Raw genomic sequence first — 56195 nt, 5'->3', positions numbered from 1 at the left:
GACTGCTGTCCGCAGTGGCCGCCACCGACTCGGCTGCACGCAGCGCCTCACCATGGATGACCTCGACTCGCTGACGCACCGCCGCGGCACCCGCCGCCTGGCGCTGGGCGGCCTGGGCAGCCGTGCTCATGCTGGCATGCACCTGATCCACTGCGCGGTGGACATCCTGCTGGATGCGCTTGCTGTCGCGCAGCACGGCCAACCCGCTGCTGGCCTGCTGCCGCGCCTCGCCTATGGCGGCGACCGCCTCGCGCGCCCCTTCCTGCAGTCCGGCGATGTGCGTCCGGATGCTGCCGGTGGATTCCTGGGTCTTGCTGGCCAGCGCCCGCACCTCGTCGGCGACCACCGCGAAGCCACGCCCGCTCTCGCCGGCCCTGGCCGCCTCGATGGCCGCATTGAGCGCCAGCAAATTGGTCTGCTCGGCGATCCCGCGGATCACGTCCAGCACCACCTCGATCTGCTCGCTTTGCGCGGCCAGCCGCTCGATCACCTGGGCACCCGACTCGACCTGGGTCACCAGCCCCTCGATACCCTCGGCCACCTCGGTGGCGATCCGGGCATTGCTCTGGGCAGAGCTGCGGATGGCTTCCACCTGCTGCAACGCGCCCTGCATGGCCAGACTTTCGCCCTCGGCCTCCGCGGCGATGCCGGACAAGGCCTCCAGGCTGCGGGCCACCTCTTCGCGCTGACGCAGCGCTGCCGCTTCGGCGGTGGCGCTGCTGCCGGCCAAGCCGCGGATTTCTTCGCCGGTGCGTGCGGCGACGCCATGGGCCTCGCCCACCAGCGGCTGCAGCTTGGCCAGGAAGCCATCGACCGCCCCACCCAACGCCTGGATCTCATCGCCCTGCCCCAGCTGCAGGCGGCGGGTCAGATCCCCCTCCCCGGCCGCCAGATCGTCCAGCGCCCGCTGCAGCACGCCGATCCGGCGCAGCACCCGTCGACCCAGCACCAGCGCCACGGCCACGACCATCACCACGCCAACAGCGATTAGCCCCAGGGCGATCTGCCAGCGCAGCGCGCCTGCCAGGGTGGCAACCGTCTCACCGGCATTGCGACTCATGGCCAGGGCGGCCTGGCGGGTGCCTTCCAGACGCGTCGCCAGGGTCGCGGCACTGCCCTTGGCGGCTGCCGTCACGCTGCTGGAGACCAGACCACCGGCGTCGTCGACCAGGGTCTTGAAACTCTGGTCCAGGGCCGCACCGGCGCGCTCGATGACCTGAGTGGAAAAGCCCACCACCACCTTGCCGATTTCCACGCCGTTGGGACTGATGGAGGCATCCACGCGATAGACCGAGGGATCCCGGGTCGCCGCATCCAGCACCTTGGCCAGGGCACCCTCGCCCTGCCCCATGGCGAGCAGGCGCGCCACGCGCTCATCCTGACGATTGAGATAACGGGTCAGATTCTGACCCTGGGCATCCTGGAAGACGACGAACAGCACCTCGGGATTGCCCTGCGCCCGGCGCGCCAGATCGGACAGCGCCGGTACATCGGCATCCCACATCGCCTTGGGCGCCACACCCGCCAGCAACTCGGCCAGATTCTGCGCATTGCTCTTGAGGGTAGCGGTCAGGGTTTCACCCACCTGCTGCCGCTCGCGCGCCAGGCGTTGCGCAAGCCCCTCGGCCAGCCGCGTGCGGGTCTGCCCGGCCAGCTCGGCAAGACTGCCATCCACCTCGCCACCGGCCTGGCGCAGGGTATCGGCGAGCTGCTCGGATTCACCGGACAGGCGTGCGGCCAGACCGGACTGCAGGCCCTTCACCGCATCCTGGGTCAGCCAGAGCGCCAGACCCACCTGGAGAACGACGGCGAGCAACAGGCTGATGAATACCGGCAGCAACAGGCGGCTGCGCAGCAGCGACAAGAGAAACGACATGGGGGTCTCCAGCGGCGAGGGACATTTACAGGCTGTCGGCCAACTCGAGAAGAGCTGGAGCCTCAGCGATAAATAGTCATAGCAATATGCTGGCCATTTCGGACCAGCGGCCATCCGCGACCTACCAGCGTCTTTCGCACCCCGAAAACAGAAAAGCCCCGCGGGGCGGGGCTTTTCAGGCTGCATCCTTTTAGCGCATCAGGCGAAAGGATGGCGCAGCACGATGGTTTCCTTGCGATCCGGACCGGTCGAGACGATGTCGATCGGCGCCTCGACCAGCTCGGCGATACGGCGGATGTAGGCCTGGGCGTTGGCCGGCAGCGCCTCGAGGCTCTGGGCACCCACGGTGGATTCGCTCCAGCCGGGCATGTCCTCGTACACCGGCTGCAGACCGGTGTAGCTGTCGGCGTCGGTGGGCGCCTCGGTCAGCAGGTTGCCGGCGGCATCCTTGTAACCGGTGCAGATGCGCACGGTTTCCAGACCGTCGAGCACGTCCAGCTTGGTCAGGCACAGGCCGGAGATGCTGTTGATCTCGATGGAGCGACGCAGGATGACGGCATCGAACCAGCCGCAACGGCGCGGACGACCGGTGACGGAGCCGAATTCATGGCCCTGCTTGGCCAGGTAGGCACCGGTCTCGTCGAACAGCTCGGTCGGGAAGGGACCGGAGCCGACGCGGGTGGTGTAGGCCTTGGTGATGCCGAGGATGTAGTCCAGGTACAACGGACCCACGCCGGAACCGGTCGCCACGCCACCGGCGGTGGTGTTGGAACTGGTAACGAAGGGATAGGTGCCGTGGTCGATGTCCAGCAGGGTGCCCTGGGCACCTTCGAACATCAGGTTCTCACCGGCCTTGCGCAGCTCGTGCAGACGACTGACGACGTCCATGACCAGCGGCTGCATGACCTTGGCGTGCTCCATCGCCTCGTCGTAGGTCTTCTGGAAGTCCACCGGCGGCTCGTTGAAGTAGTTCTGCAGGACGAAATTGTGGTAGTCCAGCACTTCCTTGAGCTTGACCGCGAAACGCTCCGGGTGGAACAAATCGCCGACACGCAGACCGCGACGGGCGATCTTGTCTTCGTAGGCCGGGCCGATGCCGCGACCGGTGGTACCGATCTTGGCTTCGCCACGGGCCTTCTCACGCGCCTGATCCAGGGCCACGTGATAGGGCAGGATCAGCGAGCAGGCCGAGCTGATGCGCAGGCGCTCGCGCACCGGCACGCCGCGCGCTTCCAGCTCGCCGACTTCCTTGAACAGGGCTTCCGGCGACAGCACCACGCCATTGCCGATCAGGCACTGGGTGTCGGCGCGCAGGATGCCCGAGGGAATCAGCCGCAGGATGGTCTTCTGGCCATCGATGACCAGCGTGTGGCCGGCATTGTGACCGCCCTGATAACGCACCACCGCAGCGGCCTGGTCGGTCAGCAGATCCACGATCTTGCCCTTGCCCTCATCACCCCACTGGGTGCCCAGGACGACGACGTTCTTACCCATAACCTTATCCCCTGTCAGGAAGATTTCTGTCGGCCAGGCCGACGATGCTCACGTTCACCCGGATGCCAGATCCGGTGCTTAGGAATTCAAGGGCACCACGACCCAGGCGCCCTGCTGCTCGACCAGGCGGCGATCGCAACCCGAGCTGTGCAGCTGGTCCGCGTCGTCATGACCGGTGGCCTGGACCACCCGCTCGCCCGCGGCGCGCAATTCGCGCACCGCCTGCCAGAGCACCGGCGCATGGCCAGCCGGCGCCCAGATGCCGCGACGTGGTTCGTCGAGCACGGCGGTGCCCAGCTCGACGAGGGTCTTCAGATCGGTGGAAAAACCGGTGGCGGGACGCGAGCGCCCGAAGTCGGCACCGATGTTGTCATAGCGACCACCCTGGGCGATGGACTGCCCGGTGCCCGGCACGAAGGCGGCGAAGACCACCCCGGTGTGGTAGTGATAACCGCGCAGCTCGCCCAGATCGAAATACAGCGGCACGCCCGGGAAACGACCCCTGAGCGATTCGGCCAGAGCGATCAGCTCGTCCAGCGACTGCAGGACGCCTGCGGGCGCACCCGCCAGCCGCTGCCGGGCCTGGTCGAGCACCGCGGCATCGCCGCTGAGTTCAGCCAGGGCACGCAGCCAGCCACGCTCGGCGGCGGGCAACTCGGCGGTTAGCTCGGCGATCTCGTCGACCGCCTTGCGCTGCAGGGCATCGAACAGCTGCTGCTCGCTGGCGCCGGAGATGCCGGCCGCCTGGCACAGCCCGCGATAGATTCCCACGTGCCCCAGATCCATGTGGATATCGGGCACCTGGGCCTGCTCGAGCACATCGAGCATCAGGCTGATGACTTCCAGATCCCCTTCGCTGCCGGGCACGCCATAGAGCTCGGCGCCGACCTGGATCGGGCTGCGCGAGGTGGACAGGGCACGGGGACGGGTATGCAGCACGCTGCCGGCATAGCACAGTCGGCTCGGGCCGCTCTGCCTGAGGCTATGGGCTTCCATGCGCGCCACCTGGGGCGTGATGTCGGAGCGGAAGCCCATGAGGCGACCGGAACTGGGATCGGTCACCTTGAAGGTGCGCAGCTCCAGCTCCTTGGCCGCGCCGGTGAGCAGCGATTCCAGGAATTCCAGGTGCGGGGTGATGACGAACTCGTAGCCCCAGCAATGGAACAGTTCCAGCACCCGGCGCCGAGCGCCTTCGATGCGCGCCGCGTCGGGCGGCAGGATTTCCTCGATACCGTCAGGCAGCAGCCAGCGGTCTACCGTAGCCATTAGGCCTCTTCTCCATGTCATGGATCGGCACGCGGCTGCCGAGGTCGGCGCAGTGGATTCCTGGAGAATCCTGCCGCCGGATCAAGCCGCTCTGCCGTGGATTGCTACCCGGATCAGCCAGGGCGTCGCCCTTCCACGGGTTTCGTACGGACGCAAAAAAGCCGGGGATGGCCCCGGCTGATTCATGATAACACGAAAAAATCGGCGATCGGGGATGAACGACGAGCGAAGCCTAGCCGTCGTTCATCCCGGACCTCACTGCCCCGGACTCTGGAAATACTTGAAGAAATCGCTCTTCGGATCCAGCACCAGGACATCGCTCTTGCTGGAGAAGCTGGAGCGATAGGCCTGCAGGCTGCGATAGAAGGAGAAGAACGACGGATTCTTCGAGTAGGCCTGGGAATACACCTGGGCCGCCTGGGCATCACCCTCACCGCGAGCCTGTTCGGCCTGGCGATAGGCTTCGGCCAGCAGCACGCGGCGCTGACGATCGGCGTCGGCACGGATGCCTTCGGCCAGTTCGCGACCCTTGGCGCGGTGCTCACGGGCTTCCCGTTCGCGCTCGGTACTCATCCGCTCATAGACGCTGCGACTGACTTCCTTGGGCAGGTCGATGGCCTTGACGCGCACGTCCAGTACCTCGATACCCAGCTCCTGGTTGGCCATCTTGTTCAGCGCCGCGGTCAGCGAACCGACCATGGCATCCCGCTCACCGGAGACCACCTCATGCAGGGTGCGACGACCGAACTGGTCACGCAGTCCCGCTTCCAGGCGGCGCAGCAGGCGTTCGTCGGCAATCTGCTTGAGGCCCGAAGTCGCGGTGTAGTAGCGATCGGCATTGAAGATGCGCCACTTGGCGTAGGCATCGACCATCACCGCTTTCTTTTCCAGCGTCAGGAAACGCTGCGTCGGGGTATCCAGCGTCTGCAGGCGGGCATCGAACTTGCGTACCCGGTTGACGTACGGGATCTTGAAGTGCAGACCGGGCTCCAGGTTGGGCTCGACCACGCGACCGAAGCGCAGCATCACCGCGCGCTCGGTCTCCTTCACCACGAACAGACTGCTCCAGGCAGCAAGGCCCAGAACGACCACGACGATCAGCGCGGCCAGCGATTTGTTGCTCATCAGCGGCTCTCCCTCGTACGCGCTTCGGTGGACTGCGGCAGATTGCGAATGACCGAGGCCGCCGTGTCGCTCGATGCCGCCGGGGCAGCACCGCTGCTGATGGCCGAGGTCGGTGCCGGGGCACGGTTCTGCATCAGCTTGTCGAGCGGCAGATAGAGCAGATTCTGGCCGGCCTGACCGGTGACCATGATCTTGCTCGACTGGCCAAGCACTTCCTGCATCGTCTCGATGTACAGACGCTCGCGGGTCAGCTGCGGATTGGCCGCGTACTGGACCGCCAGCTGGCTGAAGCGCGAGGCATCACCCTGGGCACGGGCCACGACTTCGTCGCGATAGCCGTTGGCTTCCTCGATGATGCGCTGGGCAGCACCGCGAGCCTCGGGGATCACGCCATTGGCATAGGCTTCGGCCTGGTTCTTCTCGCGCTGCTCATCCTCGCGAGCACGGATCACGTCGTCGAAGGCTTCCTGAACTTCACGCGGCGCCGCCGCGCTCTGGATGTTCACCTGGGTCACCGTGATGCCGGTGCCATAGGTGTCGAGGAAGCGCTGCAGACGCTCGCGCACATTGGTGGCGACCTGCTCGCGGCCGTCGGTCAGCAACTGATCCATGGTCGAGGAGCCGGCCACGTGGCGCACGGCGCTGTCGGTCGCCTGCTGCAGGCTGACCTCGGGCTGGTCGACGTTGAGGACGAAGTCCTTGAGGTTGGTGATGCGGTACTGGACGGTCAGCGGCACCTCGACGATGTTCTCGTCCTGGGTCAGCATGGCGCCCTGCTTGCTGTAGGCCCGCTCACGGGTCACGTTTTCCTGGTACTTGGTCTCGAAGGGCGGGAAGTAGATGTTCAGGCCGGGCCCTACCGTCTCATGGTATTTGCCCAGGCGCAGCACCACCGCCTGCTCCTGCTCGTCCACGACGTAGACGGCGTTGTACAGCCAGAGCGCGCCGACCAGCAGTACGCCCAGGAGCAGCAAGCCCTTGCCACCACCTGAGCCGAAACTGTCGCCGCCACTGCCGCCGGACCGCTTCTTGCCGCCGACCAGGCGGTTGATGCGGTCCTGAAACTTACGCAAGGCTTCGTCGAGATCCGGCGGCCCCTTGCGTCCACCATTGCCGCCACCGTTGTTGTTGCGGCCGCCCCAGGGGTCTTGATTGTTCGAGTTGCCACCGGGCTCGTTCCAAGCCATAGCGCTCTCCCTACTGATAACGCGAAAACGCGCCGAAATGGCGCGCCGACCAATGCTACCGGATGGTCCCTGCCCGAACAAAAGCGCCGAGCGGGGGTTTATTGCAAAACATGTTGCTGGATAAAGACTTCCGGTTCTTCACCGGCCCGGCTGAGCAGTCGATTGAGTTCGGCGCGGGGTACTCGTACAGACAACAGGATGTTGCCTTCGTCATCATGATCGTCCTGGCGAACCACGCCCAGGTCGAACAGCTGCGCGCGCAGCCGGGCATGCCGCTGAGGCAGGCGCAGCACGCCGACGAAGAGATCCTCGCCAAGCAATTCGGCGACGGCCTGACCGACCAGCTCCAGACCGCGACCTTCGCGCGCCGACACCCAGACCCGGATCGGGCGTCCGGTTTCGTCGTCGCGCTGGATATGGGGCTCGACCCCGTCGAGCAGATCGAGCTTGTTGTAGATTTCCAGCATCGGCAGCTCATCGGCGCCGATTTCGTGCAGCACCGCCTCGACCTGCTCGATCTGCAGCTGGCGATCGTCCTCGTGGGCATCGATCACGTGCAGCAACAGGTCGGAGTTGCTGGATTCCTCCAGGGTCGCGCGGAACGCCTCGACCAGCTTGTGCGGCAGATGGCGGATGAAGCCCACGGTATCGGCCAGCACGATCGGCCCCAGATCCGGCAGCTCCAGACGGCGCAGGGTGGGGTCGAGGGTGGCGAACAGCAGGTTGGCCGCATAGACGCCGGATTCGGTGAGGCTGTTGAACAGGGTGGACTTGCCGGCGTTGGTATAACCGACCAGGGACACCGAGGGGATCTCGGCCCGCCGACGCCCACGACGGGCCTGCTCGCGCTGGCTGCGCACCTTGTCCAGGCGCTGGCGGATCTGGCGGATGCGGATCCGCAGGAGACGGCGGTCGGTCTCCAGCTGGGTTTCACCCGGACCGCGCAGACCGATACCGCCCTTCTGCCGTTCGAGGTGGGTCCAGCCGCGTACCAGCCGCGTGCTCATGTGTTCGAGCTGGGCGAGTTCCACCTGCAGCTTGCCCTCGTGGGTCCGGGCGCGCTGGGCGAAGATATCGAGAATGAGGCCCGTGCGGTCGAGGACGCGGCACTCGAAGGCTTTTTCGAGGTTGCGTTCCTGACTGGGCGTGAGGTCATGGTTGAAGATGACCAGATCGGCGGCATGGGCGTGCACCTGATCGTGCAGTTCCTCGACCTTGCCGGTACCGATGAGATAACGCGCGGTCGGCTGACTGCGATTCACCGTGACGAAAGACACGGTCTCCGCACCCGCCGATCGCGCGAGTTCGAGAAACTCCTGAGGATCTTCGCGCGCCTCGGGATGCAGGCCTTCCAAATGGACCAGAATGGCCCGCTCACCACCTTCGTGACGCTCGAAGAACAACAGGGCGCTCCTCTTGTTATTTATTCGCTATCCGACTCGCTCGTCTCGGAGCTGGGCAGACGGACCGGGCGGCTCGGCACCACGGTGGAGATTGCATGCTTGTAGACCATCTGGCTGACGGTATTCTTGAGCAGAATCACGAACTGGTCGAAGGACTCGATCTGACCCTGCAGCTTGATACCGTTGACGAGATAGATGGAAACCGGAACGCGCTCTTTACGCAGGGTGTTCAGGTAAGGGTCTTGTAGCGAATGCCCTTTTGACATCGTGTCGCTCTCCTAAGGAAATGAAAATACCGATCTGGCGACATGCCAGTTTCCGCTGCCCACCATGGACACGCGGACAAAAACGATTCAGCTGTGGAGCGATATGGTGTCACCGACCAGGCATTTCAAGATCCGCGGCAGATTGTCACAAGCCAGGCTGTCGAAGCTGTGCGCGGCGGGCCAGCCACGCAACCAGGTCAACTGCCGCTTCGCCAATTGCCGCGTCGCCGCAACGCCACGCGCCACCATCTCTTCCCGCGTGCAATCCCCTTCCAGGAACTCCCACACCTGACGATAGCCTACGGATCGCATGGACGGCAGACCAGGATGCAGATCGGGACGTTCCCGCAAGGCTGAAACTTCGTCGATGAAGCCCTGTTCCAGCATCAGATTGAAGCGCTCGGCGATACGCGCATGGAGCACCTCACGCCGACCGGGCGCCAGGATCAATTGGGCCACAGTATAGGGTAATTGCGTCTGGGGCGCGCCGTTCGAATCGGCATTGGCGCTCATTTGCAGCGCGCGATGCGCGGTCATCGACTGGCCGCTGACCCGATACACCTCGAGGGCGCGCAGGAGCCGCTGGGGGTCGTTGGGATGGATGCGCGCAGCCGACACCGGATCGACCTCGGCCAGTTGCCGATGGATCTCGCCCCAGCCCGCCGTGGCCGCCAGCGCCTCGATCTCGGCGCGCACCCCGGCATCGGCCCCCGGCATGTCGGCCAGGCCTTCGAGCAGGGCCTTGAAGTAGAGCATGGTGCCGCCCACCAGCAGGGGGATGCGTCCGGCCGCGGTGATCTCGGCCATGGCCGCCAGGGCATCGGTACGAAATTCGGCGGCGGAATAGCTCTCGGCGGGATCGCGGATGTCCACCAGCCGGTGCGGATGGGCGGCCAGCAGCTCGGCGTCAGGTTTGGCGGTGCCTATGTCCATGCCGCGATAGATGAGCGCCGAGTCCACGCTGATCAGCTCTATGGGCAGCAGCCGTGCCAGCTCGATGGCGAGATCGGTCTTGCCGGAGGCGGTCGGGCCCATGAGGAAGATGGCGGGCGGCAGGGGGGCGGTCATGAGGGATTCTCGAAGGGCGCCGAGCGGGACACGGCGGGGCGGTCAGCGGCCGCGCAGGAAGAGTTTGTCCAGGTCATCCAGGCTGAGCTGGGCCCAGGTGGGCCGACCGTGGTTGCACTGGCCGCTGCGCTCGGTGGTTTCCATGTCGCGCAGCAGGGCATTCATCTCCGGCAGAGTCAGCCGCCGGTTGGCGCGTACCGAGCCATGGCAGGCCATGGTGCCGAGCAATTCGTTGAGGTGCGCCTGGATGCGATCGCTGGTGCCATAGTCCAGCAGGTCGGCGAGCACGTCCTGCACCAGTCGCGCGGCCTGGGCCTGCTTGAGCAGCGCGGGGATCTGCCGGATGGCCAGGGTCTCGGGGCCGAGCCGCTGCAATTCGAAGCCGAGCCGCTCGAACCACTGGCCGTGCTCTTCGGCGCAATCGGCCTCGCGCTCGCTGACCGCCAGGGATTCCGGCACCAGCAGCGGCTGACCGCGCAGGCCTTCGCTGGCCATGGCTACCTTGAGCCGCTCGTAGGTGATGCGCTCGTGGGCGGCGTGCATGTCCACCAGGATCAGGCCCTGGGCATTCTCGGCGAGGATGTAGATGCCCTTGAGTTGCGCCAGGGCATAACCCAGCGGCGGTACGTCGCCCTGCTCCGCCGGCAGGGACGCGGCTTCGGCGCCCTCCGGCAGCGGCGCGAAGAAGGCCTTGTAGGCGCTCTGCACCTCGGCCACCGGCGCGCCCGCATAGGGCTGCGGGGTGGGCGCGTAATGCGCGGCGCCACCCGCCCCGCCGCCACCGGCGAAGGGCTGGGCCGGCGGCGGAGGGCTGTCGTGCAACATGGCGGCGGCCAGGCGCATCTCGCCCTGGGGGCCGAATTCACCGGCGGCCGGACCGCTCAGCGGCGCCGGGGCCGTGGGCACCACTACGGCGAGCTGGTCGTCCGGGCGGATATCGCCGAGGGCGCGGTGCAGGGTGCCGTAGAGGAAGTCGTGCACCTGGCGGCTGTCGCGGAAGCGCACCTCGTGCTTGGTGGGATGGACGTTGACGTCCACCACCGCCGGATCCACTTCCAGGAACAGCACGAAGGCCGGGTGGCGGCCGTTGTAGAGAACGTCGCGATAGGCCTGGCGCACCGCATGGGCGACCAGCTTGTCGCGCACCATGCGGCCGTTGACATAGAAGTACTGCAGATCCGCCTGGCTGCGCGAAAAGGTCGGCAGGCCGACCCAGCCCCACAGGCGCAGACCGTTGCGCTCGTGCTCCAGCGGCAGCGCCTGTTCGAGAAAGGCCGGGCTGCAGACCGCGCCGACTCGCCGCCCCTGGCTCTGGGGATCGCTCGCCGGATGCAGGGCCAGCACGCTCTTGCCGTTGTGTCGCAGATGAAAACCCACGTCGAAGCGCGCCAGCGCCAGGCGCCGCACTACTTCCTGCAGGTGATCGAATTCGGTCTTTTCGGCACGCAGGAACTTGCGCCGCGCCGGGGTATTGAAGAACAGGTCGCGCACCTCCACCGAGGTGCCCTGGGGATGCGCGGCGGGCTGCACCCGTGGCTGCATCTCGCGGCCTTCGGTCTCCACCTGCCAGGCCTGGTCCTCGCCGCGAAAACGCGAGGTCAGGGTAAGGCGCGACACCGAACTGACCGACGCCAGGGCCTCGCCGCGAAAGCCCAGGCTGGTGACGCTTTCCAGTTCGTCCAGGTGATAGATCTTGCTGGTGGCATGGCGCGCCAGGGCCAGGTGCAGGTCATCCGCCGGGATGCCATGCCCGTCGTCGCGGATGCGCAGCAGCTTGACCCCGCCCTGCTCCACCTCGATATCGATGCGCCGGGCACCGGCGTCCAGGCTGTTCTCCAGCAGCTCCTTGGCCACCGAGGCGGGGCGTTCGACCACCTCGCCGGCGGCGATCTGGTTGGACAGCCGCGGGCTGAGCAGCTGGATGCGCCGGGGTTCAGTCATTGCTGGCCGCCAGTTCGTGGGTGGGGATGGTCAACACCTGACCGGAGCGGATGTGATTGCCGCGCAGCCCGTTGGCGGCGCGCAGGGTGGAGAGGTCGACATCATAGCGGCGGGCGATGAGGCTCAGGCTTTCGCCCGGCTGCACCCGGTGCTGATCGAAGCCACGCACGCTGCCGACCTTGTCGCCCCGCTGCTCGCGCTGCCAGGCCAGGTAGGTGCCTGGCGGCGGACGATGCTGGAAGTACTGCACGATACCGGCCTGGATCTGCCGGGCGAGCAGGCCCTGGTGCGCCGGACTGGCCAGCTTGGCCGACTCGTTGGCATTGGTGATGAAGCCGGTCTCCACCAGGATCGAGGGGATGTCCGGCGATTTCAGCACCATGAAACCGGCCTGCTCCACCCGCGAATGCAGGAGCTTGGTCGCGCGCCCGACCTGACCGAGGATGGTCTGGCCGACCTCCAGGCTGGAGGCCACGGTGGCGGTCATGGACAGGTCCATGAGCACCCCGGCGAGCATCGGGTCCTTGTTGTCCAGGGCATCGGACACCCCGCCGACCTGGTCGGAGCGGTTTTCCGCATCGGCCAGCCAGCGCGCTGCCTCGGAGGTGGCGCCGCGCTGGGACAGGGCGAAGACGGTGACGCCCTCGGCGCTGGCGCTGGGCGCGGAGTCGGCATGGATGGAGATGAATAGGTCGGCCCCCTTCTTGCGGGCGATGACCTGTCGCTGGCGCAACGGGATGAAGTAGTCGCTGGTGCGGGTCAGCTCGGCGCGAAAGCCCTTCTGCCGATTGAGATTGGCCTGCAGCTGCTTGGCGATGGCCAGCACCACGTTCTTCTCGTACAGCCGGCCGCGGCCGATGGCGCCCGGATCCTCACCGCCATGACCGGGGTCGATCACCACCACCACGTCGCGCTTGCCGCTGGGGCTGGAGGGCAGACGGGTCGCCGGCTGGGCCGGGGTCACCGGGGTGGCCGGCAGGTTGGGCGTGACGGTGGCGGGAATATCGCTGGCGGCAGGGTCGGTGCCCTGGTCGTAGAGATCGACCACCAGGCGATTGCCGTATTCCTTATTGGGCGCCAGGGTAAAACTCTTGGGCGTCAGGGCACCCTTGGTGTCCAGCACCAGGCGCACCTCGCCCGGCGAGCGCTGGGCCGCGCGCAGGCCGGTGATGGGAGTATTGCGCAGCGGCTTTTCGTTCAGCCCACCGTCGAGCTGCGCGCCGGACAGGTCGATGACGATGCGATCCGGGGCACTGAGGGTGAAGACGCTGGCCTTGACCGGGCCGGTCAGATCGAACACCAGACGGGTATTGTCGGGCGCACGCCAGACGCGCATGCCCTTGATCTGGGTGGCGGCCAGCAACTGACTGCTGAGAATCAACAACAACAGGCCGAGTCCCGACCTGAAAAAACGCTTGCGCATGCCTGCGACCGTATAGCTGGAGAACGAGGGATCGGCGCCTAGGGCGCGAGGGCGGCGCACCAGGCCTCGCCGTGAGCGCCCTGGCTGACCAGGCGTAGATCACGGCCGTCGGCGCGTGGCGTAATGGTAATGTCCAGGTCGGGCTTTGGCAAAAAGCCCTGACCGCGCTCGGGCCATTCCACCAGGCACAAGGCCTCGGGTGTGAAGTAGTCGCGAATCCCCATGAATTCCAGTTCTTCCGGATCGGCCAGGCGGTAGAGGTCGAAGTGATAGACCGCACCGCTGGCCAGTTCGTAGGGTTCAACCAGGGTGAAGGTCGGACTCTTCACCGCGCCGCCATGGCCGAGACCGCGCAGGATGCCCCGCGACAGAGTGGTCTTGCCGGCACCCAGATCGCCGTGCAGATAGAGCACGCCGCGACCGCCGCTGGCCTGGGCCAGGCGGGCACCCAGGGCATACATGGCGTCTTCGTCGGCGGCGTGCAGGGTCAATTCAGACATGGCTGGAGTTCCTCGAGCAACTGGCGGGCGACCGGGGGCAGATCGCTGGCGGCGAGACCGCGGCCCTGGCGACCCAGCTCGGCGCCGGCACGGCCATGCAGCCAGGCACCCAGACAGGCGGCCTCGAAAGGTGCCAGCCCCTGCCCCAGCAGGGCGGCGATGATACCGGTGAGAATGTCTCCCAGGCCACCCGTGGCCATCGCCGGATGCCCTTCTCCGCACAGCGCCATGCGGCCGTCCGGGTGGGCGATCAGGGTGCCGAAGCCCTTGAGCAGCGCCACGCCGCCGTAGCGCCGCGCCAGTTCGCGGGCGCTGCCGGGGCGATCGGCCTCGATGTCCTTGATCGAGACCTCCAGCAGCCGCGCCGCTTCGCCCGGATGAGGCGTCATCACCCAGGGCCCACGTGGCGCCTCGACCACTCCGGCGGCCAGCAGATTGAGGGCATCGGCGTCCCAGACCTGGGCGACGTCCAGCGTCGCGGCGGCACTGGCCAGGGCCTTGCCCCAGGCGCCCTGGCCCAGGCCCGGTCCGACCGCGAGCACATCGGCCTTCCTGGCCAGCTCCAGCACGGCGAAACTGGAGTGCACCCCGGCGACCATGACCTCCGGCCGCCGCGCCAGCACCGCGGTCACATTGGACGGCCGGGTCGCCAGGCTGAGCATGCCCACACCACAGCGCAGCGCCGCCTCGCTGGTCATGATGGCTGCGCCACCAGTACCTTCGTCGCCGCCGATCACCAGCAGATGACCGTATTGCCCCTTGTGCGCATTGAGCGGGCGCGCCGCCAGGCGTGGCAGGTTGCCAGGCGCCAGGCGCTGGGCCGTGGCATGGGCGGGATTCTGCGGCTCCTCCACCAGCGGCTCGAATACCAGACTGCCGACGTGATCCGGGCCCTTGCCGGTGAACAGCCCGAGCTTGAGGCCGATGAAGGTGATGGTCAGATCTGCGCGCACCAGAGCGCCCGCCGCAGCGCCGGTGTCGGCATCCAGTCCGGACGGCAGGTCGATGGCCACCACCGGCAGTTCGCTGGCGTTGATCCGCTCGATGGCCGCGGCATAGGGCTCGCGTGCGGCGCCCTTGAGCCCGGTGCCCAGCAAGGCATCGACCACCAGCCCCTCCAGCGGAGCGTCCGCGCGCCAGGGCTGGATATCCACGCCGGCGGCGAGGGCCTCGGCATGGGCCTGGGCAGCATCGCCCTGGAGTCCGGCCGGCTCGGCCAGGTGCCAGACCCGCGCCTGCCAGCCGGCCTTGCGCGCCAGCGCAGCGACCAGATAGCCGTCGCCGGCATTGTTGCCGCCGCCGGCCAGCACGCAGAGGGCGCCAGCATGGGGCCAGCCGTGGCGCAACGAGCGCCATGCCGCGGCCGCCGCGCGTCTCATCAACTCGAGACCGGGCAGACCGCCGGCGATCAGTTGGGCGTCGAGATCCCGTACCTGCTGGGCGCTGTAGAGCTGGAACGGCAGTTCGTCGTGCATGCTGGGAAAGCCTCCGGAGTCTGGCAAAATAGGCGGCCCTCCTGCCTGTGCGTTCCCGTCGATGTCCGCTGTCGCTCTCGATCTCGCCGCCCTGGCCGACCTCATCAAGACCTGGGGTCGGGAATTGGGCTTTCAGCAGACCGGCATCGCCGGGCTGGATCTGGCACGTCACGAGGAACATCTGGAGCGCTGGCTGGCCGCCGGTTTCCACGGCGAGATGGACTATATGGCCGCGCACGGCAGCAAACGTTCGCGACCGGCCGAACTGGTCCCGGGGACCCTGAGGGTGGTTTCCCTGCGCATGGACTACCTGCCCGGCGACACCCGCATGAGCGAGCGCCTGGCCGACAGAGCGGCTGCCTACGTCTCGCGCTATGCCCTGGGCCGCGACTACCACAAGCTGATCCGCAAGCGCCTGCAACAGCTGGCCGAGCGCATCCAGGGCGAGATCGGCCCCTTCGGCTATCGCGCCTTCGTCGACAGTGCGCCGGTGCTGGAAAAGGCCATCGCCGAACAGGCCGGCCTGGGCTGGATCGGCAAGAACACCCTGGTGCTCAATCGCAAGGCCGGCAGCTGGTTCTTTCTCGGCGAACTCTTCGTCGATGTGCCCCTGCCGGTGGACGAACCTACCCCGCGCGATCACTGCGGCACCTGCCGCGCCTGCCTGGACATCTGCCCGACCCAGGCCTTCATCGGCCCCTATCAGCTCGACGCCCGGCGCTGCATCTCCTACCTGACCATCGAGTTCAAGGGCTCCATCCCGCTGGAGCTGCGGCCACTAATCGGCAACCGGGTCTTCGGCTGCGACGACTGCCAGCTGGTCTGCCCCTGGAATCGCTTCGCCAAGCCGACTGCCGAAGGCGATTTCCAGCCGCGTCACAGTCTGGACAGCGCCAGCCTGGCCGAACTGTTCCGCTGGACCGAAGCCGAATTCCTCAGCCGCACCGAAGGCTCGCCCCTGCGCCGCGCCGGCTACGAGCGCTGGCTGCGCAATCTGGCCGTCGGCCTGGGCAATGCCCCCACCAGCATACCGGTTGTGGAAGCCCTGAAGCTGCAGCGCGAACACCCCTCACCCCTGGTGCGCGAACACGTGGAATGGGCGCTGCAGCGGCACGGCGAGGCCTGAGCGACAATCTCGAACGGTCAAGGCCCTACCGCGGTATAGGGAATCGGCGCCCACCAGCTGCCGTAGGGCACGCCGTACTTGTCGACATAGCTTTTAACCACCGGCGACAGCGGTCGATACTTGCCGTTGGATTTACCGCCGTAGGGCCCCTTGGGTTCGATCGCGGCCTGGAGGGTCAGAACTTCGATGGGATCGAGGCAGGGGCCCATGATCCAGACCTTGACCACCCCACCGGGCGCCAGGCCGATGGTGAGGTCCTTGCGATAATCCGAGGTGCGACCACTGACCGGACACTCGGCTGGTAGACGCTCGACCATTTTTTCCCTGGCCCAATCGGGGATGGTGAACAGCGCGTGGTAGGTTTGAGGCTCGACCATGGATTGCCAGCGTAAGGAGACGACGTAGGGTAGATCTAAGCCGGTTAGGTTACGGCCGGCACCGGAGCCGATCCTTTTAGGCCAGCCTCTGGCGGTAGCCGATAGGCTGGCTGGCTCGCCCATGGCGACTACTCCCCTCATGGCATTGGGAAAGATACGCCCACTGTTGTCGCCAATGTTGGCTTGCTCCAGCCAGACTTCCATATAGTTGGGCGCCAGAAAGCCCAGGTACCAGGCGTCATAGGGCAGTTTGTTCGCGGCGCCGGACTGGCAACCCGCCAGACTCATGAACAGGGCGATAGACAGCAGCCAGCGCCTCATCGCGGGTACCCTACTTGGGGACTATTGGGATAGAGGCTGCGCCTACCATCGACGGTGGGTGCATCGACGAAGATTGCATCCACATTGCCCAGGCCACTGCCCACACGCGCATTCCAGTGAGCCGATCTGTGCACATAGCGACTGAGCAGCAGACGATTTTCGGCCTGACTCAGTGCCTCAGGTGCGTGCGGACTGCCCGCCTGAAGCTTGCTGGCTATAGGAACCAGATCGGCCGGCAAGCGCCACTCCGGATCCTCGTCATCGAGGGTCGTGAACGGGACGCCCTGAGCGCTGGCCAGACGGTGCATCATCCGCAGGTAAACCAGGGATAGTTCTCCACGAACCTTTCGCTCCAGCCGTATCGCAGCGAAGACTTCGACTTCCGGCAGGTCGCCCCGTACGCGGGGCAACTCGAGGCGCCAGGTATCAATGCCAAGACGAGTGCTGGTTGAGTCGTACCAAGGCGCCCCTTGCAGGCGCCGCAACTCCAGTTCGGCCTGACGATAGCTCCAGGACTGGTGGCTATCCGTGCCCCTGGGCTCGCGGGAAGCCCTCGGCCGGGTCAACAACAATTGCTCCTGCATCTCATCCGGATAGCCACCCCCGACATCGGCATGTGCGCCAGACAGAAATATCTCCTCATGCTCAGGTGCCACGCTGTTCAAGGCGAAATTACGGCGGTACTCATGCTGCGCGGCCAACTGCACTACCTTTAGCGCGCAACCGGATGGTAAATAAAGATTAAGTCCAGGATTTACTGCATTGGCCGGACTGAAATCGCCTCGCAGGGGATCGGCGATCGCTGCCACGGTATCGAACAAACCGATAAAGTTGAGTCTTGCCTTGGCGCGGTGCCAGGAAAAACACGGCAACAGTCCTATAGCCGCGATACCGCCATCCGCTTTGAGCACTTCATTGGCAAAATGCCGCGCTGCGGCTGCTCCTCTGCTAAAACCAAAAAGATCAAAATCAATAGCTTCGACAGTTACGTTGGGATTGTTTCGTTTGAATTGGTCATAGCTGTCTCCAAAGGCTTTCGGGAACGTCTGGACACAAGCAAGGACGCCACTGGCTCCTAGGCCAGTACCCATTGAAAATAGGCTATCTGCCTGGCCGGCACGGGTGCCAATACCTTCAATGTAGATACGAAGTGTGGCTGTTGACTCGTCGCCCTCAAGTACGCGCGTGGCATCGCTTTTATACAGTCCGAAAAGCCGCGCAATATTCGTCTCCGCCCCCGCATAGCTGCCATCGGCACTCAGCATGAACTTCTCGCAATGCCTTGCGATGCTGCGCGCCTGATCCTGGCGAAACCCCTGCTCTTCCGCCCGACAAGCCGCACCGGTGGCGGCATTGAAGAGGTTGTTGCCGGTGCCGTCGAAGAAGACGCCGATGCGCAGGGTGATGCGCTGTTCTAGCGGGCGCTCCGCCTGTTCGGCGGCTTCATCCCTGGCAACGGGTGCGCTCTCCGGGTGGCTGGCAGGCTCCTCGATATCCCGTCGCTCCCGGGAGCGCAGTGCCGAAGGCTTGCCCTGCCCCGGTGCCAGGCCGGTAGTGCCTGCATGGCTTGCGCAGGCGCCCTTGGGCGCGCCGCCGGCGTCCAGGCCGATGATGACGCTGCCCGAGCCGCCGATCACCACGCCGCCATGGCTGGTAAGGCTGCCGAGCACCGCCGCAGGCCGGCCGTTGATCAGGACAGTAGGGATGACCGCGGCGCTCAGGACCGCGCCACAGCCGCAGGCATGGCCGAGGGTCGCGGCGGGCAGGCCATCGAAAGCGACATCGGCGGAGCCCTGGATCAGGGCGGTGGTACCGCATTGGGGGCAGGCGACGGCGTCGCCCAGGCGAGCAGCAGGCTTTCCAGACATGACCGATCTCCCTATCGGTAACTGGGGCCTGAAAAATGCCGCACAAAAGACTCTAGGACAAGCCTTTCAGGGCGATACCACGCAATTTCTCACTGCCTCAACCGTGAGGATCGTCCGGATAGGTGAAGGTCGGCATCTGCCAGTTGAATCTCAACGCCAGCAGGCGCAGCAGCAACCCCGCGGCCAGGGTGATGAGCAGCGCCTGCTCTTCGCCGAGCCACGGGCGGCAGAGCAGGTAGCAGCCGGCAGAGAGTACCGCCACGCTGGCATAGAGCTCGCGCCGGAGGATCAGGGGTACGTCGTTGCAGAGGATGTCGCGCAGGATGCCACCGCAGGTGCCGGTGAGGGTGCCGCTGACGATGACGATGGCCGGACTCAGGCCCATCTCCAGGGCCACCTGGCAACCGATCACGGTAAAGGCCACCAGGCCCAGGGCGTCGAGCACCAGGAACAGCCGGCGCAGATAGCGCATGACCCGCGCGATGGCCACGGTGGCGAGGCCCGCGCCGACGGTGAGCGCGAGGTACTCCGGGTGCTTTACCCAGCCCAGCGGATAGTGCCCCAGCAGGACGTCGCGCACCGAGCCGCCGCCCAGGGCGGTGACGCTGGCGATCAGTGCCACGCCGAACAGGTCCATGCCGCGGCGCCCCGCGGACAGGGCGCCGGTCATGGCCTCGGCGGTGATCGCGACCAGATAGAGGATGGACAGCAGCACGGACGGGTGGCCGTCAGACCTTGATGAAGTGCTCGCGATAGTGCCGCAGCTCGGCGATGGAATCGCGGATGTCGTCCAGCGCCAGGTGGCTGCCGCTCTTCTTCACGCCGTCACGCACATGGGGCGCCCAACGCGCGGCCAGTTCCTTGAGGGTGGAAACGTCCAGGTTGCGGTAGTGGAAGTAGGCTTCCAGCTCCGGCATGCGGCGATAGAGGAAGCGGCGATCCTGACAGATGCTGTTGCCGCAGATCGGCGACTTGCCCTTGGGCACCCACTGCTGCAGGAATTCCAGGGTCAGGGCCTCGGCCTGGGCGGTATCGACGGTGCTATCGCGCACCCGCTGAGTCAGCCCCGAGCCGCCGTGCTGGCGGGTGTTCCACTCGTCCATGCCGGCCAGGATCTCGTCCGACTGGTGGATGGCCAGCACCGGGCCTTCGGCCAGCACATTGAGATCGCTGTCGGTGACGATGGTGGCCATCTCGATGATCACGTCCCGATCCGGATCCAGGCCGGTCATTTCCAGGTCGATCCAGATCAGGTGCTGCGGATTGGGGGCGGTCATGGTGAACTCCTTGATGATGGCACCAGTGTAGCAGCGCGCCTGCCGCGTACCTACCGGCGCCAGAGCAGCAGCCGGCTGCCGCGCAGGTCACCTACCTCCAGCACCTGATCCGCCGGCTGGTCGGGAATCTCGAAGGTGTTGCTGATCAGCCAGCTGCCGGCCCGCTGTTCCGTGCGGGCCTTGTCGCCCAGGCGTGGCATGGGCGCCGGCGAGAGAAAGCAGTAGACGACGTCGAACTCGCCCAGCTGCACCCGCCAGAGATCGCGATAGCGCACCTGGCAATTGCGCCGCGGCAGGCAGCGCAGCCAGGCCAGGGCGAAACTCAGCGGCGCCGTCTCCACCCCGATGAAGCTGGCCTGGGGAAAGCGCCGGGACAGATCGACCAGGGTATCGCCCAGGCCGCAGCCGAGGTCGACGAAGCGAAAGGTCGGCTCGCGCTCGGCGAGCAGTTCGGCCAGCCGCTCGCGGGTCTGGCGCCCGGTGAGATAGAGCGGTACCCGCTCGCGCAGGCTGTTCCAGTTCAGCAGCAGGAGCAGCAGGAAGCCGAGCGCGGCGATGCCTGCCGAGAGTCCGCGACCGCTGACCAGGTAGAGTGCCGGGGCGAACAGCAGATTGATGAACACCCACCAGCGGGCGAGTCCCAGCAGCTCGCCCAGCAGGGCCGCCAGTACCGCCTGCAGGCAGACCAGCGCCAGCAGCGAGGGGCGCTGGCCGGCGAAGCCGGCCCACAGGCGGATGCCGACGACGGCGACCACCAGGGCGGCCAGTTGCACCAGCACGGCCAGCAACAGCGGATAGCGCGAGGCGAGATGGGCCAGCATGGGGGCTCCGGAGCGACGAGGTACGCCAAGTTTAGGTAATCCGCGAGAGGCGGCCAATGCTAGACTCAGCGGTCCTGAAACCCGCGGATATCCCATGGCCAAACGCCACCTGACCCGTCGCCAGAGCTGGCGGATCGAAAAAATCCAGACCGAACGCGCCGCCCGCGCGGAAAAGCGCGAATCCAAGCTGATCGACGAACTCGAAGGCGGCGATCTAGGACCGGAGCAACAAGGCCTGGTGATCGCCCACTTCGGCGTTCAGGTGGAGGTCGAGGATGACGAAGGCCAGCTGCAACGCTGTCACCTGCGCGCCAACCTGCCGACCCTGGTCACCGGCGACCGGGTGGTGTTTCGTCCCAGCCTCCAGGGCAACGGCGTCATCGTCGCCCAGTTGCCGCGGCGTTCGGAGATCTGCCGGCCGGACATGCGCGGTCTGCTCAAGCCGGTGGCGGCCAACGTCGACCGCCTGGTGATCGTCTTCGCCCCGCTGCCCACGCCTCACGCCAACCTCATCGATCGCTACCTGGTGGCCGCCGAGCATGCCGGCATCCAGCCATTGCTGCTGCTCAACAAGGCCGACCTGATCGACGCGCACAACGGCCCGGCGCTGGACGAGCTACTGGGCGTCTACCGCGAGCTGGACTATCCGCTGCTGGAAGTCTCGGCTCACAACGGCCTGAGCATGGACCAGCTCAAGAGCGAGCTGGACGAGCACGTCAGTGTCTTCGTCGGTCAATCGGGGGTGGGCAAGTCATCGCTGGTGAACGCCTTGCTGCCGGGCGTCGATACCCGCGTCGGGCCGCTGTCCGAGCTGACCAACAAGGGCACCCACACCACCACCACCGCCCGGCTCTTCCACTTTCCCGATGGCGGCGATCTGATCGACTCGCCCGGTATCCGCGAATTCGGCCTCAGCCACGTCAGCCGTGACGACGTCGAAGCCGGCTTCAAGGAATTCGGCGACTACCTCGGCCACTGTCGCTTCCGCGACTGCAAGCACGAGCGCGAACCCGGCTGCGCCCTGCTCGCGGCCCTGGAGCGCGGTGACATCCATCCGCAGCGGATGGCCAGTTACCGGCACATCCTGGCCAGCCTCGAAGGCGAGTCGCGCTACTAAGCAAAACGCCGGGCAAGCCCGGCGTTTTCTTGTATCAGTCGACGACCATCAGCCAAAGACGCGGAAGCGCTCGGCGTCGTCCATGAAGCCCTTCTCCGGGAAGTCCCCCTCGTTGGAACCGAAAGGCATCTGCGCGCGCAGGTGCCAGGTCTCCGGCAGCTTCCACTCGGCGGCGGCCAGGGCGTCGGGCAGCGGATTGTAGTGCTGCAGGCTGGCGCCGATGCCGGCGTTGGCCAGGGCCGCCCACACGGAGAACTGGGCAATGCCGCTGGCCTGCTCCGACCAGATGGGGAAGTTGTCGGCGTAGGCGGGATACTTGTCCTGCAGGCCGGCGACGACGTGCCGATCCTCGTAGAACAGCACGGTGCCGGCGCCGGCCGCGAAGCTGTTGATCTTGCCTTCGGTGGCGGCGAAGGCGTCGGCCGGCACGATCTGCCGCAGCGCCTGCATGACGAAGCCCCAGAACTTGTCGCTCTCGGCGCCGAACAGGATCACCGCGCGCGAGCTCTGCGAGTTGAAGGCGGAGGGCGACAGCTTGACCGCTTCCTGGATAAGCGCGGTGACCTGGTCCTGGGCCAGTGGCAGATTCTTGCCCAGCGCGTACTGGCTGCGGCGGCGCTTGATGGTGTCGATAAAGGCGTTGCTCATCGGAAGGCTCCTGCAGGGGAATCGGAGATCGGGAGACCGCGCGCCAGGGCGCAAGGTGCCCGATCCAGCATGAATACCCTTGCAGCTTAACCAGCCCTGCGCAGGCCAACGGACGAAAAAACCGAACGCTAGCAGCGAATTTTCCTATCGATCACCGCCACCCTTCAGGGCTTGCCCTGGATGACGCCGGCATCGAAGGCATTGATCTGAGTCTTGAAAGCCGCGTTGTTGATGGGTTGCGCCAGGTTGCCGGTGGCGCTGACGCCGCCACTGGAGACTCCGCTGCGGCTCGCCGCCGGTGCGGCGCCGGCCGCGGGCTTGGGTGCCTGGTTGCCACCGGCGCGGCCCTCGATGGCCTGCTGGGCCTTCTTGGTCAGCACGATGATGTCGATGCGGCGGTTGACCGGATTGAGCGGATGTTCGCGATCGAAGGGAGCCGAAGAGGCATAGCCGACGATCCGCGCCACCTGCTCTTCCGGATAGCCACCGGCGATCAGCGCCCGGCGTGCGGCGTTGGCGCGACCGGCGGACAACTCCCAGTTGCTGAAGTCGCCCTTGCCGGCGTAGCGCGCGGCATCGGTATGGCCGCTGATGCTGATCTTGTTCGGCACCTGGCGAATGGTGTCGGCCATGGCCAGCAGGATGTCCTCGAAATAGGATTTCAGCCGCGGACTGCCGGAATCGAACATCGGCCGGTTCTCGGCATCGACGATCTGGATGCGCAGGCCATCCTGGGTGATCTCCAGCAGGATCTGGTCCTTGAACTTCTGCAGCTCCGGATTCTGCTCGATCTTGTTCTGCAACTCCTGCAGCAACAGCTCCAGGCGTTCCTTGTCCACCTGCTCGGCGATCTTTTCCGCCTGGCTCGGATCCATCTTCGCCTGGCTGGCATCCTTCTGCTGCTGGGCCGCGTCGTTGGGCTGGCGCTTGTCGGACTGATCGGGCGCCTGGGTGGGATCGGGCGCGACGCGGTTTGAATCGTTGGGGTCGGCGCGCTCCTGCACGTCCGGATTGACCTTGTTCTGGGTCGAATCCGGTTGCGCCTGGATCTCGGGATTCAGGGTGCGGTCGGGCGCCGGCGTCGGCGTGCCGCCCAGGTCGATGACATAGGGGCTGGCACTTTCGGTGAAGCCGATCGGATCCTGGAAGTAGCCGGCGATGGCCTTCTTCTGCTCCGGGGTGGCCGAGGACATCAGCCAGAGCACCAGGAAGAACGCCATCATGGCGGTGGCGAAGTCGGCGAAGGCGATCTTCCAGGCGCCGCCGTGGTGGCCGGCGGCGCTTTTCTTGATGCGCTTGACGATGATCGGCTGGTTGTTGTCCATCAGCTGCCCCGCATGGCCTGCTCGAGCTCACTGAAGGACGGCCGGTGCGCCGGAAACAGCACCTTGCGGCCGAATTCCACGGCGACGGTGGGCGGCATGCCGCTGGCGGCGGCGACCAGGCAGGCCTTGATGGCCTCCAGCACATTGAGCTCTTCCTTGGCGTCGTGCTCCAGGCAGGTCGCCAGCGGACCGAAGAAGCCGTAGGCGGCGAGAATACCGAGGAAGGTACCCACCAGAGCCGCGCCCACGTGGCCACCGATGGCCGCCTGGTCACCCTCGCCGAGCATGCCCATGGTGATCACGATACCCAGTACCGCGGCGACGATGCCGAAGCCGGGCAGGCCGTCGGCGACCCGCGATACCGCGTGGGACGGATGCTCCAGCTCTTCCTTGATGCCGGCCAGCTCCATGTCGAACAGGCCTTCCAGCTCATGGGGGGCCATGTTGCCGGAGGACATCAGCCGCAGGTAGTCGGCAACGTAGGCGGTCATCCGCTCATCCTTGAGGATGTTCGGGTACTTGCTGAAGATCGGACTGGCCTTGGGATCCTCGACGTCCGCCTCGATGGACATCATGCCCTCGCGCCGGCTTTTGTTGAGGATCTCGTAGAGCAGCTTGAGCACGTCCAGGTAGAAGGCGTGGGTGAAGCGGTTGCCAAACATCTTCAGCGACTTCTTGAACACCTGCATGAAGGTACTGCCCGGGTTGGCCTGCAGAAAGGCCCCCAGGGCGGCACCGCCGATGATCAGGACCTCGAGCGGCTGGATGATCGCAGCGATCTTGCCATGCGCGAGGATGTAGCCGCCGAGGACAGCCGCGAATATCACGATGATGCCGATGATTTTTGCCATGGTTGGGAATACTGTGTGCTAAGGAAAATTGAGCCGGGGATCTGCCCTCACGTCCCCTTTATCGGACCCGGCGCCCCGGACTGAAGGCCTTTCATCAAATTTCAAGGCGACCGTCGTATGTCCAGCCGCCCGAACACCGTCGAAGACTGGGTCAAACACTTGGAAGGCGTACGCCTGCCGGTGGCCACCGCCAGCGCGGAGCGTCTGCGCCGCGCCCTGGCTGATGGCCGTCTGGCGTTGCATGAGATCGCCGAACGGCTCTGCGAGTCCCCCCCCCTGGCGCTGGCCCTGCTGCGCGAGGCCAATCGCGGCCATGCCAGCCTTGGCGATCCGGCCGCCAGTCTGGAAGCCGTGCTCGGCCGCGTCGGTCTCGGGCCGGCGGAGTACCTGATCGCCCGCCAGCCGACCCTGCCCGAGGAGCGCCTGCCGCGTCCGCTGCGGCAGCTGTGCCTGGTCAGCCAGCACGCCATGACCCTGGGGCTGGGCCTGTTCGGCGTGCCCCTGGCGCGGCTGTGGCCGGACATCCGCCTGGCCGCCCTGCTCTTTCTGGCGCCACTCTGGCCGCTGGCGACCCGCTATCCGGAACTTTTCGAGGAGTGGGAACGGCGGGTGCTGGGCGAAGGCGAACCGGCGCTCAAGGTCGAGCGCGAACTGCTCGGCGTGCCGGCGATCCGCCTGTGCCAGGCGCTGGCCCGCCACTGGCAGTTGCCCGAGTGGATCGTGGAAGGCTATCGCCTGCTGGACCAGGATCGCCGGCAACTGGTCAGGGCGCTGCACATCGCCCATGGCGACGATCCCCTCGAACAGCAGCAGCGCCTCGACGACGACCCCAATCTGCGGCGCTGGCTGACCCATCCCGGCAACACCATCCTGCTGGCCAATGGCCTGGCCCTGGCCAGCCACCATGCCTGGGATGGTCCTCATACCCTGCGCTGGCAGCGTTTCAGCGCCCTCTATCTGCAACTGCCGCTGGCACGGGTGCAGAGTCGCAGCCATGAGCTGGCGGTGCAGGATGCCCAGCGCCATGCCCGACCCGGCCTCTGGCATCCGGCGGAAGGCCTGGTCTGGCCACCGGGCGAACGGCGCCTCAAGCCGGTGCCCCGGGTACAGGTCGCCAGCGAGAGTCAGGCACAGCGCTGGCGCGGACTCTGCGAGCAGTTGCTGCACACGCCCAGCGCCTTCGCCACCCTGCCCCAGCTGTTCGATTGCGCCCGCCAGGCGCTGGTGGCCTGCGGCCTGCCGCGGCTGCTGCTGCTGACCCCGGATCGCAACGGCCAGAAGGGCAATGTCCAGCTGCACCATGGCCTGGATGATGCCCCCGGTCTGCAACTGGACATCGCCAGCCATCCGCTGCTGGCCAAGCTGTTCGGCAGCCCCGGCCAGTTGCGCATCGATGACGACAACCGAGCGCGCTTCGCGCCGCACCTGCCCGCCGATCTGCGCCGGCTGTTCAGCAACGAGCGGCTCTGGCTGCGCAGCCTGGGCTTTGGCGAACGGGTGGTGCTGGTGGCGATCCTGGACAGCGAACTGCAGCCGGCGGATCCGCGGCGCAGCGCCGCGCTGGACAAGACCTTCACCTGCATCGAGCGCGCCATCGGCACCTTTGCCAATCGTCCGCGGGCACGACCGACCTGACGCTGGCCGGTCAACCTCGGTACACTTCACCTTTGCTACGGACCGACGGGAAATCCGCGATGCCCTTTTCCGCCCTGCCCCTGGTGATCGAACCGGCCGATCTCGCGGCGCGCCTGGATGCGCCCGAACTCATCCTGGTGGATCTCTGCAGCGCCGCCCACTATGCCGAGGGCCATCTGCCCGGCGCGCGCCATGTCGCGCCCGCCCGCACCCAGCTGGGCAGCAAGCCGGCGCCCGGCCTGCTGCCGGCCCAGGCGGACCTGGAACGGCTGTTCGGCGAACTGGGGCAACGCGACGAGGCCGTCTACGTGGTCTATGACGATGAAGGCGGCGGCTGGGCCGGACGCTTCATCTGGCTGCTGGACGTCATCGGGCATGGCCACTATCACTACCTCAACGGCGGACGCCAGGGCTGGATCGCCGCCGGCCTGCCGCTGAGCACCGAGGTACCGGCTGCGGCGAGCGCGCCGGTCGCCCTGACCCTGCACGAGGAGCCCACCGCCAGCCGTGCCTATCTGCAGAGCCGGCTGGGCGCCGAGGACCTGGCCATCTGGGACGCCCGGGGCGCCGATGAATACCGCGGCGAAAAGGTGCTGACCGCCCGTGGCGGGCACATCCCCGGGGCGATCAACTTCGAGTGGACCGCCGGCATGGATCGCGAGCGCCAGTTGCGCATCCGTGAAGACCTGGCCGCCGAACTGGAGCGCCTGGGCATCACCCGCGACAAGGAAATCATCACCCACTGCCAGACCCATCACCGATCCGGCTTCACCTATCTCGCGGCCAAGGCCCTGGGCTATCCGCGCGTCAAAGCCTATGCCGGCTCCTGGGGCGAATGGGGCAACCACCCCGACACCCCTATCGAATGATTGCCAAGGACCTCTCATGAAACTGCAAGACCGTCTGTTCATCCTTGCCCAGCACCTGCTGCCGCACCATCTGCTGTCGCGGCTGATCGGTGGCTTCGCCGAGTGCCGGGTGCCCTGGTTCAAGAATCTGCTGACCCGCTGGTTCGTCCGTCACTATGACGTCGACATGCGCCAGGCCCAGGTGGAAGACCCTACCGCCTACGAGAACTTCAACGCCTTCTTCACCCGCGCCCTCAAGCCCGGCGCCCGTCCGCTGCCGGCCGCAGCCGACGTGGTGGTCAGCCCGAGCGACGGTGCCATCAGCCAGCTCGGCCGCATCGAGCACGGCCGCATCTTCCAGGCCAAGGGCCACAGCTACAGCCTGCTGGAGCTGCTCGGCGGCGACGGCCTGCGCGCCGCGCCCTTCATGGGCGGTCATTTCGCCACCATCTACCTGTCGCCCAAGGACTACCACCGGGTGCACATGCCGCTCACCGGCACCCTGAAGGAGATGGTCTATGTGCCCGGGCGCATTTTCTCGGTCAATCAGCTCACCGCCGAGAACGTGCCCGAGCTGTTCGCCCGCAACGAGCGGGTGGTGTGCATCTTCGACACCGCCGTGGGGCCCATGGCGGTCATCCTGGTCGGCGCCATGATCGTCGCCAGCATCGAGACGGTCTGGGCCGGTCTGGTCACGCCGCCCAAGCGCGAACTCAAGCGCTTCGCCTACGACGAGGCCGCGCGCGCCCCCATCACCCTGCGCACCGGCGACGAGCTGGGTCGCTTCAAGCTGGGCTCCACCGCCATCGTGCTGTTTGGCCCGGAAGCGGTGAACTGGTCCGCTGAACTCGGCGCCTTGTCCACCGTCAACATGGGGCAACTGCTGGGGGTTCCGACCACGTCGGCCCCCTTGACCACCGTTTCCGAGCCAGGGCCTCTCGCCTAGATGCGCGGTTCATTGCCCATCGAAACAGGAGTGTGCGCGGCGAATGGATAGCAAAAGGCCACAGCTCATGTTGCGGGTACCGACACCCGATCAGCGCAGCCTGACGTTTTGTGACGCCACGCCGGCTGGCCTCAAGCGCTGGCTGGAGCAATTGCCGCGGGCCAAGCTGGGCGAATTCGCCCGGCTGCTCTACCAGGGTCTGCTGGAACTCAATCGGCTGATCCTGACGCCGGAAGCGCGTCTGCGCCTGCTCGAATCCCTGCGCCCGGACGTGCAGCGGGTCTGCCAGCTGCTCGAACGCCATGTGCTCAACCAGGCCATCGTGCTCGACGAGCGCTCGCGCAAGGTGGCCAATCTCTGCCAGGCCCTGCAGAACCTGCTGGCGGCCGGCTACAAGCTGATCGTGGTCGAGGAAAGCGATCGTGGCGAACGCAGCACGCTGCTGGCGAACGCCATCCAGCGTGCCCTGCGCGCCCTGCTCGGGCCGCTGATCCGCGCCGCCCAGCTCTACACCCCGGTGCACGACAACCTCTGGCTGGAGCTGCACCAGCTCTATCGGCTGGCGGTGACCACCGGCCTGCACAACCAGAAGATTCGCGATGAACTGCTGCCCGGCGACGGCAGCCAGACCATCACCCAGGCCTATGGCGCCGCCCTGCTGTTCGGCGCCGCGCGCTGCAACCAGTTGCGCCAGAGCCACATCGCCCAGCTGACGCTGCACCTGGACGACTGGGCCAGCCTGATCCGCCTGCAAGGTCCCGAGCAGAACGGCACCCTGATGGTGGTGGCGCCGCAGATCGACGCCCCGCCACGCTATCGCTCGCTGTTGCGCGAAGCCAATCTCAGCGGTCTGCTCGGTCTCGCCCCGCAGCAACTGGTGCAGGCCATCGAAGACTACCTGGCGCTGGCCCCGGAGCAGCGCCCCCGCGCGCGCCTGCCGGTGCACGGCGATCTGTCCCTGGATCTGCTGCAACACCTGGTCGGGGCCTGGGGCCAGGAGGCGGATCGCGCCTTCCAGCGCATGCCCGGCCAGGGTCAGGTGCAGGTCTGCATCGGCATGAGCGCCCTGCACTACCAGCTCGCGGGTGGTCAGGTGTTCGCCGACACCCTGCGCCTGTCGGCCGTATCCGCACCAGAGACCTTTGCACCCAAGCCCAAGGACGACGTCTGGTCGCTGGCCTTCGACGCCGATACCCGGACCCCCGATGCCCTGGACTGGAGCGCCGAGAACCTGGAAGAGATCCACTACGACGTCCTGCCCGGTGACGGCGAGGCAGCCAGTCCCGCCTTTCCGATCCATGCGGTGCAGGTGGTCAACCACAGTCCGGGCGGCTATTGCCTGAGCTGGAGTGGCGAGGTGCCCGAGCAACTGCAGGCCGGCGAATTGCTCGGCGTGCGCCTGCCCGAGGATCACAACTGGGGCCCGGCGGTGGTGCGCTGGGTCCGCCAGGTGCCCGGCAGCGGGACCCAGATGGGCGTCGAACTGCTGGCGCCCACCGCGCGCCCCTGTGGGCTGCAGCTGCTGCGCAAGGCCGAGCAGAACAGTCAGTACCTGCGTGCCCTGCTCTTGCCGGAGATCAAGGCCATCGACCAGGCGCCGACGCTGATCGCGCCGCGACTGCCCTTCCAGGAAGGCAGCAAGGTGCAGATCAATCAGCAGGGCAACGAGCAGCGCGGCATGCTCGACCGGCGGCGCAGCATGACGGTCAGCTTCAGCGTCTTCGAATATCACCTGCTGGAGCAGAGCGGTACGCAGCCCAGCGGCGGATCCACGGGCGGCGGCGCGCGTCAGGAAGAAGACTTTGACTCGCTGTGGAAGTCTCTGTAGCTTCGCTGAATCATCGTTATCGCCAGGGCGCGAATAGACCATGGCCGCCGAACACAGCGCGATCCGCCTGTTACTGCTCGAAGCATCGCAGAACGAGGCGGAACGCCTGGTCAGCCTGTTCCGCAATGCCGGACGGGCGACGCGGGCCCAGCGCCTGGCCGACCCCGCGGGTCTCGACGAACTACTGTCCCAGTCCTGGGACCTCGCCATCCTCGCCCCCCCCTCGCCGGAACTCGACAGCCTGGCCGCCCTGCGCCAGTTGCGCCGCCGGATACCCCAGCTCGCCGTCATCCAGCGGGTGGCACCGGACGATCCCGCGGCGGTGCTCGACGCCCTGCGCCTGGGCGCCCGCGACGGCATCGCCAGCGACAACGACGAACACCTGCTGCTGGCCAGTCTGCGCGAACTCGGCAACCTGGCCGAGCGCCACGAGCGCCGGCGCCTGGAACAGGCCCTGGCCGAGGCCGAGCAGCGCTGCCAGCTGCTGCTGGCCAACGCCGTGGAAGCGGTCGCCTATGTCCACGACGGTCTGCATATCCACGTCAACTCGGCCTATGTCGAGCTGCTGGGCTATCCATCCGCGGAAGACCTCGAAATCACTCCGCTGATGGACCTCATCGCCGCCGCCGACCAGCCGGCGCTGCGCGAGGCCTTTCGCCAGTTGCGCGACGATCCCCGCCCCCTCGAACTGGACTGCCGCTGCGTTCGCCAGGACGGCAGCACCCTTGGTGTGCGCCTGCGCCTGACGCCGGCCATCTATCTCGACGAACCCTGCGTGCAGCTGCACCTGCGCGAGGAACGCGCGGCCCCGGGCGCCGAGGCCCTCGAGGAACAGCTGCGCGAGGTGCGCTTCCAGGACATCCTGACCGGTCTGCTCAATCGCAGCCGCATGCTCGAATTGCTCGAGGATGCCCTGGAACGCGCTCGGCTCGGCGCCCCAGCCAGCTTCGCCTACCTGAGCATCGATCGCTATCCGACCCTGGTGGCCGAGCTGGGCATAGGCGCCATGGACGAATTGCTGGTGGTCCTGGCCGAGCGCCTGCGCGAGCATTTCGGCACCCTGGTGACCCTGTCGCGCTTCGCCGACGACGCCTTTACCGCCCTCCTGCCGCAGGCGGCCGACGCCAGCCTGGACAGTGCCTTCGAACGCCTGCTCGGCCGCCAGGAGCGCCAGCCGCTGACCCTGGCCGGGCGCACCCTGGCCATCAGCTATTCCATCGGCGTGGTCAGCCTGGACAGCCATACCAAGAGCGCCGGCGACCTGGTGGACCGCGCGCACCGCTCCGCGCGCCAGGTCGCCCAGCGCGGCGGCAATGCCTGCAAACGCTACGATCCCCAGGAAGAGCTGGCCGCCGCCGCCAATCGCGGCAATCTGGTGGCGATGGTCAAGCAGGCCTTGCAGCAGAACGGCTTCCGCCTGCTGTTCCAGCCGGTGATCAGCCTGCGCGGCGGCAGCCACGAGTACTACGAGGCGCTGCTGCGCCTGATCAATCCCCAGGGTGAAGAGGTCTCACCGGCCGAATTCGCCCGCACCGCCCGCGACAGCGGCCTGAGCGGCCAGATCGATCGCTGGGTGATCCACCAGGCCATGCGCCAGCTCGGCGAGCACCGCGCCCGCGGTCATGGCACGCGCATCTTCGTGCATCTTTCGGGGGCGACCCTGGGCGATCTGGAGTTGTTGTCCTGGCTGCGGGAAACCCTGCAGGCGCAGCAGCTGGACGCCGAGGCGGTGATCTTCCAGCTCAGCGAAGAAGACCTGCTGGCCCAGCCGGAGCAGGCCCTGGCCATGGCGCAGCGGCTACGTCGCCAGGGTCATCCGGTCACCCTGAGCGGTTTTGCCGCCGGCGATCCGCCGCTGGCGGCGCTGCGCCTGCTGGTACCGGATTACGTCAAGCTGTCGGGCAAGCTGATCAAGGACCTGGCGCAACCGGACCATCAGGAGCGCCTCAAGGCACTGGTCGCCGAACTCAGCGCGCAGAACGTCCAGACCATCGCCCCCTTCGTCGAGAGCGCCAGCGTGCTGGCCCAGCTCTGGCAGGTCGGGGTGCACTTCATCCAGGGCTACTACCTGCAGGAGCCCAGTCAGGCGATGGACTACGAGTTCCAGGCCGAGCACTAGGGCTTGGCCTGGAACTCGTAGCGCGCGGACTCAACCGCGGGTCAGGCGATCTTCCACGCCGAGCAGATAGAGCACGCCATCCAGGCCCAGCACGCTCACCGACTGGCGCGCGGACTGGCGCACCAGCGGCTTGGCGCGGAAGGCCACGCCCAGACCGGCCAGGGCCAGCATCGGCAGGTCGTTGGCGCCATCGCCCACGGCGATGGTCTGCTCCAGCGTCAAGCCTTCACGGCTGGCCAGTTCCTGCAGCAGATCGGCCTTGCGCTGGGCATCGACGATGGGCTCGACGGCGCGACCGGTCAGCTTGCCGTCGACGATCTCCAGTTCGTTGGCATAGACGTAGTCGATGCCCAGCCGCGCCTGCACCTGACGGGCGAAGTAGGTGAAGCCGCCGGAAAGGATGGCGGTCTTGTAGCCCAGCCGCTTCAGTTCGGCGAACAGCCGCTCGGCCCCTTCGGTCAGGCGCAGCCCGGCACCGATGTCCTCCAGCACCTCTTCGGACAGGCCCTGCAGCAGCGCCATGCGCTCGGTGAAGCTGGCGCGGAAGTCGATCTCGCCGCGCATGGCGCGCTCGGTGATGGCCGCGACCCGCTCGCCGATACCGGCGGCCTTGGCCAGCTCGTCGATGACCTCGGCCTGGATCAGGGTGCTGTCCATATCGAACACCGCCAGCCGGCGATGCTGACGCTGCAGCTCATCCGGCTGCCAGCCGATGTCGGCCTGGCCTTCCTGGGCCAGCGCCAGCAGGCCCGCGCGCAGCGCCTGGGGTTCGTGGGGCTCGCCGGTGACGCGCAGCTCCAGGGCGGCCCGTTCGGTCGCGCCCGGCTCGCTCAGGGCGCGGATGGCGTGGATGTTCAGGCCCTGCTCGCGGCACAGCGCGGCCAGGCGGGTCAGCGGCAGATCAGCCAGGGCGCGGCCCATCAGCGTCAGGACATGGGCTTCGCCGGTCTCCGGTGCGGGCTGCGCCAGGGGCGCCACCTGCAGACCCAGGGCCTGCAGCGCCTGCCCCAGCGCCGCGCCGGCACTCGCCGGACTGACCAGCAGGGTCACCGCGGCACTGTTGTCCAGACCCTGCTGCTGCAGCGATTCCAGCCGGGCACCGGCCGCGGCCAGGGCGCCGGTGAGAGCAGCCAACCAGTCGGCGGGCAGGATGCCCACGGCCTGGAGTCCGATAACGTCTTGCATGGCGATCCCCTCGCGGAAAAGCGCGCAGTCTACCCTTTCGCCTCGGCGGTGCCGAGCCGCGGGCACCGGCTGGCGGAGTGAGTCCACCGCCGGCCTCTTTTGCGGGCGAAGCCCTGCATTCGCCGTTTTCGCACCCCTGGCGCGCTGGTTATACTGGCCGCACATTTTTTGTCCAAAGAAACGATTTCTGTGACCCGCCCCGCGACCGTCAAGCCCGATAATTTCTTCCTGCTGATCTACCGAGCCCTGCGCCAGCGTCGTGTGCCGGTGGCCTTGCGCATCGTTTCCCACAGCCTGCTGCTGGTGGCGGCTGCCCTGGTGATCTATGCCGGCATCATGAGCATGCAGTTCCGCCATGCCATGCAGCAGCAGGCCGACGCCGTCGGCCAGAGCCTGGTGACCCAGACGGCCAATTCCGCCGCCGAATTGCTGGTGGCCAACGACAATCTCAGCCTCAACGTGCTGCTGAGCAACCTGGCGCGCAATCCGCTGGTGGCCCATGCCGCGGTCTACAGCCCGGACAACCGCGTGCTGGCCGAGTCCGGCACGCGCCCGAGCCAGGGCCTGCTGACCGCCACCGATGGCATCTACAGCACGCCGATCCGCTTCCAGGACGTCACCGCCGGTCAGGTGCGCCTGGCGCTGGACATGGACCAGTTCCAGCAGCCGATGATGATCAGCCTGCAGAACATGGGCCTGCTGGGCCTGATCCTGCTGGCGCTCACGCTGATTCTCAGCCTGCGGCTCGGTCGTCAGCTGTCGATTCCGCTGCTGGAACTGCGCGTCTGGCTGCGCGATCCCGATGACCCCGCACCGGGCGCCGGCCGTCTCGACGAACTGGGCGACTTGGCTCGCCAGCTGCAGAGTCGCCTGGTCCCGCCCAAGCCGCCCAAGGCGGAAGTGGCTGAGGCCGAGGACGACGATCCCTTCGCCGACGAGCAGGGTGGCCTGAGCGTCAAGCCGCCCGCACGCAAGGCTGCCGCCGCCAAACCGGTCGCGCGCAAGGCGCCAGCCGCGGGCGCCGACAGCGAACTGGACGCCGAGGCCTTCGCCGAGCTGGTGCCTGAGTCCTTTACCGAACCGCCACCCACCCCGGCCCCGACGGTGCCCACCGAGCCCGACATCGTCACCTCGGCGGTGCTGTCCATCCAGCTCGGCGCCCAGGACCAGCTCAGCCGGCTGCCACGCAGCCGCCTCGAACAGCTGCTGGAGCGCTATCGCGACTGCCTGCAGCAGGCCACCGAGCTCTACGATGGCGAACTCCACACCCTCAAGGACGGCGGCAGCCTGATTCTCTTCCACGAACGCAGTGACGACGACGACTACCTGACCCGCGCGCTCTGCTGCGGCGAGATCATGCGCGCCCTCGGTCATGCGCTGCAGGTGGAAGTGGTCGGCAGCGGTGCAACCCTGCAGCTGCAACTGGGTCTGACGCAGGGCGAACGCCTCGCCGGCCTGGAGCTTGCCCAATTGCTGGAAAACACCACCGTACGCAATGCCCAGGCGCTGAGTCGCCACAGTCGCAACCTGTTGCTGGTCGAGCAGAGCATCGCCGAGGACGAGCTGCTGCGTAAACGCGCCCGTATCCGCACCATCGCCAGCCCCGCCGGGGCCAGTTGCGTGGAACGTCTCCTGGAACCCTACTCCGCGACGCTGGAGCGTCACCTGGTCCGGCTCGAGGCGCGGTAACGCGCCCGCCGACCCCACCTATGAGCGCCCTCCTGCCCCGTCTCGCCCTTGCCGCGCTGTTGCTGGCGGCCTGCGCTGTCCAGGCGGCGCCCAACGCGAGCAGCGTGAGACTGCCCGATGGCGGGGTCTATACCGGCGAAATCGTCAGCGGCCTGCTCAATGGCAGCGGACGCATCGAGTGGCCCAATGGCAACTGGCTCAAGGGCCGCTTCAAGGACGGCCTGGCCGAGGGGCCTGGCGAGCAGCAATTTGCCGATGGCACCTACTACCAGGGCACCTTTCGCCGCGGTCTCTACCATGGCCAGGGCAACCTGATCAGCAGCAGCGGCTGGGAATACCACGGCAGCTTCGTCAACGGCCGCATGCAGGGCCAGGGGTCCAAGCTCGACAGCGACGGCACCCAGACCATCGGCACCTTCAACGACGGCCACCTCAACGGCGTCGGCCAGTGGCAGGAGCCGGGCGGCGATCGCTATGACGGCGAATTTGTCGACGACCAGTTCGAAGGCGCCGGCGTCTATCGCAGTGCCGGCGGCGATCTCTGGCGCGGGCGCTTCAGTGGCGGCGAGCTGACCGGCAACGGCGAATTCGTCGGCAGCGACAGCAGTCAGTATCGCGGTGCCTTCCGCAACTGGAAGTTCGACGGCCAGGGCGTGCTCACCAACAGCGACGGCAGCGTCTACCGCGGCAACTTCGCCGACGGCGTCTATGCCGGCATGGGCGTGCTGACCCGCGCCGACGGCCAGGTGGAACGGGGTCTCTGGGAAGGCGGCAAGCGCATCCGCGACGACCAGGGCCAGTACATCGCCGATCCCTTGGAGCGCGCCCTGCTCGATCAGGGCAAGGTGCTCGACCAGGAATTGCAGCAGATTCCCGCCTCCACCCCCGCCACCGAGCTCTATGGCCTGGTGCTGGCCGGCGACGGCGGCCAGGGCGTGTTCCAGCGCGAGGCCAACTATGTGGCCAACTTCCTGACCACCACCTGGGGCGCCCGCGACGTCGTCCACCTGATCAACGCCAAGGACATCCGCAGCGACCATCCGCTGGCCACCCGCGAGAATCTCTACCAGAGCCTGCAGGCGCTGGCCCAGCGCACCGGTCCGGAAGACCTGATCCTCATCTACCTGACCAGCCACGGCTCGGCCGACCATCAGCTGGTGCTCTCCCAGCCGGGCCTGGATCTCTCCAGCCTGCCAGCGGCGGAGCTCGGCCGCCTGCTCGCGCCGCTGCGCGGCCGCGACAAGCTGATCATCGTCTCCAGCTGCTACAGCGGCGGCTTCATCCCGCAACTGCAGGACGACCACACCCTGGTGATGACCGCCTCCAAGGCCGATCGCACCTCCTTCGGCTGCACCGACGAAGCCGATTTCACCTACTTCGGCCGCGCCCTGTTCGCCGAGGCCTTCCAGCACACCGACGATCCCGAGCAGGCCTTCCAGCGCGCCCGCGACACCGTCTCGGTACGCGAGAAGACCGAAGGCTTCGACCCGTCCGAGCCCCAGCTCTGGGCACCGCCAGCCGTCCTGCAGAAGTGGCGCGCCTGGCGCGCGGGTCGCTGAGAGCCGCCTTTGCCTTGGGGCTTTGACGAACAACCGGAACGCCTGAGGTCCAACCTGACATCAGCGGTCGCCGCTACAAGGAGAGCCCCGTGTACCTGACGCCTCAGCATGCCCTCATCGCCGGCGCCACTGGCCTGACCGGCGAACACCTGCTCGACCGCCTCCTCAACGAGCCGACGGTCCCCCGGGTGCTGGCGCCGACCCGTCGCCCGCTGGCGGAACACGCCCGGCTGGACAATCCGGTGGGTGATCTCAACAGCCTGCTGCCGACCCTGGAAGGCCCGCTGGACGTGGCCTTCTGCTGCCTGGGCACCACCATGAAGCAGGCCGGCTCCGAAGCGGCCTTTCGCGCCGTGGATTACGGCCTGCCCCTGGCGGTCGGCCAGCGCGCCCTGGAACTGGGCGCCCGTCACTACATCGTGGTCAGCGCCATCGGCGCCGATCCGCAGTCCTCGATCTTCTACAACAAGGTCAAGGGCGAACTGGAAGAAGCCCTACGCGCCCAGGGCTGGACGCAACTGACCCTGGCGCGACCGTCGCTGCTGATCGGCCAGCGCCAGGAAGAACGCCTGGGCGAGCGCCTGGCCGCCCCCTTGTCGCAATGGCTGCCCGGCAAATGGCACGGCATCGAAGCCGCCGTCCTGGCCCGCGCGCTGTGGCGCCTGGCCCTGGAAGAAGGCAAGGGCGTGCGGGTGGTGGAATCGGACGAGCTGCGCAAGCTGGGACGTTGAAGGCGTAGCTCAAGGGGCTGGGTTACAGCCCTCGCGGTCATGGCGGTCCGCCGATGCGGCCGCTCCTGCAGGTGAGCCCCGCAAGGGTCGATCAGGCGTTCCGAAGACCTATTACCGCCGCTCCTTCCCAGAATAGCCCTCCCCTCAAGGAGAGGAGGCGCCTCACAATGAACTCACCCGTGGAAAAGGCTGCGCCGTTTTCCACGCTACGAAGCCTGCACAAGCCCCTAACCGCTCGGAAAGCCCCTATCCGTTGGGGAGAGGGCTGGGGTGAGGGCGCGCCTCACAAAGAACTCACCAACGGAAAAGGCTGCGCCGTTTTCCACGCTACGAAGCCTGCACAAGCCCTTAACCGCTCGGAAAGCCCCCTCTCCCTTGGGGAGAGGGCTGGGGTGAGGGCGCGCCTCATGAAGAACTCACCAACGGAAAAGATTGCGCCGTTTTCCACGCTACGTGGCTATCACGGCCCTTCAGGCCGGCTGCGCCAGCACCATCTGGTCGACTTCCTGCACCAGCCAGTCGTGCAGGGCGCGCAGGCGGGGATCGGCCAGGGCGCCCTGGGCATAGAGCAGCATGTACCTCTTGTGCGCCGGCACTGAACGGCCAAAGGGCGGCACCACCAGCACGCCCCGGGCCAGTTCGTCGGTGATCAGGGCGCGGCGGGCGATGGCGACGCCCATGCCGGCGATGGCCGCCTCGATGGTCAGGTGGTTGCGATTGAAAGTGTGCCCCCGCCGCACATCCAGCGCCGGCGCGCCGATACTGGCCAGATAGAACTCCCATTCGGCGTATTCGTAGCTGCCGCGCCAGGCGGTGATGTCATGCAGCAGCGGATAGAATTCCAGGTCCTCCGGCTGCTCCAGCGGCGGTCGCCCCACCAGCAGGCTAGGCGCGCAGACCGGAAAGATCTCTTCGTCCATCAGCGGCGTCGAGGCCAGGCCCGGATAGCTGCCGTCGTTGAGATCGATGGCGAGGTCGAATTCGCCCTCGCGCAGCGACCAGCTGCTGTCTTCGGCCACCAGCCGCAGTTGCAGGTCGGGAAAGCGCGCCTGCAGCCGCGGCAGCCGCGGGGTCAGCCATTTGCCCAGGAACGAGGGAATCGACCTGAGCCGTACCACGCCGCCGAACTGGCCGGCATTGAGGCGGCGCAATTCGGCGTCGATCAGTCCATAGGCCTGGTTCAGGGTGGTCGACAGGCGCTGGCCCTCGGCGGTCAGCTCCAGGCCTCGGGCCACCCGGTGAAACAGCTTGAAGCCCAGGCGCTCCTCCAGCTGGCGCATCTGCTGGCTGATGGCGCCAGGCGTCACGTGCAGCTCTTCGGCGCAGCGCGTGAAGGAGAGATGGCGTGCGGCGCAGACGAACACCTGCAACCAGGCCTGGGTTTGGGCATTGAGGATCCGGCTCATCGATGAGTTCCGCTAAAGGATCGCTTAGAAGCTTTCGTTTGTGCGAGTTGGAGGCTTATCACCACTATGAGCCATCCGCCGGCACCTTGTCTGGCGACCATTCAAGCTCAATCAGGGATTACCGACATGGCCATCAGCGTCTTCGACCTGTTCAAAATCGGCGTGGGTCCGTCCAGCTCCCATACCGTGGGCCCGATGCGGGCCGGCGCCCTGTTCGCCCAGCGCCTGGTCGACGAAGGTCTGCTGGAGCAGGTCAAGCGGGTCGAGGTGCGCCTCTATGGCTCGCTGTCGGCCACCGGCGTCGGCCATGGCACCGACCGCGCCACCCTGATCGGCCTGATGGGCGAATGGCCGGATCGCGTCGATCCCGCCGCCGTGGAGCCGCGTATCGAAGCCCTGCGCAACGAGCGCACGCTGTTGCTGGCCGGGCGCCAGGCGGTCCATTTCAACTGGCAGGAAGACATGCTGCTGCTGGAAGAAAGCCTGCCCTACCATCCCAATGCCATGACCCTGACCGCCTTTGGTACCACCGGTGAAGTGGCTGAAGCCACCTACTACTCCATCGGTGGCGGCTTCGTGGTGGACGCCGCCCAGGCCGCCAGCGGCGTGCTGGACAACGACACCACCGAACTGCCCTATGACTTCTCCAGCGGCGCCGAGCTGCTGCACCTGTGTCGCAGCCATGGCCTGGGCGTGGCCGAGCTGATGCTGGCCAACGAAAAAAGCTGGCGCTCCGAGGAAGAGATCCGCAGCGGCCTGCTGCGCATCTGGAACGTGATGCGCGAATGCGTGCAGAACGGTCTCGCCAACGAGGGCATCCTGCCCGGCGGCCTCAAGGTGCGCCGGCGCGCCGCCCGCCTGCACCAGAGTCTGCAGGCCATCGGCAAGCCCAACGTCATAGGTTCCACCCTCTCCGCCATGGAATGGGTCAACCTCTTCGCCCTGGCGGTGAACGAGGAGAACGCCGCCGGCGGGCGCATGGTCACCGCCCCCACCAACGGCGCGGCCGGAATCATCCCGGCGGTGCTGATGTACTACATGAAATTCAATCCCGACGCCTGTGACGACGATGTGGTGCGCTTCATGCTGGCCGCCGCCGCAGTCGGCATCCTGTGCAAGAAGAACGCCTCCATCTCCGGTGCCGAGGTGGGCTGCCAGGGCGAGGTCGGCTCGGCCTGCGCCATGGCCGCGGCCGGTCTGGCCGAGGTGCTGGGCGCCAGTCCGGCGCAACTGGAAAACGCCGCCGAGATCGGCCTGGAGCACAACCTGGGACTGACCTGCGACCCGGTCGGCGGCCTGGTGCAGGTGCCCTGCATCGAGCGCAACGCCATCGCCGCGGTCAAGGCGATCAATGCCGCCCAGATGGCCCTGCGCGGCGACGGCGAGCACTTCATCTCCCTCGACCAGGTGATCCGTACCATGAAGGAAACCGGCGCGGACATGCACAGCAAGTACAAGGAAACCTCGCGCGGCGGTCTGGCCGTGACCTTCGTGGAGTGTTGAGAGGCGCTTGATCACTCCAGTGCGGCGTATATACTCCTGCGTATATACGCCTCTAGGAGACGTCCATGGCCGAAGCCCGCGTGTTCAAGTCCGGTAACAGCCAGGCCTTGCGCCTGCCCAAGGAATTTCGCTTCGAATCGGATCGGGTGGAAATCTTCCGCCGCGGCGACGAGATCGTCCTGCGGGAATTGCGGCCAGATGCCGCCGATATCTTCGACACCCTGGCCGCGCTGTCATTGGCGACCCTGGAACGGGAAGACAGCCCACCCCAGGCGCGGGAAGAGTTCTAGTGCCTGCTCGCTACCTGCTCGACACCAACATCTGCATCTACATCGCCAAGCACAATCCGCCGCAGGTCCGTGAGCGCTTCGCCCGGCATGGTCGCGATGAACTGGCGATGTCTGCGATCACCTGGGGTGAGCTCTGTCATGGCGCGGCCAAGAGTCAGCAACCCGAGCGCACCCGGACGATCCTGGAACAGCTCCGCCAGCAGATCGCCGTGCTGGAGCTGGATACGGAATGCGCCGAACACTATGGCGCCATCCGCGCCGAGCTGGAGCGCCAGGGCAAGATCATCGGCAACAACGATCTGTGGATCGCCGCCCATGCCCGCGCCAGGGCGCTGATCCTGGTCAGCAACAATCTGCGGGAATTCAGCCGGGTCGCCGATCTGGCCTGCGAGAACTGGACAGCAGCCGATTGAAACGGCACGGTCGGCTCTGACCTAGACACAAGGAACGCCCATGAGCCTCGACTCCGTCCGCCAGCACCTCGCCCGCATCGCTCCCGACCTCGAGATCCTCGAGGCCACCACCAGTACCGCGACCGTCACCCTCGCCGCGGCCGCCCACGGCGTGGAACCGGGGCGGATCGCCAAGACCCTGGGACTGAAAGTTGGGGAACAGCTGTTGCTGCTGGTGGCTCGCGGCGATGCACGCCTGGACAACCGCAAGCTCAAGGCCGCCTTCGGTGGCAAGGCCAAGCTGCTCGATGCTGACACCGTGGAAGGCCTCACCGGGCATCCGGTGGGTGGCGTCTGCCCGTTCGGGCTGGCCACCCCGCTGCCGGTCTATTGCGACGAATCGCTGAAAGCCTTCGACGAGGTGCTACCGGCCGCGGGTGCCATCCACAGTTGCGTGCGCCTCACGCCGGAGCGGCTGGCCGCCCTCAGCGAGGCGCGCTGGGTGGATGTCTGCGCCCTGGGCGATCAGCGCAGCTGATCGTTCTTTTCCACGTCGCGCCGGTCCTTGTTCAGTACCACGCAGGCGTAGTAGCCGCCGCCGAGCAGGATGAGCGCGAGCAGGCTGAAGAGAATCATGAAGATACCATCGTCCATGGCTGCCTCCGAGGGATGCCAGAAAGGGATGGGTAAAGCTTAGGCCCCAAGGCGCTCGCGTTACAGCAGCAGGTAGACACAGGAAAAACCGGATCAGATTGCGCCGTGCTCGCTATAGTGACGGTCTCCCCTGCCCTGGCCCTGCATGAAGCGCTACGAAAGATTCGCCGACCAGCTCGCCACCCTGATGATCCGCGGCGTCCTCGCCCCCGGCGAGCGGCTGCCGTCGGTGCGCAACGCCAGCCAGACCCACGGAATCAGCCCCTCCACGGTGTTCCAGGCCTATTACCTGCTGGAGAGTCGCGGGCTGATCGAGGCCCGCGAGCGATCCGGCTATTTCGTCCGCGAACCGGCCCGGGCGCGGGACGCGGCGCCACTGCTGGCGCCCCTGGAGGGCACCGAAGTCGCGGTGAGCGACCTGGTCTATTCGGTGCTGCAGTCGCTGCAGGACCCGGACATCGTGCCCTTCGGCTCGGCCTTTCCCAGCCCCGATCTCTTTCCCCTGGCGCGCCTGGCCCGCAGCATGGCCCACGGCCTGCGCGACCTGCCCGCCCAGGACCTCACCGCCTACGTCACCCCCGGCCATCCCGAACTGCGGCGGCAGATCGCCCGGCGCTACGGCCTGGCCGGCATGCCCGAGGTCGGCGAAGAACTGGTGATCACCCACGGCGCCCTGGAAGCCCTCAACCTGGGCCTGCAGAGTCTGACCCGGCCCGGCGATCTGGTGGCGGTGGAAAGCCCGGCCTTCTACGCCAGCCTGCAGGTGCTGGAGCGGCTGCAGCTCAAGGCGGTGGAAATCCCAGTGGCCCCCGAGCACGGCCTCAATCTCGATGCCCTGGAAGAGGCCCTGAGTCGCCTGCCGATCAAGGCCTGCTGGTTCATGAGCGGCCTGCAGAATCCCACCGGGGTCAGTCTCGACGACCGCGCCCAGCAGCGCCTCTATGGCCTGCTGCAACGCCATCAGGTGCCCCTGCTGGAAGACGACGTCTATGCCGAGCTCTACAGCGGCAGCGAACCGCACCGCCCGGTCAAGCGCTTCGACCGCGACGGCCTGGTGCTGCACTGCGGCTCCTTTTCCAAATGCCTGGCGCCCGGCTATCGGATCGGCTGGATCGCCGCCGGTCGCCAGGCAGGCGCCGTCGCCCGGCTGCGACTGATGACCACCATCACCCCCTCGATGCCGGCCCAGGCCGCCCTGGCCGACTATCTGCAGCATGGCGGCTACGATCGCCACCTGCGTCGCCTGCGCCTGAGTCTCGACCGCCAGCGCCAGGCCATGCTGGCCGCGGCGCGGCGTTATTTTCCCGCCGACACCCACGTCAGCCGGCCCCAGGGCGGCTACTTTCTCTGGTTCGAACTGCCGCAGCGCGTGGACAGCCTGGCGCTCTACCGCCAGGCCCTGGCCGAGGGCATCAGCCTGGCGCCGGGGCCGATCTTTTCCGCGCAGCAGGGCTTTCGCCACTGCATCAGACTCAATTGCGGTCATCCCTGGGACGCCCGCAGCGAGGCGGCCATGGCCAGGCTTGGCGAGTTGCTGAAGGCGTTCTAGAGGCCGCCACGCACACTGCCCCGCCCACCGATGGCGGCAGGCAGGGACAACGGCAGCAGCAGGGTATCGAGCAGGGCGCTGGCGGGCAGGTCCAGCACCGGCCAGGCCGGCGCCTCGGCACCGAAGCGCTCCTGGGCGCAGCAGCCGCCCTGCAGCGCATAGAGATCCAGCCGGGTACCGGCATAGACCACCGGCGCGCCGGGCTTGGCGGCGTCCAGGGTGCGCGCCGTGGCGCAGCCGCCGAGGAGCAGCATGGCCGTCAGCAGCAGACCGAGGCGCACCGCCCTAGTCATCGTTGCCGGACAGGTGATGTTCGCCCCAGCGCGGCAGCATGTCCTGGGGGATGCCCAGGGTATTGAGGATGCGCGCCACCACGAAGTCCACCAGGTCGTCGAGGGTCTGCGGCTGGTGGTAGAAGCCCGGCGAGGCCGGCAGGATGGTCACGCCCAGGTTGGACAGCTTGAGCATGTTCTCCAGGTGGATGCTGGAGAACGGCGACTCGCGTGGCACCAGGATCAGCTGCCGTCGCTCCTTGAGGGCCACGTCGGCGGCGCGCTCGATGAGGTTGTTGCTGGCGCCGGTGGCGATGGCCGAGAGGGTGCCGGTGGAACAGGGGCAGACCACCATGGCCGCCGGGGCGCTGGAACCGGACGCCGGCGGCGCCATCCAGTCGCTCTGGCCGAATACCCGTACCTGGCCAGGGGCCGCGCCGGTGTATTCGGTGAGAAAGGCCTGCATGGCCTGGGGCTTGGGTGGCAGCACCACGTCGGTCTCGGTGGCCATCACCAGTTGCGCGGCCTTGGAGATGAGGAAGTGCACCTCGCGCTCCTCCTGCACCAGGCAGTCCAGCAGGCGCAGGCCGTACTGGGAGCCGGAGGCGCCGGTCAGCGCCAGGGTGATGCGTTCCGGGCCGGCCATCATGCCTGCTCCAGGGCCGCGGCCAGCTTGCCGTGCAGGCCGCCGAAACCGCCGTTGCTCATGATCACCACGTGGGTGGGTCCGTCCAGCTCGGCCTGGACCCGGGCGATGATGGCGTCCAGGGAATCGCAGACCCCCGCCGGTACGGCGCAGGCCTCGGCCGTTCCGGCCAGGTCCCAGCCCAGATTCGGCGGGGCGTACCAGATGACGCTGTCGGCGCCGGTGACGCTGTCCGGCAGGCCGTCACGGTGGGCGCCCAGTTTCATGGAATTGGAGCGCGGCTCGATGACGGCGATGATCCGCTCGCCACCGACCCGGGCGCGCAGCCCCTCCAGGGTGGTGGCGATGGCGGTGGGATGGTGGGCGAAGTCGTCGTAGACGGTCACCCCACGCACCTCGGCGACCTTCTCCATGCGCCGCTTCACGCTACGGAATTCGCTCAGGGCGGCGACGCCCATGCTTGGCACCACCCCGACATGACGAGCCGCCGCCAGGGTGGCCAGGGCATTGGCCACGTTGTGCTGGCCGGTCAGTTCCCAGTTCACCGTGCCCTGCACCTCGCCGTCGAACAGCACCTCGAAGCGCGAGCCGTCCTCGGCCAGCAGGCGGGCCTGCCATTGACCACCTGCGCCGGTGGTCTGCACCGGGGTCCAGCAGCCCATCTGCAGCACCCGCACCAGGGCCGTTTCGGCGGTGGGGTGGATGATCAGGCCGCTGCTGGGAATCGTCCGCACCAGATGGTGGAACTGCCGCTCGATGGCCGCGAGATCCGGAAAGATGTCCGCGTGATCGTATTCCAGGTTGTTGAGGATGGTGGTCCGCGGCCGGTAGTGGACGAACTTGGATCTCTTGTCGAAGAAGGCGCTGTCGTATTCGTCGGCTTCCACCACGAAGAAGGGCGTGCCACCCAGGCGCGCCGAGATGCCGAAATTCTGCGGTACCCCGCCGATGAGAAAGCCCGGACTCATGCCGGCGTGCTCCAGCACCCAGGCCAGCATGCTGGTGGTGGTGGTCTTGCCGTGGGTCCCGGCGACTGCCAGCACCCAGCGACCCTGCAGGACGTGCTCGGCCAGCCACTGGGGACCGGAGACATAGGGCAGCCCCTGGTCCAGCACGTATTCCACCGCCGGATTGCCGCGCGACAGGGCGTTGCCGATCACCACCAGGTCCGGCGCCGGATCGAGCTGGGCCGGATCGTAACCCTGGGTCAGCTCGATGCCCTGGGCCTCCAGCTGGGTGCTCATGGGCGGATAGACGTTGGCATCGGAGCCGGTCACGCGATGGCCGGCTTCCTTGGCCAGCACCGCGAGCGACCCCATGAAGGTGCCGCAGATACCGAGGATGTGGATGTGCATGACAGGCGGGCTCCGCTGCAGAATTAACGGCGGCAAGGTTAGCACGGGGTGCCGCGCCGCCGGAGCGATGGCCGTCGCGGATAACCCGGCGCTGCGCCCGCCCCGGCCGGCAGGATTTCGACTAGAGTGCGCAAGGCATCCCTGGCTTTCCGGATGCCCGCATCGCCGTAGGTCCGTTCGCCCTGATAACAAGCACAAGAGGTCGACCATGCTGAAACACCTGCTGATCACCGCTGCAACCCTCTCCTTCGCCAGCCTGGCTCTGGCCGCCGCGCCGACCAAGGTCGCCGACACCGCCCTGGGCAAGGTGCTCGTCGACGGCAAGGGCATGACGCTCTACACCTTCGCCAAGGACAGCGCGGGCAAGTCCGCCTGCAACGGTCCCTGCGCCCAGAACTGGCCACCGCTGACAGCCGAAGCAGGCGCCAAGGCCGCCGATGGCTACAGCCTGGTGACCCGCGACGACGGCAGCCAGCAATGGGCCTACCAGGGCAAGCCGCTCTACACCTGGGTCAAGGACAGCAAGCCGGGCGATACCAGTGGTGATGGGGTCAATCAGGTCTGGCACGTGGCCAAGCCCTGATGCCCGGGCGCTGCCTGCCCAACACGGGCAGCGCCTTATCTATCAAATAGTTTAATATTTCATGATCATTCATTTTTAATGATAAGCGAGCAGGCTTAGCCTGAAGGCCTTCCCTTTCAGGAGCCCTGCCATGCCGCTTTTCGCCGCTGTCCCCGAGCAGGCACTCAGACCCTTCAGCCAGCTCGACCGCCCCCTGGAGGTCATCCGCCAGTTCACCCCCAACTGGTTCGCCGTGACCATGGGCACCGGCGTACTGGCCCTTGCCCTGGCCGCCTGTCCCTGGAGGTTTCCTGGATTGCCCGTCCTCGCCGAGGGCCTCTGGCTGCTCGCTGTACTGCTGTTCTGTCTGTTCAGCGGGCTCTATGCCGCGCGCTGGTTGCTGTTCTTCGACGAGGCCCGCGAAATCTTCGCCCACGCCACTGTCTCGATGTTCATCGGCACCATCCCCATGGGCCTGGCCACGCTGATCAACGGCCTGTTGCTGTTCGGCCTGCCGCGCTGGGGCGCGGCGGTGGTGCCCCTGGCGCTCGGCCTCTGGTGGCTGGATGCGGCCATGGCGCTGGCTTGCGGAGTGCTGATCCCCTATCTGATGTTTACCCGCCAGGCGCATCGCATCGACCAGATGACCGCCGTATGGCTGCTGCCGGTAGTGGCCGCGGAGGTGGCGGCGGCCAGTGGTGGCCTGCTGGTGCCGCATCTGGCGGTCAGCGAGCAATTCAGCGTGCTCGTCGCCAGCTATGTGCTCTGGGCCTATTCGGTCCCGGTCGCCCTCAGCCTGCTGGTGATCCTGCTGTTGCGCCTGGCACTGCACAAACTGCCGCCGGCCAGCATGGCCGCGTCGAGCTGGCTGGCGCTGGGCCCGATCGCCACCGGCGCCCTGGGGCTACTGGTGCTGGGCAGCGCTGCGCCCGCGGTGTTCGCCGCCCATGGCCTGGTCGGTATTGGCGAGATCGCCCGGGGCCTGGGCCTGCTGGGTGCGCTGCTGCTCTGGGGCCTGGGACTCTGGTGGCTGGCGCTGGCGGTGCTGGTGACCCAGCGCCAGGCCCGGGACGGCATGCCCTTCAACCTGGGCTGGTGGGGCTTCACCTTTCCCCTGGGCGTCTATGCCCTTACCACCCTGCGCCTGGGCGAAGCCCTGGCGGCGCCCTTCTTTACTGGCCTGGGCGCCGTGCTGGTGCTGCTGCTGGCGCTGCTGTGGACCCTGGTCGCCAGCCGCACCCTGGCCGGCGCCTACCGCGGCAGTCTGTTCGTCTCGCCCTGCATCGCCCACCTGTGCAAGCCGGTGCGCTAGAGCCTGCTCAAAGGCTCGCGAGCTAGAGTCAAACAAGGCCTAGGCGGCCCCGCGAAAATAGCTGAGGAAGCGGATCGGACTCGCGCTCGAGTTTACAAAGAGTAAATGAGCATTCCGACGGGGCTGGCCTTCCAGGCCATTTTCAACGCCGTTTGGCCGACGCGCAGCAGACTTTGAACAGGCTCTTAGTCCTGGGGGCGCTGCAGGCCGTGCTGGTGCAGCCAGCGATAGAGGGTGTTGCGACTCACCCCCAGGCGCCTGGCGGCGCGGGTCATCTGCCAGTGGCAGTCGTCCAGCACCGCACGCAGTTCCTCCCGGGCGCTGTCGACCGGCACCGCGCTGGACGGCAGCGGCAGCCGGGCGCCACGGCAGTCGGCGGGTAGCTCGTCCAGGCCGATCTGGCCATCTTCGCTCAGGGCCACCAGGGTGCGCAGCACGGTACGCAACTGGCGGACGTTGCCCGGCCAGGGGTGCGCCAGCAGGCAGGCACGCGCGGCCGGATCGAGGTCGATCGCCTCGCCTCGGGCCTCTTCGGCCAGCAGCTGATCGAGCAGTTCGCCACGGTCACTGCGCTCGCGCAGCGCCGGCAGGGTCACTACCAGGCCGCGCAGGCGATAGTAGAGGTCTTCGCGAAAGCTGCCGGCCGCCACCAGGGCCTCCAGGTCCCGGTGACTGGCGCTCACCAGGCGCAGGTCCAGGGCGCGCGGCGCCCCGCCGCCGAGCGGGACCACCTGGCGCTCTTCCAGCACTCTGAGCAGCCGGGTCTGCAGCGCCAGCGGCATGTCGCCGATCTCGTCGAGAAAGAGGATGCCGCCATCGGCCTGCTGCAACTTGCCGGCCATGCCTTCCTTGCGCGCTCCGGTGAAGCTGCCGCCGCGATAGCCGAACAGCTCGCTTTCGATCAGGGTTTCCGGGATGGCCGCGCAATTGAGGGCGACGAATGCCTGGCCGGCGCGACTGCTGGCGCGGTGCAGGGCGCTGGCGAAGGCTTCCTTGCCGGTGCCGGTCTCGCCGTGCAGCAGCACCGGCACGTCACGTTCCAGCACCTTGAGCGCCCGGGTAAAATCCCGTGCCAGGGCCGGATCGGCCAGGCAGATGCCGCTGGGCAGGGGCGCCTTGGGCACTGCCACCGGGATGACCGGTCGTACCTGAGGACCGCGTACCAGGCCGTGGAAGCCCTGGCCCTGGCGGCCACGCAACGCCCAGCAGGCGCTGGGTTGCGGGCGGGCGCGCTCCAGCAGCTCGTCCTGCCGCAACTCGAACAGGCTTTCCATCCGCTGCCCCAGCACCGCACTGCGCGCCAGCCCCAGCAGCATCAGCGCGGTCTCGTTGGCGGCGTTGATCCGCCCCTCTTCATCAAAGGCCAGCAGGCCCTCGCTGAGCAGGCCGACATAGGCCGCCTGGGCATGGAAGCGCAGCAGATAGCCATTGGCGTAGCGGTCGAGGAAATAGCAGCTCTCGATCAGCTTGGCCGAGAGATTGACCAGCGCCATGGTATGGAACTGACCCTGGCGCGAGGCGTCCTGGCGGGCGCTGGAGACGTCCAGCACCGCCAGCAGCTCGCCGGCCGGATCGAAGACTGGACTGGCCGAGCAGGTCAGCTGGGTATGGCGACTGCGAAAGTGTTCGTCGCGGTGGATGGTCAGCGCCTGACGCTCCACCACGCAGGTGCCGATGCCGTTGGTGCCCTCGCAGGCCTCGCTCCAGTCGGCGCCCAGCCACAGGCCGGCCTGCTGGAAGGTCGCGCGCTCGGCGTCGGCGGTGACGCAATCGAGGATCAGCCCGCGGGCATCGGTGAGCAGCACGGCATGGCCGGCGCCGCCCAGTTGCTGGTGCAGGGAATTCATCTGCCCACGAGCGATCTGCAAGACCCGCTGCTGGCGCTGGCGGTGCTCGTCGAAGCGGGCGCGCTCCAGCACCCAGGGTGCTACCGGCGCGGCCGGGTCCAGCTGGTGTTCGTCGAGACAGCGCCGCCAGGAGCGGGCGATGGCCGGATCGCTGGCCGGGCCGTCGAGGACGGCGCCGCGGGCGAGCTCGAGTACCTGGCTGGCATGACGATCGGACGGGGTAGCGGCCATTGTCGTTGTCCTCCGCGGGGCGTCTGCGCGGCCTCCAGCATAGGCCAAATCGGGCGGACTGGGCACTCTGTCACCCCCAGGTGACAAGCTGTCACGCCAAGGGGTGACAGCTCTGTCACAGTGGCAGCTGGCGGCTTTCCCCGGAAAAGACCGCAAGGCCGCAACCATGCGGGTTCGCCCGACTTGGCCCGCGCCTTGCTCAGGATCGGAGCGCCGCTCTTCCTACAAGAACAAACAGGAGACCCACCATGCGCTACGCAGCTCCCGGCACCCAAGACGCCCTGCTGACCCTGCAGGCCCGCTACGGCAACTACATCGGCGGCGAATTCGTCGCCCCGGTGAAAGGCCAGTACTTCACCAACACCTCCCCGGTGAACGGCTCGGTGATCGGTGAATTCCCCCGCTCCGACGCCGCCGACATCGAACGCGCCCTGGACGCCGCCCATGCCGCCGCCGATTCCTGGGGCCGCACCTCGGTGCAGGACCGCTCGCTGATCCTGCTCAAGATCGCCGACCGCATCGAACAGAATCTGGAAAAACTGGCCGTCGCCGAGACCTGGGACAACGGCAAGGCGGTGCGCGAGACGCTCAACGCCGACGTGCCCCTGGCCGCCGATCACTTCCGCTACTTCGCCGGCTGCATCCGCGCCCAGGAAGGCAGCGCCGCCGAGATCAACGACAAGACCGCCAGCTACCATTTCCACGAGCCGCTGGGCGTGGTCGGCCAGATCATCCCCTGGAACTTCCCGCTGCTGATGGCCGCCTGGAAGCTGGCCCCGGCGCTGGCCGCCGGCAACTGCGTGGTGCTCAAGCCCGCCGAGCAGACCCCGCTGTCCATCACCCTGTTCGTCGAGATGGTCGGCGACCTGCTGCCGCCCGGCGTGCTCAACGTGGTGCAGGGCTATGGCAAGGAGGCCGGCGAGGCCCTGGCCACCAGCACCCGCATCGCCAAGATCGCCTTCACCGGCTCCACCCCGGTGGGTTCGCATATCCTCTCCTGCGCGGCCAAGAACATCATTCCCAGCACCGTGGAACTGGGCGGCAAGTCGCCCAACATCTACTTCGAAGACATCATGCAGGCCGAGCCGAGCTTCATCGAGAAGGCCGCCGAGGGTCTGGTACTGGGCTTCTTCAACCAGGGCGAGGTCTGTACCTGCCCGTCGCGCGCCTTGGTGCAGGAATCCATCTACGCCCCCTTCATGGAAGCGGTGATGAAGAAGATCGCCCAGATCAAGCGCGGCGATCCGCTGGACACCGAGACCATGGTCGGTGCCCAGGCTTCCCAGCAGCAATTCGAGAAGATCGTCTCCTACCTGGAGATCGCCCGCGAGGAAGGCGCCGAATTCCTCACCGGCGGCAACGTCGAGAAACTGCAGGGTGATCTGGCCAGCGGCTATTACATTCAGCCTACCCTGCTCAAGGGCCACAACAAGATGCGCGTCTTCCAGGAAGAGATCTTCGGCCCGGTGATCGGCGTCACCACCTTCAAGGACGAAGCCGAGGCCCTGGCCATCGCCAACGACACCGAGTTCGGCCTCGGCGCGGGCGTCTGGACCCGCGACATCAACCGCGCCTACCGCATGGGCCGCGGCATCAAGGCCGGCCGCGTCTGGACCAACTGCTACCACCTCTATCCCGCCCACGCCGCCTTCGGCGGCTACAAGAAATCCGGCGTCGGCCGTGAAACCCACAAGATGATGCTCGACCACTACCAGCAGACCAAGAATCTGCTGGTCAGCTACGACATCAATCCGCTGGGCTTCTTCTAAAGCGACGCCTGGATCGCGCGCCTCAGCAGGACGTCGGGGCGCGCCTCCCACCTGACCTGGATCAACACCCCCGCCCCGTGGGTGGCCGACGCTAGACGCAGCGGCCGCCCGTGGTGGACAGGTGCGTCCCGGCACAGGCCCCGTCTGGCTTCATCCACGCATCATGCCTCCATGAGGGACTCGTCATGCCTAAAACAATGAAAGCCGCTGTCGTCACCGCCTTTGGCAAACCCCTGGAATTCCGCGAAGTCGAGGTGCCCACCCCGGGTGCCGGCCAGGTACTGGTCAAGATCGCCGCCAGCGGCGTCTGCCACACCGATCTGCATGCCGCCCAGGGCGATTGGCCGGTCAAGCCCAATCCGCCCTTCATCCCCGGTCACGAAGGCGTCGGCCATGTGGTGGCGGTGGGCGCCGGGGTCACCCATGTCAAGGAAGGTGACCGGGTCGGGGTGCCCTGGCTGTATTCCACCTGCGGTCATTGCGAGCATTGCCTGGGCGGTTGGGAGACCCTCTGCGAATCCCAGCAGAACACCGGCTATTCGGTGAACGGCGGCTTCGCCGAATACACCCTGGCCGATGCCGGCTACGTCGGCCGCCTGCCGGACAACGTCGGCTTCGTCGAGATCGCGCCCATCCTCTGCGCAGGGGTCACCGTCTACAAGGGCCTGAAGATGACCGACACCCGCCCGGGCAACTGGGTGGTGATCTCCGGCATCGGCGGCCTCGGCCACATGGCGGTGCAGTACGCCCGGGCCATGGGCCTGAACGTGGCGGCGGTGGACGTGGACGACCGGAAGCTCGACCTCGCCCGCCGCCTGGGCGCCGAGGTCACCGTCAACGCCCGCGAGCAGGACCCGGCGGCCTACCTGAAGAAGGAGATCGGCGGCGCCCATGGCGCCCTGGTCACGGCGGTGTCGCCCAAGGCCTTCGAGCAGGCCATCGGCATGACCCGCCGCGGCGGCACCATCGCCCTCAACGGCCTGCCGCCGGGTGACTTCCCGCTGTCGATCTTCGACATGGTGCTCAACGGCACCACGGTGCGTGGCTCCATCGTCGGCACCCGCCTGGACCTGCAGGAGGCGCTGGACTTTGCCGGCGAAGGCAAGGTCAAGGCCACGGTGAGCGCCGAGCCGCTGGAGAACATCAACGACATCTTCGCCCGCATGCACGGCGGCGGTATCGAGGGTCGGGTGGTGATCGACATGGCGCTGGGCTGAGAACCAGCGCGCCACTCCCGCGTCGGCCCCGGCGCGGGAGTGAACCTTTCGCCTACCCTGACCTCTGAGCGGCTGGCGTTTTTTCCCGGCGCCGATCTCGACCAGGCCACAAACGCTGGCCCCGGCTGCCCTTATAATCGCCGCCGGACCCTCGCAACTACGGTAGGCACGCCCCATGGAATTCAACCCGATCGACCTGATCCTGCACCTCGACGTCTATCTCAGCGGGTTGGTAGCCCAGTACGGCACCTGGATCTACGTCATTCTCTTCGCCGTGATCTTCTGCGAGACGGGTCTGGTGGTCATGCCCTTCCTGCCCGGCGACTCCCTGCTGTTCATCGCCGGCGCTCTTTCCGCCCTCGGCGACATGGACCCCTATCTGCTCGCCGGCCTGCTGATGTTCGCCGCGGTGGCGGGCGACAGCACCAACTACCTGATCGGCCGCTTCGCCGGCGACAAGCTGTTCAGCAACCCCCATTCCAAGATCTTCCGCCGCGACTACCTGCTGCGCACCCAGGCCTTCTACGAGCACCACGGTGGAAAGACCATCACCCTGGCGCGCTTCCTGCCCATCATCCGCACCTTCGCCCCCTTCGTCGCCGGCGTCGGCCGCATGCACTATCCCTACTTCCTCGCCTACAGCGTGCTCGGCTCGCTGCTCTGGGTCGGCGGTCTGGTAAGCCTGGGCTACTTCTTCGGCAACGTGCCCTTCATCAAGCAGAATCTCACCCTGATGGTGCTGGCCATCATCGGCATCTCCCTGCTGCCGATGATCCTCGGCCTGATCAAGAGCCGGCGCGCCGCGGTCCAGAGCGGAGTCTGAGTCCTTGGGTTTCTGGCGCGCCTGGCGCGAACGGCGCCTGCTGGAGCGGGTCGCCATCGCCGACGAGCTCTGGGCGCGCCTGCGTCAGCGCCTGCCGATCCTCGATGGCCTGAGTGCCGCGGAGGACACCTGGCTGCGCGAGCACTGCGTGCTGTTTCTCGCCGAGAAGCGCCTGACCCTGCTCCAGGGCCTGGAACTGGATGACGGCGACCGCCTGCTGCTGGCCGCCCAGGCCCTGCTGCCGCTGCTGCACCTGCCGGAAGCGGCGCTCTATCCCAATGTCCGCGAGATCGTCGTCTACCCAGACGCCTTCGTCAGCCCGCAGCGCCATCGCGACGAAGGTGGCCTGGAACACGAGTGGGACGAGGAACGCGACGGCGAAGCCTGGGATCGCGGCCAGGTGGTGCTGGCCTGGCCCGGCATCCAGGCCAGTGGTGGCTGGGAGGCCTACAACCTGGTCATCCACGAATTCGCCCACCTCCTCGATCTGCTCGCCGGCGGTCTGTGCAACGGCCAGCCGCCACTGCACGAAGGCATGCCCCAGGCCGCCTGGACCGGCGCCCTGCAAGGCGCCTATGACGACCTCAATCGCCAGCTCGACGCCGATCCGGATGCGCAGACTGTCCTCGACCCCTATGCGGCAGAAAGCCCCGAGGAATTCTTCGCTGTCGCCTGCGAGTATTTCTTCAGCGCGCCCGACCTGCTCGGCGAACACTATCCGGCCGTCTACGGACAGCTGCAGCAGTTGTTCCGCCAGGACCCGCGCAGCCGTCTCGCCGCGAGCCTGGCGAGCATGCAACAGCCGACACCCCCGGGGTCCGAGGCTCGAACCCCGATCTGAAAGCGCCTATACTCCCGGCCACTTTTCCCAACCGACCAGAGGGACCCGTTCATGAGCTACAGCAAGATTCCCGCCGGCAAAGACCTGCCGAACGACATCTACGTCGCCATCGAGATTCCGGCCAACCACGCGCCGATCAAGTACGAGATCGACAAGGACAGCGACGCCCTCTTCGTCGACCGTTTCATGGCCACCCCCATGTTCTACCCGGCCAACTACGGCTACATCCCCAACACCCTGGCCGACGATGGCGATCCCCTCGACGTGCTGGTCGTGACCCCCTACCCGGTCGCTCCCGGCGCCGTGATCCGCGCCCGTCCGGTCGGCGTGCTGCACATGACCGACGAAGCCGGCGGTGACGCCAAGCTGATCGCCGTCCCCCACGACAAGCTGAGCGTCCTGTACAAGGACGTGAAGGAATACACCGACCTGCCGGCCCTGCTGCTGGAGCAGATCAAGCACTTCTTCGAGAACTACAAGGATCTGGAGAAGGGCAAGTGGGTCAAGGTCGAAGGCTGGGGCGACGCCGACGCCGCCCGCGCCGAGATCACCAAGGCCGTGGCCGCCTACAAGGGCTGATCCACGCTCCTTTCGAAAAGCCCGGCTCGCCGGGCTTTTCTGTTTCCGGACGTCACACCGGGCACACCGGGCTTCCTATCCGGCGGCAAAGCGACTACCCTGCACCCCTCGTCGCCATCCGCGACCCTGCGCCGATCCGCCATCTGCCGATCGCCGCCGGAGGCCCCAGGCCTCTTTCTCATCTGCCCGGCAAGGGCAACCCGGGCGGGCCGGGCTCACCAAAAATCAGCTCAACCCGCCCTCTAAAGCCGGCCACAAGCCGGCTTTTTTGCGCCTGCCGTTCGAGTAGCGCATAACAGGCGCAGCGGAGCGACGACCGGTACGGATGCCAGCCGCCCAGGCAGAGCCTTTCGCCCATGTCGGCACCCTGCGTCGGGCCGCCAGGCAAACTCACGAGAAACTCAGGGCCGTTACTCAGGGTCGACCGGAGACGAGTCCGCCCCGAGTCGCCATCATGTCCCGCCGTCTGCGCCTGCCTCTTTACCTCCTCATCGGCCTGGTCGTCCTGCTGCTGTGCCTGCACCTGGCCGCGCCGCTGCTGATCCGCCACTACCTCAACGACAGGCTGGCGGACATGGGCGACTATCGTGGCCAGATCACCGACGTGGACCTGGCCTGGTGGCGCGGCGCCTATCGCATCGAGGGGCTGGAGATCGTCAAGGTCAACGGCAAGGTACCGGTGCCCTTTCTCAAGGCGCCCAGCATCGACATCGCGGTGAGCTGGCGTTCGCTGTGGCGGGACCATGCCATCGTAGGGCGCCTTGTCTTCGATCGACCCGAACTCAACTTCGTCGACGGCGGGACGCGCAAGGAACAGTCGCAGACCGGTGCAGGCACCGACTGGCAGGATCAGGTCGACAAGCTGATCTCCATCACCCTCGACGAGGTGCGAGTGGTCAATGGGCGGGTGACCTTTCGCAACTTCAACTCCAAGCCCCAGGTGAATCTGGCGGCCACCGACGTCAACGCCAGCCTCTACAACCTGACCAACGCCGCCGACGCCCAGGGCGAACGCATCGCCCACTTCGAAGGCAAGGCCGCCGTGCTCGGCAGCGCGCCGCTGGAAGCCAGCGCCCGTTTCGATCCCTTCAAGAACTTCATCGACTTCGACTTCCGTCTGCGGGTGACCGACATTGACCTGCCCAAGCTCAACGACTTCGCCCGTGCCTACGGCAAGTTCGATTTCCGCGCCGGCAGCGGCGACGTGGTGGTGGAAGCGAGGGCGGTGGATGGCCAGCTCAGCGGCTACGTCAAACCCCTGATGAAGAACGTCGACATCTTCGACTGGCAGCAGGACGTCGAGAATCGCAACAAGAACGCCCTGGAAAGCGCCTGGGAAGCCGTGGTCGGCACCGCCCAGACCCTGCTCAAGAATCAGCGCCGCGATCAGTTCGCCACCCGGGTCGACCTGTCCGGCAGCGTGAAGAACCAGGACATCAGCCCGTTGCAGGCCTTTTTCAATATCCTGCGCAATGCCTTCGTACGGGCCTTCAGCGCCCGCTATGACGCGGATTGAAGCTCTCGTAGGTTGGCGCTGAGCACAGCGAAGCCCAACGGCTTAATTTTGGCGTTTGGCCACCCGCACCCCAGCCCTCTCCCAGCGGGAGAGGGGGCGATTGGATTCCGTAGCGTGGAAAACCGCGCAGCGTTTT

Annotated in this window: 50 protein-coding genes and 1 pseudogene (1 of these 51 running past the window's edge); 23 read left to right on the top strand and 28 right to left on the bottom strand. The window is 66.9% G+C overall.

Annotated features, from left to right (window positions below; translation table 11 throughout):
* The 13 genes and pseudogenes from PVZ72_RS24330 to PVZ72_RS19510 form a co-directional block, all read right to left on the bottom strand.
* Positions 1-676: the 5' portion of a methyl-accepting chemotaxis protein gene (locus tag PVZ72_RS24330; RefSeq protein WP_443218258.1), read on the bottom strand. 59 nt of this gene lie to the left of the window's left edge; only the first 676 of its 735 coding nucleotides appear in the window; its start codon is at positions 674-676; the stop codon falls past the left edge of the window.
* Between the two features lie 123 nt (positions 677-799).
* Positions 800-970, bottom strand: a pseudogene (locus PVZ72_RS24325) (HAMP domain-containing protein); the annotation flags it as partial.
* A 1104-nt stretch (positions 971-2074) separates the two neighbouring features.
* The gene (locus tag PVZ72_RS19560; protein ID WP_187981001.1) at positions 2075-3370 is read right to left on the bottom strand and encodes an adenylosuccinate synthase; all 1296 of its coding nucleotides are present in this window, start codon (positions 3368-3370) and stop codon (positions 2075-2077) included.
* Between the two features lie 78 nt (positions 3371-3448).
* Complete coding sequence (locus PVZ72_RS19555; protein ID WP_273862781.1) at positions 3449-4636, bottom strand: ATP phosphoribosyltransferase regulatory subunit; 1188 nt, start codon at positions 4634-4636, stop codon at positions 3449-3451.
* A gap of 255 nt (positions 4637-4891) precedes the next feature.
* Complete coding sequence (hflC, locus tag PVZ72_RS19550) at positions 4892-5761, bottom strand: protease modulator HflC (RefSeq protein WP_017642910.1); 870 nt, start codon at positions 5759-5761, stop codon at positions 4892-4894.
* Complete coding sequence (hflK, locus tag PVZ72_RS19545; RefSeq protein ID WP_158891391.1) at positions 5761-6948, bottom strand: FtsH protease activity modulator HflK; 1188 nt, start codon at positions 6946-6948, stop codon at positions 5761-5763. The genes hflC and hflK overlap by 1 nt, the downstream gene beginning before the upstream one ends.
* Positions 6949-7046: 98 nt before the next feature.
* Positions 7047-8351 carry a ribosome rescue GTPase HflX gene (hflX, locus tag PVZ72_RS19540; protein WP_158891393.1) on the bottom strand — a complete coding sequence of 435 codons (1305 nt, stop codon included), beginning with the start codon at positions 8349-8351 and terminating at the stop codon, positions 7047-7049.
* Positions 8352-8371: 20 nt separating this feature from the next.
* Complete coding sequence (hfq, locus tag PVZ72_RS19535; RefSeq protein ID WP_007161156.1) at positions 8372-8617, bottom strand: RNA chaperone Hfq; 246 nt, start codon at positions 8615-8617, stop codon at positions 8372-8374.
* Between the two features lie 87 nt (positions 8618-8704).
* The gene (gene miaA, locus PVZ72_RS19530; protein WP_273862780.1) at positions 8705-9685 is read right to left on the bottom strand and encodes a tRNA (adenosine(37)-N6)-dimethylallyltransferase MiaA; all 981 of its coding nucleotides are present in this window, start codon (positions 9683-9685) and stop codon (positions 8705-8707) included.
* 42 nt (positions 9686-9727) lie between these two features.
* On the bottom strand, positions 9728-11626 hold the full coding sequence (gene mutL, locus PVZ72_RS19525; protein ID WP_273862779.1) for a DNA mismatch repair endonuclease MutL: 1899 nt from the start codon (positions 11624-11626) through the stop codon (positions 9728-9730).
* Positions 11619-13049, bottom strand: coding sequence for an N-acetylmuramoyl-L-alanine amidase (locus PVZ72_RS19520; protein ID WP_273862778.1), 1431 nt, complete (start codon positions 13047-13049; stop codon positions 11619-11621). Before PVZ72_RS19520 ends, mutL begins: the two co-directional genes overlap by 8 nt.
* A gap of 38 nt (positions 13050-13087) precedes the next feature.
* Entirely contained in the window at positions 13088-13549 is a 462-nt protein-coding gene (gene tsaE / locus PVZ72_RS19515) for a tRNA (adenosine(37)-N6)-threonylcarbamoyltransferase complex ATPase subunit type 1 TsaE (RefSeq protein WP_273862777.1), read from the bottom strand.
* Entirely contained in the window at positions 13537-15024 is a 1488-nt protein-coding gene (locus PVZ72_RS19510) for an NAD(P)H-hydrate dehydratase (protein ID WP_273862776.1), read from the bottom strand. Before PVZ72_RS19510 ends, tsaE begins: the two co-directional genes overlap by 13 nt.
* A gap of 61 nt (positions 15025-15085) precedes the next feature.
* Between PVZ72_RS19510 and queG the strand changes: the two genes are divergently transcribed.
* Positions 15086-16150, top strand: coding sequence for a tRNA epoxyqueuosine(34) reductase QueG (gene queG / locus PVZ72_RS19505; RefSeq protein WP_273862775.1), 1065 nt, complete (start codon positions 15086-15088; stop codon positions 16148-16150).
* A 17-nt stretch (positions 16151-16167) separates the two neighbouring features.
* Here the strand turns inward: queG and PVZ72_RS19500 are convergent, their stop codons facing one another.
* From PVZ72_RS19500 to PVZ72_RS19480, 5 genes are all read right to left on the bottom strand, one after another.
* Entirely contained in the window at positions 16168-16848 is a 681-nt protein-coding gene (locus tag PVZ72_RS19500; protein WP_273862774.1) for a DUF2931 family protein, read from the bottom strand.
* On the bottom strand, positions 16845-18716 hold the full coding sequence (locus PVZ72_RS19495; protein ID WP_273862773.1) for a PAAR domain-containing protein: 1872 nt from the start codon (positions 18714-18716) through the stop codon (positions 16845-16847). The genes PVZ72_RS19500 and PVZ72_RS19495 overlap by 4 nt, the downstream gene beginning before the upstream one ends.
* Before the next feature lie 97 nt (positions 18717-18813).
* Complete coding sequence (locus PVZ72_RS19490) at positions 18814-19428, bottom strand: trimeric intracellular cation channel family protein (RefSeq protein ID WP_042137396.1); 615 nt, start codon at positions 19426-19428, stop codon at positions 18814-18816.
* Between the two features lie 16 nt (positions 19429-19444).
* Positions 19445-19993: an oligoribonuclease gene (gene orn / locus PVZ72_RS19485; protein ID WP_273862772.1), complete on the bottom strand. Its 549-nt coding sequence runs from the start codon at positions 19991-19993 to the stop codon at positions 19445-19447.
* A gap of 50 nt (positions 19994-20043) precedes the next feature.
* Positions 20044-20814, bottom strand: coding sequence for a class I SAM-dependent methyltransferase (locus PVZ72_RS19480; RefSeq protein WP_273862771.1), 771 nt, complete (start codon positions 20812-20814; stop codon positions 20044-20046).
* Positions 20815-20908: 94 nt separating this feature from the next.
* Here PVZ72_RS19480 and rsgA point away from each other — a divergent pair, with 94 nt between their 5' ends.
* Complete coding sequence (rsgA, locus tag PVZ72_RS19475; RefSeq protein WP_158896607.1) at positions 20909-21931, top strand: small ribosomal subunit biogenesis GTPase RsgA; 1023 nt, start codon at positions 20909-20911, stop codon at positions 21929-21931.
* A 48-nt stretch (positions 21932-21979) separates the two neighbouring features.
* Here the strand turns inward: rsgA and PVZ72_RS19470 are convergent, their stop codons facing one another.
* From PVZ72_RS19470 to motA, 3 genes are all read right to left on the bottom strand, one after another.
* Positions 21980-22579, bottom strand: a complete 600-nt coding sequence (locus PVZ72_RS19470; RefSeq protein ID WP_273862770.1) for a nitroreductase family protein — start codon at positions 22577-22579, stop codon at positions 21980-21982.
* Positions 22580-22743: 164 nt separating this feature from the next.
* Positions 22744-23904, bottom strand: a complete 1161-nt coding sequence (locus tag PVZ72_RS19465) for a flagellar motor protein MotB (protein WP_273862769.1) — start codon at positions 23902-23904, stop codon at positions 22744-22746.
* A complete protein-coding gene (gene motA / locus PVZ72_RS19460) occupies positions 23904-24755 on the bottom strand; it encodes a flagellar motor stator protein MotA (RefSeq protein WP_017642892.1) in 852 nt (283 codons plus the stop codon). Before motA ends, PVZ72_RS19465 begins: the two co-directional genes overlap by 1 nt.
* Positions 24756-24872: 117 nt before the next feature.
* Here motA and PVZ72_RS19455 point away from each other — a divergent pair, with 117 nt between their 5' ends.
* Genes PVZ72_RS19455 through PVZ72_RS19435 form a run of 5 tightly spaced genes read left to right on the top strand, consistent with a single transcriptional unit; the run spans position 24873 to position 32131 of the window.
* On the top strand, positions 24873-26390 hold the full coding sequence (locus tag PVZ72_RS19455; RefSeq protein ID WP_187980988.1) for an HDOD domain-containing protein: 1518 nt from the start codon (positions 24873-24875) through the stop codon (positions 26388-26390).
* A 59-nt stretch (positions 26391-26449) separates the two neighbouring features.
* The gene (locus tag PVZ72_RS19450; RefSeq protein ID WP_187980987.1) at positions 26450-27259 is read left to right on the top strand and encodes a rhodanese-like domain-containing protein; all 810 of its coding nucleotides are present in this window, start codon (positions 26450-26452) and stop codon (positions 27257-27259) included.
* Positions 27260-27275: 16 nt separating this feature from the next.
* The gene (gene asd, locus PVZ72_RS19445) at positions 27276-28184 is read left to right on the top strand and encodes an archaetidylserine decarboxylase (protein ID WP_273862768.1); all 909 of its coding nucleotides are present in this window, start codon (positions 27276-27278) and stop codon (positions 28182-28184) included.
* A gap of 43 nt (positions 28185-28227) precedes the next feature.
* Positions 28228-30012: a molecular chaperone gene (locus PVZ72_RS19440; protein ID WP_273862767.1), complete on the top strand. Its 1785-nt coding sequence runs from the start codon at positions 28228-28230 to the stop codon at positions 30010-30012.
* A gap of 40 nt (positions 30013-30052) precedes the next feature.
* Positions 30053-32131, top strand: coding sequence for an EAL domain-containing protein (locus tag PVZ72_RS19435; protein ID WP_273862766.1), 2079 nt, complete (start codon positions 30053-30055; stop codon positions 32129-32131).
* Positions 32132-32161: 30 nt separating this feature from the next.
* Here the strand turns inward: PVZ72_RS19435 and serB are convergent, their stop codons facing one another.
* A complete protein-coding gene (gene serB, locus PVZ72_RS19430) occupies positions 32162-33316 on the bottom strand; it encodes a phosphoserine phosphatase SerB (protein WP_273862765.1) in 1155 nt (384 codons plus the stop codon).
* A 189-nt stretch (positions 33317-33505) separates the two neighbouring features.
* Between serB and PVZ72_RS19425 the strand changes: the two genes are divergently transcribed.
* The 3 genes from PVZ72_RS19425 (at position 33506) to PVZ72_RS19415 (ending at position 37295) form a co-directional block, all read left to right on the top strand.
* A complete protein-coding gene (locus tag PVZ72_RS19425; RefSeq protein ID WP_273862764.1) occupies positions 33506-35005 on the top strand; it encodes an AhpA/YtjB family protein in 1500 nt (499 codons plus the stop codon).
* Positions 35006-35025: 20 nt separating this feature from the next.
* Positions 35026-36564, top strand: coding sequence for a C13 family peptidase (locus PVZ72_RS19420; RefSeq protein ID WP_273862763.1), 1539 nt, complete (start codon positions 35026-35028; stop codon positions 36562-36564).
* Between the two features lie 89 nt (positions 36565-36653).
* The gene (locus tag PVZ72_RS19415; protein ID WP_017642883.1) at positions 36654-37295 is read left to right on the top strand and encodes an oxidoreductase; all 642 of its coding nucleotides are present in this window, start codon (positions 36654-36656) and stop codon (positions 37293-37295) included.
* A gap of 470 nt (positions 37296-37765) precedes the next feature.
* On the opposite strand, the gene PVZ72_RS19410 is transcribed toward PVZ72_RS19415, so the two are convergent.
* Positions 37766-38701 carry a LysR substrate-binding domain-containing protein gene (locus PVZ72_RS19410; protein ID WP_273862762.1) on the bottom strand — a complete coding sequence of 312 codons (936 nt, stop codon included), beginning with the start codon at positions 38699-38701 and terminating at the stop codon, positions 37766-37768.
* Positions 38702-38827: 126 nt separating this feature from the next.
* Here PVZ72_RS19410 and PVZ72_RS19405 point away from each other — a divergent pair, with 126 nt between their 5' ends.
* The 4 genes from PVZ72_RS19405 to PVZ72_RS19390 all read left to right on the top strand — a co-directional run bounded on the left by PVZ72_RS19405 (position 38828) and on the right by PVZ72_RS19390 (position 41424).
* A complete protein-coding gene (locus tag PVZ72_RS19405; RefSeq protein WP_273862761.1) occupies positions 38828-40204 on the top strand; it encodes an L-serine ammonia-lyase in 1377 nt (458 codons plus the stop codon).
* A gap of 65 nt (positions 40205-40269) precedes the next feature.
* Entirely contained in the window at positions 40270-40494 is a 225-nt protein-coding gene (locus tag PVZ72_RS19400; protein ID WP_133862345.1) for an antitoxin, read from the top strand.
* Positions 40494-40907 (top strand): type II toxin-antitoxin system tRNA(fMet)-specific endonuclease VapC, encoded by a 414-nt coding sequence (gene vapC, locus PVZ72_RS19395; RefSeq protein ID WP_133862346.1) that lies wholly within the window; start codon positions 40494-40496, stop codon positions 40905-40907. The genes PVZ72_RS19400 and vapC overlap by 1 nt, the downstream gene beginning before the upstream one ends.
* A gap of 40 nt (positions 40908-40947) precedes the next feature.
* On the top strand, positions 40948-41424 hold the full coding sequence (locus PVZ72_RS19390; RefSeq protein ID WP_133862347.1) for a YbaK/EbsC family protein: 477 nt from the start codon (positions 40948-40950) through the stop codon (positions 41422-41424).
* Here PVZ72_RS19390 and PVZ72_RS19385 read toward each other — a convergent pair.
* Positions 41412-41540 carry a hypothetical protein gene (locus tag PVZ72_RS19385; RefSeq protein WP_007161186.1) on the bottom strand — a complete coding sequence of 43 codons (129 nt, stop codon included), beginning with the start codon at positions 41538-41540 and terminating at the stop codon, positions 41412-41414. The genes PVZ72_RS19390 and PVZ72_RS19385 overlap by 13 nt on opposite strands.
* 145 nt (positions 41541-41685) lie before the next feature.
* Between PVZ72_RS19385 and PVZ72_RS19380 the strand changes: the two genes are divergently transcribed.
* Complete coding sequence (locus PVZ72_RS19380; protein ID WP_273862760.1) at positions 41686-43089, top strand: aminotransferase-like domain-containing protein; 1404 nt, start codon at positions 41686-41688, stop codon at positions 43087-43089.
* Here the strand turns inward: PVZ72_RS19380 and PVZ72_RS19375 are convergent.
* The 3 genes from PVZ72_RS19375 to mpl are packed head-to-tail and all read right to left on the bottom strand — an operon-like array spanning position 43086 to position 45362.
* Entirely contained in the window at positions 43086-43382 is a 297-nt protein-coding gene (locus PVZ72_RS19375) for a YceK/YidQ family lipoprotein (protein WP_187980979.1), read from the bottom strand. The two genes, PVZ72_RS19380 and PVZ72_RS19375, sit on opposite strands and share 4 nt — an antisense overlap.
* Positions 43375-44007 (bottom strand): flavin prenyltransferase UbiX, encoded by a 633-nt coding sequence (gene ubiX / locus PVZ72_RS19370; RefSeq protein WP_007161189.1) that lies wholly within the window; start codon positions 44005-44007, stop codon positions 43375-43377. The genes PVZ72_RS19375 and ubiX overlap by 8 nt, the downstream gene beginning before the upstream one ends.
* Positions 44007-45362 carry a UDP-N-acetylmuramate:L-alanyl-gamma-D-glutamyl-meso-diaminopimelate ligase gene (gene mpl, locus PVZ72_RS19365; RefSeq protein WP_273862759.1) on the bottom strand — a complete coding sequence of 452 codons (1356 nt, stop codon included), beginning with the start codon at positions 45360-45362 and terminating at the stop codon, positions 44007-44009. Before mpl ends, ubiX begins: the two co-directional genes overlap by 1 nt.
* 208 nt (positions 45363-45570) lie before the next feature.
* Between mpl and PVZ72_RS19360 the strand changes: the two genes are divergently transcribed.
* Together PVZ72_RS19360 and PVZ72_RS19355 are read left to right on the top strand one after the other, a co-directional pair.
* On the top strand, positions 45571-45945 hold the full coding sequence (locus PVZ72_RS19360) for a COG4315 family predicted lipoprotein (RefSeq protein WP_208695053.1): 375 nt from the start codon (positions 45571-45573) through the stop codon (positions 45943-45945).
* A gap of 130 nt (positions 45946-46075) precedes the next feature.
* Complete coding sequence (locus PVZ72_RS19355) at positions 46076-47236, top strand: C4-dicarboxylate ABC transporter (RefSeq protein ID WP_273862758.1); 1161 nt, start codon at positions 46076-46078, stop codon at positions 47234-47236.
* Positions 47237-47421: 185 nt separating this feature from the next.
* Here PVZ72_RS19355 and PVZ72_RS19350 read toward each other — a convergent pair whose 3' ends face one another.
* The gene (locus PVZ72_RS19350) at positions 47422-49314 is read right to left on the bottom strand and encodes a sigma-54-dependent Fis family transcriptional regulator (RefSeq protein ID WP_273862757.1); all 1893 of its coding nucleotides are present in this window, start codon (positions 49312-49314) and stop codon (positions 47422-47424) included.
* Positions 49315-49562: 248 nt separating this feature from the next.
* Between PVZ72_RS19350 and exaC the strand changes: the two genes are divergently transcribed.
* The 6 genes from exaC to PVZ72_RS19320 all read left to right on the top strand — a co-directional run bounded on the left by exaC (position 49563) and on the right by PVZ72_RS19320 (position 56059).
* Positions 49563-51083: an acetaldehyde dehydrogenase ExaC gene (gene exaC, locus PVZ72_RS19345; protein ID WP_273862756.1), complete on the top strand. Its 1521-nt coding sequence runs from the start codon at positions 49563-49565 to the stop codon at positions 51081-51083.
* A 185-nt stretch (positions 51084-51268) separates the two neighbouring features.
* The gene (gene adhP / locus PVZ72_RS19340; protein WP_187980973.1) at positions 51269-52300 is read left to right on the top strand and encodes an alcohol dehydrogenase AdhP; all 1032 of its coding nucleotides are present in this window, start codon (positions 51269-51271) and stop codon (positions 52298-52300) included.
* Positions 52301-52475: 175 nt separating this feature from the next.
* Entirely contained in the window at positions 52476-53123 is a 648-nt protein-coding gene (locus PVZ72_RS19335) for a DedA family protein (RefSeq protein WP_133862356.1), read from the top strand.
* Between the two features lie 4 nt (positions 53124-53127).
* Positions 53128-53964, top strand: a complete 837-nt coding sequence (locus PVZ72_RS19330) for a zinc-dependent peptidase (protein ID WP_273862755.1) — start codon at positions 53128-53130, stop codon at positions 53962-53964.
* 51 nt (positions 53965-54015) lie between these two features.
* On the top strand, positions 54016-54543 hold the full coding sequence (ppa, locus tag PVZ72_RS19325; RefSeq protein WP_007161198.1) for an inorganic diphosphatase: 528 nt from the start codon (positions 54016-54018) through the stop codon (positions 54541-54543).
* 454 nt (positions 54544-54997) lie between these two features.
* A complete protein-coding gene (locus PVZ72_RS19320; protein WP_273862754.1) occupies positions 54998-56059 on the top strand; it encodes a DUF748 domain-containing protein in 1062 nt (353 codons plus the stop codon).
* Positions 56060-56195 lie beyond the last annotated feature (136 nt).

Origin of the sequence: Pseudomonas sp. LA5 (assembly GCF_028640825.1) — a bacterium.
GTDB lineage: Bacteria > Pseudomonadota > Gammaproteobacteria > Pseudomonadales > Pseudomonadaceae > Chryseomonas > Chryseomonas aestiva.
This window is presented reverse-complemented; position numbering and strand designations above follow the sequence as displayed.

What these genes read in the sequence shown, in the direction of transcription:
- PVZ72_RS19560 (WP_187981001.1), bottom strand. Translation starts at nt 3,370, where the DNA reads ATGGGTAAGAACGTCGTCGTCCTGGGCACCCAGTGGGGTGATGAGGGC.
- PVZ72_RS19555 (WP_273862781.1), bottom strand. Translation starts at nt 4,636, where the DNA reads ATGGCTACGGTAGACCGCTGGCTGCTGCCTGACGGTATCGAGGAAATC.
- hflC (WP_017642910.1), bottom strand. Translation starts at nt 5,761, where the DNA reads ATGAGCAACAAATCGCTGGCCGCGCTGATCGTCGTGGTCGTTCTGGGC.
- hflK (WP_158891391.1), bottom strand. Translation starts at nt 6,948, where the DNA reads ATGGCTTGGAACGAGCCCGGTGGCAACTCGAACAATCAAGACCCCTGG.
- hfq (WP_007161156.1), bottom strand. Translation starts at nt 8,617, where the DNA reads ATGTCAAAAGGGCATTCGCTACAAGACCCTTACCTGAACACCCTGCGT.
- miaA (WP_273862780.1), bottom strand. Translation starts at nt 9,685, where the DNA reads ATGACCGCCCCCCTGCCGCCCGCCATCTTCCTCATGGGCCCGACCGCC.
- mutL (WP_273862779.1), bottom strand. Translation starts at nt 11,626, where the DNA reads ATGACTGAACCCCGGCGCATCCAGCTGCTCAGCCCGCGGCTGTCCAAC.
- PVZ72_RS19520 (WP_273862778.1), bottom strand. Translation starts at nt 13,049, where the DNA reads ATGCGCAAGCGTTTTTTCAGGTCGGGACTCGGCCTGTTGTTGTTGATT.
- tsaE (WP_273862777.1), bottom strand. Translation starts at nt 13,549, where the DNA reads ATGTCTGAATTGACCCTGCACGCCGCCGACGAAGACGCCATGTATGCC.
- PVZ72_RS19510 (WP_273862776.1), bottom strand. Translation starts at nt 15,024, where the DNA reads ATGCACGACGAACTGCCGTTCCAGCTCTACAGCGCCCAGCAGGTACGG.
- queG (WP_273862775.1), top strand. Translation starts at nt 15,086, where the DNA reads ATGTCCGCTGTCGCTCTCGATCTCGCCGCCCTGGCCGACCTCATCAAG.
- PVZ72_RS19500 (WP_273862774.1), bottom strand. Translation starts at nt 16,848, where the DNA reads ATGAGGCGCTGGCTGCTGTCTATCGCCCTGTTCATGAGTCTGGCGGGT.
- PVZ72_RS19495 (WP_273862773.1), bottom strand. Translation starts at nt 18,716, where the DNA reads ATGTCTGGAAAGCCTGCTGCTCGCCTGGGCGACGCCGTCGCCTGCCCC.
- orn (WP_273862772.1), bottom strand. Translation starts at nt 19,993, where the DNA reads ATGACCGCCCCCAATCCGCAGCACCTGATCTGGATCGACCTGGAAATG.
- PVZ72_RS19480 (WP_273862771.1), bottom strand. Translation starts at nt 20,814, where the DNA reads ATGCTGGCCCATCTCGCCTCGCGCTATCCGCTGTTGCTGGCCGTGCTG.
- rsgA (WP_158896607.1), top strand. Translation starts at nt 20,909, where the DNA reads ATGGCCAAACGCCACCTGACCCGTCGCCAGAGCTGGCGGATCGAAAAA.
- PVZ72_RS19470 (WP_273862770.1), bottom strand. Translation starts at nt 22,579, where the DNA reads ATGAGCAACGCCTTTATCGACACCATCAAGCGCCGCCGCAGCCAGTAC.
- PVZ72_RS19465 (WP_273862769.1), bottom strand. Translation starts at nt 23,904, where the DNA reads ATGGACAACAACCAGCCGATCATCGTCAAGCGCATCAAGAAAAGCGCC.
- motA (WP_017642892.1), bottom strand. Translation starts at nt 24,755, where the DNA reads ATGGCAAAAATCATCGGCATCATCGTGATATTCGCGGCTGTCCTCGGC.
- PVZ72_RS19455 (WP_187980988.1), top strand. Translation starts at nt 24,873, where the DNA reads ATGTCCAGCCGCCCGAACACCGTCGAAGACTGGGTCAAACACTTGGAA.
- PVZ72_RS19450 (WP_187980987.1), top strand. Translation starts at nt 26,450, where the DNA reads ATGCCCTTTTCCGCCCTGCCCCTGGTGATCGAACCGGCCGATCTCGCG.
- asd (WP_273862768.1), top strand. Translation starts at nt 27,276, where the DNA reads ATGAAACTGCAAGACCGTCTGTTCATCCTTGCCCAGCACCTGCTGCCG.
- PVZ72_RS19440 (WP_273862767.1), top strand. Translation starts at nt 28,228, where the DNA reads ATGGATAGCAAAAGGCCACAGCTCATGTTGCGGGTACCGACACCCGAT.
- PVZ72_RS19435 (WP_273862766.1), top strand. Translation starts at nt 30,053, where the DNA reads ATGGCCGCCGAACACAGCGCGATCCGCCTGTTACTGCTCGAAGCATCG.
- serB (WP_273862765.1), bottom strand. Translation starts at nt 33,316, where the DNA reads ATGCAAGACGTTATCGGACTCCAGGCCGTGGGCATCCTGCCCGCCGAC.
- PVZ72_RS19420 (WP_273862763.1), top strand. Translation starts at nt 35,026, where the DNA reads ATGAGCGCCCTCCTGCCCCGTCTCGCCCTTGCCGCGCTGTTGCTGGCG.
- PVZ72_RS19410 (WP_273862762.1), bottom strand. Translation starts at nt 38,701, where the DNA reads ATGAGCCGGATCCTCAATGCCCAAACCCAGGCCTGGTTGCAGGTGTTC.
- PVZ72_RS19405 (WP_273862761.1), top strand. Translation starts at nt 38,828, where the DNA reads ATGGCCATCAGCGTCTTCGACCTGTTCAAAATCGGCGTGGGTCCGTCC.
- PVZ72_RS19400 (WP_133862345.1), top strand. Translation starts at nt 40,270, where the DNA reads ATGGCCGAAGCCCGCGTGTTCAAGTCCGGTAACAGCCAGGCCTTGCGC.
- PVZ72_RS19390 (WP_133862347.1), top strand. Translation starts at nt 40,948, where the DNA reads ATGAGCCTCGACTCCGTCCGCCAGCACCTCGCCCGCATCGCTCCCGAC.
- PVZ72_RS19385 (WP_007161186.1), bottom strand. Translation starts at nt 41,540, where the DNA reads ATGGACGATGGTATCTTCATGATTCTCTTCAGCCTGCTCGCGCTCATC.
- PVZ72_RS19380 (WP_273862760.1), top strand. Translation starts at nt 41,686, where the DNA reads ATGAAGCGCTACGAAAGATTCGCCGACCAGCTCGCCACCCTGATGATC.
- PVZ72_RS19375 (WP_187980979.1), bottom strand. Translation starts at nt 43,382, where the DNA reads ATGACTAGGGCGGTGCGCCTCGGTCTGCTGCTGACGGCCATGCTGCTC.
- ubiX (WP_007161189.1), bottom strand. Translation starts at nt 44,007, where the DNA reads ATGGCCGGCCCGGAACGCATCACCCTGGCGCTGACCGGCGCCTCCGGC.
- mpl (WP_273862759.1), bottom strand. Translation starts at nt 45,362, where the DNA reads ATGCACATCCACATCCTCGGTATCTGCGGCACCTTCATGGGGTCGCTC.
- PVZ72_RS19360 (WP_208695053.1), top strand. Translation starts at nt 45,571, where the DNA reads ATGCTGAAACACCTGCTGATCACCGCTGCAACCCTCTCCTTCGCCAGC.
- PVZ72_RS19355 (WP_273862758.1), top strand. Translation starts at nt 46,076, where the DNA reads ATGCCGCTTTTCGCCGCTGTCCCCGAGCAGGCACTCAGACCCTTCAGC.
- PVZ72_RS19350 (WP_273862757.1), bottom strand. Translation starts at nt 49,314, where the DNA reads ATGGCCGCTACCCCGTCCGATCGTCATGCCAGCCAGGTACTCGAGCTC.
- exaC (WP_273862756.1), top strand. Translation starts at nt 49,563, where the DNA reads ATGCGCTACGCAGCTCCCGGCACCCAAGACGCCCTGCTGACCCTGCAG.
- adhP (WP_187980973.1), top strand. Translation starts at nt 51,269, where the DNA reads ATGCCTAAAACAATGAAAGCCGCTGTCGTCACCGCCTTTGGCAAACCC.
- PVZ72_RS19335 (WP_133862356.1), top strand. Translation starts at nt 52,476, where the DNA reads ATGGAATTCAACCCGATCGACCTGATCCTGCACCTCGACGTCTATCTC.
- ppa (WP_007161198.1), top strand. Translation starts at nt 54,016, where the DNA reads ATGAGCTACAGCAAGATTCCCGCCGGCAAAGACCTGCCGAACGACATC.
- PVZ72_RS19320 (WP_273862754.1), top strand. Translation starts at nt 54,998, where the DNA reads ATGTCCCGCCGTCTGCGCCTGCCTCTTTACCTCCTCATCGGCCTGGTC.